We start from the raw sequence: 56,449 nt of genomic DNA, 5'->3' as shown, positions 1-56,449 counted from the left end.
CGGTGTCGCAGAAGGCGGCGTACCCCTTGTTCACACCTGCTCCCTCGGTCGGCGGCAGACCGAAGGTGTCACGCCCGGCGGAGGCGGCGACAGTCACCGCTGTCACCGATGGGGTGTGCAGTACTCACGAGTCACGAGGCACGGGGCGCACGTCCTGGGAACGGGTCACGAGGCTTCGGGTGCCTTGGGGCGCCCGGGCCGACGGGGACGGGTCCAGCGGTGCCACCAGTGCCTGCGGCGCGGATGGACGGCCCGCCCCAGCCGCCGCCCGATCAGCAGGTACCCGAGGAGCGCTCCGGCCGTGTTGAGGATGACGTCGTCGATGTCGAAGACGCGTCCCGTGACGAGGGCGCCCTGAGTGAGCTCCACCAGCGTCATCAGGCAGACCGTCACGGCGGCGACCCGCAACAGCCCCCGGGCCGGGGGCAGCAGGACGGGCCGGACACGACGAGCAGGGCGTCCTCGGCGCTCTCGCGGCGGTCCCACCCCCAGTCCCGCAGGGTCCGGCGGGTGAAGTCGCGGCCCTTGCCGACCGCGCCCCGGACGCTGCGCAGGGCGAGACGGCGGCACTGGCCCGTGGCCGGCACTCCCGCACGCCGAGGATCGCCGATGGCTGCTCCCGTCGTGTTCACTGTCGCCTCACCCTGACCGTCGACGCTGCTCAGTTGCCGTGTGGGACGGAGGCCGGCGCCTCCGTCCCCGGGCCGCCCCGGCCGGCCGCTTCCCGCGCCCGGCGCCCGGCGCGGGGCCGGCCGGCTACCAGTAGTGGCGCCGGCCGCCGACGGCGTGCCCGACCGAACCCAGGATCCACAGCACCGCCCCCACCACGAGCAAGATGACCCCGATGGTCCACAGGATGGAAATTCCGGTCAGGAATCCCACGATCAGGAGGATGAGTCCGACGACAATCATGATGCCCCTCGTTCTCACGTTGGGAATTCGGCGGAACGATCGGACCGCCGTGGCGTCTCGGATCGCGTCTACCCTCGAACCTCGTGCACGAACGGACGCCGGGCATGAAAGCGGGCCCGAACTCGGCGAGTTCGGGCCCAATCGGCGCCGGGTCAGACGGGGCGGCGGCCGAGGGGGCCGCCGGCGGAGTAGTAGTACGCGCCGAGCGCCTCACGGTAGTCGACGTCACCGAGGTGCTTGTCCCGGTGGAATTCCGGGGCGTTCTTGATCTGCTCCTTGGTGCCGTTGACGTAGACCTTCTTCTCGGCCGCATCGATCCGGATCACGGTGCTCGCCGGGAGCAGGACCTCCTTGCCGAAGATCCACACACCGGTGTCGACGACGCGGTAGGCGTCGCCGACCTCGTACGAGTGCTTGTCGACCCTGCCGATGTCCCCGTCGATCGCCTCGACCTTGTACCCGGCCAGATCGGCACCGGTCACGTGGCCCGCGGTCGACCTGTAACTCCACACATGCTCGGTCACGCGAAAACAACTCCTCCTGCGGGCAGGGACGGCGAGGATTTCCCTGCCGCTCCCCCTCTTCGATGTCGTACGCGGCGGCAGCGTTGCCCCGCGCCGACTCGATTGCCCCGCTTTCGGCGCCTCATTCATCGGGATTCAGCGGGCCGGGAGGCGAGGTCAGGACCTGCCCGTGCCCTTCTTCATCTCCTCCGAGGCCTTCGCCGTCATTTCCTCGGCCTTGCCGCTGATCCTCTCGGCACTGCCCTCCGCCTGCATGCCCTTGTCATCCATGGCACTGCCGGCGCTTTCCTTGATCTTGCCCTTCATCTGCTTGGCCTTGCCCTTTGCCTTGCTCATGACGGGGTTTCCTTCCTGGAGGGGGGTGCTGCCCACCTTGCTTCGGTGGCAGCCACTCCGCAATTCGGGCCTGAATTCCTGATGAATACGGGTGTCGCCGCTTCAGTCCGGCGGTTCCGGCACCCCGGGCGGGCCTCCGGGCGGGGGCCCGTCGGGAGCCGGACGGGGATCACGGGGCTTGGGGCCGGGACTCGGGGGTACCGGATCGCGGGGGTACGGGATCCGGACGCTCCGGAGTGGGACCGGGGGCTTCGGGGTCCGGTTCGGTGGTCCAGTCCATGTGGTTCACCTCGTGTTCCTTGGCGTACGCGGCCTCGTCGGCCTTTGCTGCCGAGCGGGCACCCTGGGTGCCTGCCCCGTCGGGCGCGCCTCAAGCAGGAGGGCGGCGACCGCGTCGGGACGCCCGCGCCGGGGCCGCCCCACCTGGGCGCACGCCGGGTACGGCCGTGGCATGCTCAAGGAATGAAGGGCGATGCCGCGCCTGAGGGCGAGGGCGAGGGCGTCGGGCCCGAGGTGCTGGCGCTCGCCAAGGTGGTGGCCAGGCTGCGATCGGAGGTCGTGGACCTGGAAGGCGTCGCCGCGACCACGGCCGTCGTCGAGCGCGCCAGGGGCGTGGTGATGGCCCAGGCGGGTGTAACGGCCGACACGGCTCAGGAAATCCTGATCGGCCGCGCCACCGAGGGCGGCCGTACCCTCCTGGAGGAGTGCTGGATCACCCTGGGGCGGATCCGCCCGCACCCGCCGCCCGGAACCGCACCCTCCGACCCGCCCGCCGCCCCCACGGCCGGCGCGGGGACGAAACCGGCCGCCTCGGCGCCCGGCTCCGGGCGCCGTCTCGTCGGCCGCGCCGGTGAGGCCGCGCTGCGCCCGCCCCTGGCCCGGCTCGCCGACGGCCTGGCGGCAGCGCACGGCGGTGACGACATCGCGGAGCTGCTTCGGACCGTGCTCGGCCCCGAAGCGGGCGTGGATGCGGTGATGATCTACACGCTGACATCCGCCGGAAGCCTGGAGCTGACCGGCCGCGCCGGCATCGACGACGTGCTGGCCGAGCGGTGGCGCCACATCCCCCCGCTCGCCGGCGTGGCCGCCCACGAGGCGGTCGCCGGACACCGGGCCCTGTGGCTGGAGAACCCGGCGCAGGACGCCCGCCACTACCTCCTGATCACGGACGCGACGGACCGGTGGCGCTCCCGCGCCTGGATCCCCGTACCCGCCGACGGCTCCCCGGACACGGCCATCGGCTTCCTGCGGACCCGGCCGGGCCCCTTCGCGGCCGACATCCGGGCGCTGCTGCGGCGGGCGGCCCGGCTGTGCACCGGTCCGCTGGGCGTGCCGGAGCGGCCCCGCGACGCCCACGCCGAGCCGGCGGACGTAGACGTGGCCTCCGCCCAGCGGATGCTGGACGCGCTGGCCGGACCCGCGATCCTGCTCACCCCCCTGCGCTCGGAGGCGGGCGAGGTGGAGGACTACCGCATCGACGCGGCGGCGCCCGAGTCGGTGGACGTCGCCGGGCGGCGCGGCAAAGAGCTCGTCGGACTCCGGGTCCTGGAGACGTACCCGACGGTGGTGGGCACCGCGCTGTGGAACGGGTACCTGGAGGCGCTCACGACGGGAACGGCGTACGAGGGCGAGCCCTTCACCTACGAGGAGGTCGTCGCCGGCGTCCCGCAGCAGTCCGTCTACTCGGTCCGGGCCTCCAGGCTGGGAGACCGGCTGGTCGTGTCGTGGATCCGCCACGACACGAGCGAGCGCGAGGCACGGCGGCTGGCCGACATGCAGCGGCTGGGCAACCTCGGCTGGGCCGGATGGAACCTCACGACGGACACCGTCACCTGGTCCGACCAGGTCTACGCCATCTTCGAGCGCGACCCGCGCCACGGGCCGATGACCCTGGAGGAACTGCCGCGGCGCGTCCTCCCCGACGACCTGCCCAAGCTGGGCACCGCCGTCCGGCGGCTGCTGAGCAGGGGGGAGGCCGTCGACCAGCCGTTCCGGATCACGACCTCCGACGGCGTGCGTCACCTGCGGATCGTCGCCGAGGCCCGGACGGACGCGGACGGCACACCGGTGGAGGTGCACGGCTTCTTCCAGGACCTCAGCGCGCAGCGCGGCGTCGAGCTCGCACTGCGCGAGAGCGAGCGAGCCGTCCTCGTCCAGCGCGGCATGCTCCAGGCCGAACGGGCGCTCGCCGCGAGCCTCCAGGACACCCTGCTGCCGATCCCCGACCAGTCCCTGGAACTGGCCGGCCTGTGCATCGACGTCGCCTACGTTCCCGCCGACAGGGGGGTCAACGTCGGCGGTGACTGGTACAGCGCCATCGAACTACCGGACGGCAGTGCCCTGTTCGTCGTCGGGGACGTGGCCGGCCACGGTCTGGCCGCGGTCGGCACCATGGCCCAGCTGCGGTTCACCACGAAGGGCATGACCGTCACCGGCTCACCCCTGCCCGACGTGCTGCGCCGGCTCAACACCCTCCTGCTCCACACCGCTTCGGACCCGTCCACCACCACCACCGCCACCATGGTCATGGGCCGCTACCAGCCCTGGGACCGGCGCCTGACCTGGGTACGGGCAGGCCACCTGCCCCCCTTGCTGGTCCGCGGCGACAAGGCGGGCTTCCTCGACCAGCCGCCGGGCAGCCTCCTCGGCGCCAGCTTCGACTCCTCGTACGGGCAGGCCGTCATCGAGCTGATGCCCGGTGACCGCCTGCTGTTCTGCACCGACGGACTCGTGGAGGAACCGGGCGAGGACATCGGCGTCGGACTCGACCGGCTCGCCGCGTCCACCCTGCGGCTGCTCCGGGAGGGCCGCGGCGAGACCCTCGCCCGGACGCTCGCCGCGATGTGCCCGGGCAACCGCGACGACATCTGCGTGCTGGACATCCACGTCCCGGACGACCCGTGATCCGGTACACCGGGCGCGGCCGCGCCGCGGCGCCGACCGCCCCTGCCCGCCCCCCGGTCGCAGGCTTGGACGGCAACCGACGGGGTAGGCGCGACATACCCCGAAAATTCCGGATGGGAGGTGCCATGGCGGCCTCAGCGGTTCATCCGACCGGGCACGGAGAAGGAGGGTGTGCCTGATGTCCACGGCGAACGGAGAACGCTTCACCGTCGAGGCGCGGTCCCTCCCGGGGGCCGTGGTCCTGGCCATGGCGGGGGAACTCGACCACGACACCGCCGAGCCCCTGCGGCAGGCCCTGGACACGACGTGGCCGGACGGCGGGCGGCTGCTCGTCGACCTGACCCGCCTGGACTTCTGCGACTCGACGGGCCTGAACGTGCTCTTGCGCGGCCGGCTCGCGATCCAGGAATCCGGTGGCACCCTCGAACTGGTCGGCCTGCACCCACCGGTCGCCCGCATGTTCCACATCACGGGCGCGGACCGGCTCTTCCGGGTCCACACGGATCTGGAAGCCGCGCTCGCGACGCCCCAGCGCCCGTAGGGGAGGAGCACCCATGGACGAGGGCCGGTCACCGGAGCTGACCCGGCTCCTCGTGCTGCACCGGGCCGCGAACGCGGTCACCCGGTGCCGCGACTTCGCACGTCAGACCCTCGCGGAGTGGCGCTGGCCGCCGGGCCCCGTGGAAGCGGGCACCCCCGGCGCGGAAGCCACCGACGACGCCCTGCTCCTGGTCTCCGAAGTCGTGGCCAACGCGTGCCTGCACGCGGGCGGGCCCACGTCCCTGGTCCTGCGCTGTAGGAACGACCGGCTGCGGATCGAGGTGACGGACGGGAGCCCCGCCGCACCACGGGCCACTCGCCGGTCCGACCCTTCCCGGCCCGGAGGCCACGGACTCCTCATCGTGGAACGGCTGGGGCGGAACTGGGGCTGGTACCCGCTGGACGGCGACGGCAAGTGCGTGTGGGTGGAGATCGGCTCCCCGCCGGGCGCGCTCACAGACCGAGGTCGAGGAGGGCCTTCTCGACGAGCTCGGTGGGAGCCGGGTGCATCCAGTACGGGGACCTGACCAGGGTGGACGCGTCGATGCAGGCGTTCCTCCTTCTCGACGATGACGACGGAGCCGCCCGCCGCGGCGAAGACCTCCGCCGGCTCCGCCGCGATGCAGCCCCCGCCGAGGACGGCCTGGCGGCGGGGCGGCGAGCCGATCCGCATGACCGTGTCGGAGGTCTGGTACGGAAGCGAGGAGCCGGCGACGGGCGGGGGCACGAACGGGCGGCCTGCCGCGCCGTCGGCCGGTCGCTGAGCCGAGAGGAATGGGCCGAGCACGTACCGGACGCGGGCTACGCCGCCGGCTGCACCTGACGCGACGGCCGTGGCTACTCGTCGTCTCCGCAGGCCCGTCCAGCGCCGTCGCAGGTGTGGTCACGCAACACCTCACCTGCGATGGCCTTCACGGCCTCGGGGGCCAACCGGGCCAACAGGTGCAAGCTGTTGGTCCAGTGCATGGAGCGCAGCGCCATCGCGAGGAACCGACGCGCAACAGGTGCCGGGGTCACCTCCGCCAGTGCCGTCAGCGCGGCGGACTCCTCTTGCCGATCACCGATGGAGGCGACCACCGCTTCCGCTCGGCCGACATCGCCGGCGCGTGCCGACGCGACTGCCACAGCGGTCATCGCCGCTGCGCGCCGCTGCTGGTCCGCGATCGACCGGGCCACGCTTTCCGCGCGGTCCGGCTCGTTCGCCTGGGCGAACGCAGTCGCCAGGTACCGGGCCAGTTCGTCCTCCTCCACCGGTTCGGTGTGGTCGTCCTCGGCGATCATCCTGCTCACGCGCTCCACACCCGGGGGGTCTCCCGCGAATCCAACCGCCTCGGCGATCCAGGTCCACCCGGCGTCCCTGCGATCTGCGCTGTAGATCCTCGGCATGACGCTCATGGCCTCGTCGGCCATGGACAGAGCGCGATCCCGATCCCCGATCCGGACAGCTGTCCTTGCCAGCAACTTGAAGTGCTCGATCATGCCGAGGTTGTGGCCCATCACCCGGATCGCCGCTTCGGCTTCATCGATCAAGGTGCGTGCCCTCTCTTCCTCTCCGACATGTGCCAGTGCGGACGCCGTCCTCACCAATGCACTGGCGTGATGGAAGCTCTCTTCCACTGACCTGGCCATGCGCTCCGCACGGTCGAACTCGCCCACATAGACAAACGCGGGCGCAGTCGCACACAGCGCGCTGGACAGCTCTCGGGGATCGTCGATCCTGCGCACGACCAACTCGCCGCGGTCCGCCTCGCCTCCCCAGATCAACCCGTCCGCCAACATGGCAGCGGTGTTGCTTCCGGAGTTCGAGCGAGCGAGCGACTCGGCACGCCGGGTTTCACCCGCTCGGGCCAAACACCGAACAGCCCCGTCGAGTGCAGCCTGTCTGCAGCTGGAGTCCGTGACCAGCACGGCCTGCGCCTCGGCTCTCTCGGCAAGGGCACTGGCAGCATGCAGATCGCCGACGTCGGCGGTCCACCACGACAGCTGGATCAAACTCAGTGCCCACGACCAGGGATCCGTCATCGCACGTGCGTCGCGTTCGATCTCGTTCGCCAGCTCGCCCGCCCGCGTGAGTTCACCTGCCGCGGCCAGCGCCCGGGCCCGAGCGGTCATCAGCACCAGGCGTTCGCGCAGCTGTACCCCGGATCGGCACAGCGACTCGACCGCCTCTTCCTCGCCGATGAGGACCGCACCTGCCACGACCAATGACATCGCCTCAAGCCGGTCGTCATCGGTCCTGATCGCATGCGCGGCCGTCGTGGCTTCCTCGATCAATGCGCGTGCCCGACCGTGTGCGTCCATGTCGGCGTAGAGCCGCACGACACCGATCAACCCCACCACCTGGTCCGGGTGCATGCAGGCACGTACGGCGGCCAGCGCCTCGTCGGCGGCGGCCAGCGCCTGAACGGAGCGGCCGGCTCGCTGCCATGCCCTGGCTACGCCGATCAGCGAAATCGACCGCCTCGCAGCTGTTGCGATCGCTCGACACGCTCTCATCGCGCGACCGGGCTCGCCCTTCATGATCAGGGCGTCCACGACCGCGCCTTGCGCATCGGACTGCCGGGCTTCGTTTCGCATGGCGTCGATGAGGCTTTCCGCTCTCGGGATGTCACCCTGCCGAGCTGCGGCTGTCGCCAGGGCGACCAGGACGATGTCCCGCCCGTCCGCCTGCCCCAGTGACCGCGCCACCGCTTCGGCGGCGTCCCAGTTGCCCGCGTAGGCCAAGGCGCGTCCGTGTGCGGCCTGCCGCGGGCTTCCCTGGTACAGGCTGACCCAACGTTCGGCCAATCGCGCCGCGTTGACGCAATCGCCCGCGTCCGCCGTCCTTTCCGTCAGCGTCATCAGAAAGGTCAGCTGTTGTTCCTCATTGCCGAACGAGGCGATGAGTGATTCGGCCCGATCCGTCAGGGACCGGACTGCGGCCGGCTGGCCCAGCTTGCCGAACGAGGCGATCGCGCAGAAGAGCAACAGCAGTTGCACCTTCGCATCGTCCACCGAGTCGACCAGGGCTTCGACGCCTTCCATGTCGCCTGCGACGGCAAGGGGTTCGACCATCTCCGTCAACGCCTGCATGCGCCGCTTCGGGTCCGGAATCGACTGGGCCGACGCCAGTGCTCGGATCGATTGTCCGAGCACGGCCCGCACCGCGGGCAGGCCGACCGGAACGTTGGCGTTGCGCTGCTCGATCTCGCTCCGGTGCAGAGCCAGCCTTGCCAGGCTGGTCAGGTCGTGGGAGTCGTGCGCCAACAGTGCCTCGTGGGCGGAGTTCACCTCGTTGAGTGCCGCGGTGTCTCCACCGGTGACCTCCGCCAGGCGGTCCTGCCGGATGCGGTCGGTTGCGCAGGCCACCAGCCGGCGCAGGTCCTCGGCTTCGCGCAGCATGCGGAAGTACCCGCGCAACAGGTACTCGGGCGTGCCGGCCGACCAGCCCTCGGCACGGTGTTGGTCCGCCCAGGCGTGCAGGCGGTGCCGGTATGCCGCGATCCCCGGCTCCTCCAGATGCTGTCGGGCTGATCTCTGGATCTCCTCGTGGCCGAGGACGTACGCGAAGGGTTCGGCGTCCGGTCGCCAGCTGCCGGCCTGGGCTACGAAGCTTCGCCCGGCCACCGCGTGCAGATGGTCCTTGATCCTCCAGGCGGGCTGACCGGTCAACGCGGACAGGTCCGCGCCGGTGAGACCGCCGCCGGCGGAAGTGATGAACCCGAGCAGGTCCTGCTCCAGCTGGGAGCCGTTGAGCAACCGCTTGAGGTCGCGTTCCATGTCGTTCCGGGCGACTTGGGCGTGTTCGGAGGGCACGAGCGTTCTCACCACGTCCGCGGCATGCAGGGGGTGATCGGTGGGAACGTCGCGCGGCAACGGCGGGTTGAGCCGACCCGCGACCACGATGCGCATGCCGTGTGGCGGCTGGGCCGGCAGCAGTCCGGCAACGCTGTAGGAGTCGGGGTCGGCGGTCACCCCCCGGTCCTCGTCCAGGCCGTCGACCACCAGCACCAGCCGCTCACCCTGCTTGTGGCAGTGCTGCGCGCCCTCGGTGAGCATGCGCCGCAAGTGTGCCGCCCGGGTGGCATAGGGCAGGTACGCGGGCATCGGCTGGTGCAGGAGGTCCGCGATCTGCTCCATCGCGACGTCGGTGAACGCGAGCCAGTCGCTTTGGCCTGCGAAGCGAGCGGTGACGAAGAAGGAGATGACACGGATCCCGGGGGGTGGGTGGAGCACGAACCAGGACAGCAGTGCCGACTTGCCCGCCCAGGCCTCCGACCTCCACCACAGATAGGACCGGTCGTCGGGGCCGGTACAGAATGCGGTGAGCGCAGCCAATTCCGTGCTCCGCCCGCGAAGCTCGGGTGGCGCGATGCCGCGCACCTGTTCGTGGTACGCCGATCGGGCGACCTTCGCTTTCATACCCTGCACGCCGGCCTGCGGGGTGGCAGCACTTTCGTAACGGTCCATCCAATATGTCGGCGTGTCCCTTCCGTTGGGCAGGATGAGGGACGGTCTCCTGGAACGGGCGTAGTGCAGGCATCCGCGGACGAAGGCTTCGACCGAGGAGCGACGGGGATTCGTCCTCGCATTGAGCAGATTGCCCACTGTGGCGCTCGACAGCGTTCCCTGGACGCCGGCCTGACTCGCGTGATCACGAACGGTCCTGACTCCTGGACGTCCGATCAGCCCGTACAGCTCGACGAGGACCGTGTTCCAGCGTTCCGGTGACGGATCCAACTCCCCCTCCTGCGCCTCGTTCGCCCCTGCCTGCAGGCGTCCAGTTTCCATCCTGGACCACATTGGACAGGTGGCTCGCCATGGTCGGTCCAGTCCCTCGGACCGAATCAGGAGCGATCATGCTGACGACGATCACGACCATCATCCTCACCCACGCCCACACCGCCCAGGATTGGCTCCCCGAACTCGCCATCGCCCTGAAGCTCGCCGCGGCGGGCATCAGTTTCAGCGTCGCCGTCCATCGGGCAGCCCGTTACTGGCGCAAGCACCGGTAACGTCGATCGTCCGGCGCGAAAGGCTGCGCCCTGCGGGAGATCTCCCGCAGGGCGCAGCTGTGCTGTTGGACGAGTATCCAGAACCTGTGGTCAGGTGCCCTTGCGCAGCGTTCGGGTCAGCGTGCGGCCCGTCCCCTGGTCCGGCGGGCCAGGACAGTCGATGCCCAACTCGTGGGCGAGGGCCCGGATGTGCAGGTCGACGGTTGCCTCGACGAGCTCCGCCAGGGCCGACGTGGCGCCTCGCGCCCGGTACATACCCAGTGCCAGTGCCCCGGCGCCCAGGAAGGCCGCGGGCCACCACAACACCGCGAGCGCCGCGTACAGAACGCCCCAAGCCTGCAAACGGTGTGCGGCGGCGAGTGTCCAACGGGCGGTGTGGAGTTCCAGCCGGGCGCCGTCCGGGACCAGCAGCCACAGTCGGGGCCAGGCCGAGGCGAGGTCGAGCCGGTACGCCTCCCACACGCGCTGCTCCGCCGAGGCCAGCCGGTCTCCGGCCCAAAAGGGACGGGTCGGTGCGGCGAGCGCGATGCGATTGCGGGCGGCGTTCCGCCGCGACGCCCGCTCGGCGAGGTCAGCGGCCGCGGCGTCGCCGGTCAGTCGGGCGCTGCCCGCCGCCACCAGCGCCTCTCGGAACGCGTCGTCGGCCGCTCTCCAGTCGCGCATGCGACGGGCGGTCAGGCGGCGGGTGAGCGTCATGCGGTCGTCGACCAGCCACAGCCGTTCCAGCGCCGCCCCCATGCCCCTTGCAGCCAGATCCACGCCGTAGGCCCCCACCAGCACGCCGACCGCCGCCAGGGCGATCGCCCCCGGGGAGTCGGCGGCGGGCGCGGCGGCCACCTTGTCGAGGACGTCGCGCAGGCCGGACACGTCGTACCACCGCCGGTGGCCCAGAACAGCGGCGCCGGCCAGCACCGCCAGGTAGAGCAGGCCGGGAAGCACCAGCAGCGCGCTCCACCGGTCGGCGAGCTTGCCGCCCAACGTGGTGAGCAGCGGGCTCACGCCGTCACGTCGAACGGCAGGAGGGCCTCGTCGAACAAGGCGCAACGCGGCGCGCCCGTCGTGACGGGGGCTTCCACCCGCGTGCAGCGGGCTCGCGGGCAGGCCAGTACGTCCAACAGCGGGCGGCCGCTCCCCAGTCCCGGCAGCGGCTCATAGGGTGAGGGTGTCGTCGGGACCGTGCGGTACGAGCCGAGTGCCGCCGTGTGGCCGGCAACGAGCAGGCGGTCCTCGAGGTCGTCCAGCCGTTCGTCCACCTCGTCCTGCGGCCGGTCCGCCCGCACCCGGGCCACCACGTCGGCCGTCAGCGCACGAAGCTCCGCATCCTCGGACAGCGGCCCGCCCGGTTCGTCCAGGCGGGAGCACAGCATGGCCAGGCGGGCGTCACGTCGACCCTGTTCGTTCGGTGCGGTCAAGGGGCTCCCCTGTCAACTACGCTGCGCTTCCGTATGGTTACGCTGATGATAGGGAATCTCGCCGGGCGGCCGGACGCGTTCGTCGACACCGGGACGGGGCGGACATGGGCGAGGCGGAGCTTCAGGGTGTGGCGTTCCTCCAGCAGTACGTACGGAGTGGGGAACCGCGTGCGCTGGACGAGGCCGTCACACTGCTCCGGCGGAGCGTGAGGGAGACGCCCCCAGGTACGGCGCGCGGAAGTTGCCTGAGCAACCTCCTGGTCGCCGTCACCCTGCGCTGCTCCGTCTCCGACGACCCGCAGGATCTCGCCGAGCTCGTCACCGTCGGCCGCGCCGCTGCGGCAGGCTCACCCACGGCCCAGGACCTCGTACTCTTCGGCCGGGCGCTGAGGCGGACTCACGGCCGCACCGGTGAGCCGGGCGAACTCGACGAGGCCATCGACGTGTTCGGGCGAGGCCTGCGACTGTCGGAACCGAACGACCAACGCCTGTCGCTGTTGAACGACCGGGCGCTCGCACTGCTGGAGCGGTACCGGCGCGACGGTCGCGCGCCCGACCTGGCCGCCGCGGAAACCGACCTGCACCGTGCGCTGGACCTGCCGGACCTCGAGCCCGTGATCCGCGCGCGAACGCTGGCCAACCTCGCCACCGCCCGGTTCCTCCACCACCAGGCGGGTGGCGATCTCGCGGAGCTGAGGGCAGCGGTCGAGCTGCAGCGCGCGGCTGCCACCGCTTGCCCCGCGGGCGTCCCCGAGCGGCCGGCGATGCTGAGCGGCCTCGCACAGTTCCTGACGCGGGCGGCCGTCCAGGGCGAGGCCGGTGCTGTGACCGAGGGAATCGACGCCTGCCGCGCGGGGCTCGCCCTCACCCCGTCAGGGCATCCCGAACGGCCCGCCCTGTTGTACCGCCTCGGTGCGCTGCTGCGTCTGGCGGTCGAGGCCGGCGAGCGTGACGTGTCGGTCCTGGACGAGGCTGCGCACGTGGCGCGGGAGGCGGTCCACACAACGCCCGCGAGTCACCCGGACCTGTCCGAGCGGTTGCACGGCCTGGGCAACATCCTGCACCGGCTCTCCCTGCTGGCTCGGGCGCCGGGACTGCTCGACGAGGCGATCGACTGCCTGAGGCGGGCCGCGGCGGGCCTCGTCGAGCACGAGTGGACGGACGGCGACCGCGAACGGGCCTGCGCCAACCTGTCCGTGGCGCTGCGCCGGCGCCACCTCGCCACGCAGGACCTCGCCTCGCTCGGCGAGGCAGCGTCCCTGACGCGGACCCTCATGGACTCGGCCGCCGCCCTGGACCGGGACGGCGGAGCACTGCACAACGCCAGCGCCGTCCTCGCCGACTGGGCTGCGGCCACCGGCGACGCCCAGGCCGCCCGCGACGCCGTCGATGCCGCCCGCGCCGCGCTGCGCGCCGCACCGGACCGACCCGCGCTGCGGGCGGAGCGGCTCAACGCGCTGGCCAACGCCCTGAGAACCCGGCACGACGTCTCCGGCGGCCACGCCGCCCCCCACGGCGACGGTGACTGCGCGGGCGACGGCGACCCGATCGCGCGCCTGGACGGCGACCTCGGCGAGGCGATCGTCCTGCTCCAGCAGGCAGTCCGCCTGCTGCCCCCCGACGCTCCCGGCTTCGCCCTCACGCTGAGCAACCTCGGTGCCGCGTGGCGCCGGAAGGCGGAGCTCACGGGAGACCCCGAGGCTGCGGAGAAGGCGGTCACCGCACTCGGCCGCGCGGTGATCGCCGGCGACCCCTGGCCGGATCGGCGCGCCCTGTACCGGTCGCATCACGCCGCCGCGCTGCGCCTGCTGTACGAGATGCGGGGCGACCTGGGCGTGTTGCGCGCCGCCGCCCGCGACTTCCGGCTGGCCGCACGAACCGTCGAGGCGTCGCCCCTGGCACGCGCCGCGAACGCGCAAGCGTGGGGTGATGCCGCTGCGGAGTGCGAAGGGCCGGCGATCGCGCTGGAGGCGTACCGGCTGGCCGTCGGACTGCTGCCGCGGGTGGCCCCGCGCCACCTCGCCCGCGCCGACCAGCAGAAGACCCTGGCCCGGCTGTGCGGCCTGGCCTCCCGTGCAGCGGCCAGCGCGGTCGACGCGGGCGACGTCCGCCTTGCGGTGCAGCTGCTGGAGCAGGGGCGGGGCACGCTCCTCGGGCACTTCTTCGAGTCCCGCGGCGAGATGGCGGCGCTGCGTACGGTTCACCCGGCGGCCGCCGACGGCCTCACCGGCCTGCGCGACCGTATGGACTGTCTGTCCCTGGATTCCGGCCGCGCCCCCGGTCCGACCGACGAACGCCATGCTCTCGGCGCCCGGTGGGACGAGCAGGTGGCGCGCATCCGCCGGCTGCCCGGCTTCGCCGACTTCCTCGCTCTCCCGCCCCTCGACGATCTGCTGGCCTGCACTGACCGAGGGCCGGTCGTGCTGTTGTACGGCGGGCCGCGCCGCGGTGACGCGCTGATCCTCCAGCGCAGCCGGAGCCGGAGCCGGTACCGGCACGATCCGCACGGTGCGGTGCGCCATGTCGCGCTGCCGGGACTGAACGAGGTGGTCGTGCAAAGGCAGTCGGGCCGGTTCCACGACGCGCTCGCCGCCTCCCGCTCCCCCGACGAGGAACGGGAGGCGGGGCGTGTTCTGGACGAGGTGCGGGCCTGGCTGTGGGACAGCGCCGTCGGGCCCGTGCTGGACGCTCTCGGGCAACAGCCGCCCGGCCCCGACCCCGAGCTGCGGGTCTGGTGGTCCCCGAGCGGGGCGCTGGCCGGACTTCCCCTCCACGCTGCCGGCCACGCCGGCGACCCCGCGCGCACGGCGCTGGACCGCGTCGTCTCCTCCTACACCCCCACGCTCCGGGCCCTGCGCCATGCCCGGTCACGCGAAGGGGCGGCACACGAGCAGCGCACGACCGGCGCCCCCGCCGTGCTCGCCGTCGCCTCCGGCGATGCCCCCGGCGCGCCCGTCCTGCCCGGCGCGGAACGGGAGGTGGAGGCCGTGCGCAGGATGCTGCCCACGCGGGTGCTGGCCGGGCGGCAGGCCACGTTCGGTGCGGTGTACGAGGCCTTGCCCCATCACCCCTTCGTGCATTTCGCCTGCCACGGCCTCAGTGACCCGTCCGACCCGTCCGCGAGCCGGCTGCTCGTGCACGACCATGCCGAACGGCCGCTGACGGTACGGGACATCTCGCGCCTGAACCTGTCGGGGGCGCAGCTGGCGGTGCTGTCGGCGTGCGCGACATCCCGTACCGCCGGGCGGCTGGCCGACGAAGGCATCCACATCACCTCGGCGTTCCAGATCGCGGGCTATCCGCATGTCGTCGGCACCCTGTGGCCGGTGCACGACGCGGTGGCGCGACGCGTGGCGACGACGTTCTACCGAGAGCTGAGGCACTCCGGGGAGCCGGGCGGCGCTCCCCTGCCGGACGCCGGGCGGGCCGCCCTGGCGCTGCATCGCGCGGTGCGCGAGTGCCGCGCGCGGTACCCGAACAGTCCGAGCCTGTGGGCCGCGCACGTGCACGCGGGTGCCTGACGAACCCGACTGCACACAACGCACTCATTGTGTAACGTCGAGTAACAACGGCTGGCGGATGGGGGAGGGGTGCTCCATGGGCTTGAGGGATCTGTTCCGCAAGCGCGGGAAGACGGAACGGCAGGAGACGATCAAGATCACGCTGCCTGCCGAGAGCCTGCTGCCGGCCCTGCTCAACGAGCAGATCCGTCGCCTCGGCCCATCCCACCCGGAGACGGTGGAGACAGGACACCGGCTGGCCCGCGTCCTCGCACGCAAGCCGGAGCACCGGACCATGGCGCTGGACCTCTTCCGCCAAGTGACCAGCACCAAAGCCGAGATGCTCGGGAAAACGCACCCCGAGACACTGGTCGCCATGGCGGAGAACGCGGCGCTCCTGCACGTCGACGGGCAGCCCGTCCCCGCCGAGGAACTGTGGCGCTATGTCGTTGCCGTCCGGACCGCGAGCCTGGGGCCGTCACATCCCGACACCCTGGCCGCATCCTGCGGCCTCGCCCAGGCCCTCGAAGACCTTCGGCGCGCCCCGGAGGCTGCCGCGCTGTGGCAGCACGTCGTCGAACACCGCACGCTGCAGCTCGGCGACGAGCACCCGGACACGCTGACCGCCTTGAACAACCTCTCCGTGGCGCTGCTCGACACCGAAGACCTGGCGGAGGCCGAGAACGTCTGCCGGCGGTTGCTGCGCACGGCCCGGCAGCGCAAGGGGGACCAGGACTCCTGGCTCACCGACGTGAGGAACAACCTCGCCGCCGTTCTGCACCGCCGCGGGGCACTGGCAGAGGCCGAGTCGGAGCTCCGCACCGTCGTGGCCGACCGAGCGCGCCTGTCGGGCCCGGAGCACCGGCAAACACTCACGGCGCGCAACAACCTGGCGCGAGTGCTGTTCGACCTCGGCCACTTGGACGAGGCGGAGTCGCTGATGCGCTCAGCACTGTCGGGCCGAGCACGGACGCTGGGCGAGGAACACCTGGAAACGTACAAGGCGCGGGAGGGACTGGCCGCCCTGCTCGTCGCACGGGGCGGCGGACGAGAGCAGGAAGCCGCACAGTTGCTCCGGCACTGCGTGAACGGGTACCGCCGTCTCCTCGGTGAAAGCCACCCCGACACCCGTACCACCCGCGAGAGCCTGACGGCGCTGTCCGCTGCCGAGGACTGACCCCGGCCGAAACACTGCTCCGAGAGTCACCGGCCAACCTCCCCAGGAGATGCGCATGAGGATGCTGATCAACAGTCCGCAGACCGTGGTCGCCGACGCCCTGCGGGGGATGGCCGCCGCCCATCCCGAGCTGGACGTCGACGTGGAGCGGCGGGTCGTCGTACGGCGTGACGCGCGGGCCGGTGGGCGGGTGGGGGTGGTGTCCGGGGGCGGGTCCGGGCACGAGCCGCTGCACGCCGGGTTCGTGGGGTACGGGATGCTGTCGGCCGCGTGTCCCGGCGAGGTGTTCACCTCGCCGGTGCCCGACCAGATGATGCGGGCCGCCGCGGCCGTGGACTCCGGTCAGGGGGTGCTGTTCGTCGTCAAGAACTACACCGGGGACGTGCTCAACTTCCAGATGGCCGCCGAGCTGGCCGAGGAGGACGGCCTGCGGATCGAGCGCGTCCTGGTCGACGACGACGTCGCCGTGACCGACAGCCTGTACACGGCCGGGCGGCGCGGCACCGGGGCCACCCTCTTCGTCGAGAAGATCGCCGGGGCGGCCGCCGAGGAGGGGGCGCCGCTGGAGCAGGTCGCGGCGATCGCCCGCCGGGTCAACGCGTCCTCGCGGAGCTTCGGGGTGGCGCTGAGCGCCTGCACCACGCCCGCGAAGGGCAGCCCGACCTTCGATCTTCCGGACGGACAGCTGGAGTTGGGCATCGGGATCCACGGCGAGCCGGGCCGGGAGCGGCGGGCGATGATGCCGGCCGGTGAGATCGCGGACATCGCGGTGGGCGCCGTACTGGAGGAGCTGGCGCAGGTGGGTCCGGCGGACGGGCCGGTGCTGGCGCTGGTCAACGGGATGGGGGCGACGCCGCTGCTGGAGCTGTACGGGTTCCACGCGGAAGTGGCCCGGGTGCTGGCCGCGCGGGATGTGCGGGTGGCTCGGGTGCTCGTGGGGAACTACGTCACGTCGCTGGACATGGCGGGGTGTTCGGTGACGCTGTGCCGGGCCGACGAGGAACTACTGCGGCTGTGGGACGCGCCCGTCCAGACCCCCGCGCTGCAGTGGGGTCGCTGACCGTATGGTGTCGGTGGGGCTGGCCAGACCGATGCGAGGCGAGGAGATCCGGTGCGCGACGCAGACTTCTTCCGGCGCTGGATGGCGGCCGCCGCGGCCGCGGTCGAGCGGGAGGCGGACCGGCTGACGGAGCTCGACTCCCCCATCGGGGACGCCGACCACGGGAGCAATCTGCTCCGCGGTTTCACGGCGGTGCTCCCGGCTCTGGAGGCGGCGGCCCCCGAGGCACCGGGCGCGGTGCTGCAACTGGCCGGAAGGACGCTCATCTCGACGGTCGGCGGGGCGTCGGGGCCCCTGTACGGAACGCTGCTGCGGCGCACCGGCAAGGCGCTCGGGGAGGCGGCCGAGGTCTCCGACACGGAGCTGCACGAGTCCCTGTACGCCGGGGTGGCCGCGGTGGCGCAGCTGGGCGGGGCGGCGCCGGGTGACAAGACGATGCTGGACGCGCTGGTTCCGGCGGTGACCGAGCTGAACACGTCGTACCGGGCGGCCGCGGACGCGGCGGAGAACGGGGCGCTGGCGACGGTCCCGCTGCAGGCGCGCAAGGGCCGGGCCAGCTACCTGGGCGAGCGGAGCATCGGTCACCAGGATCCGGGCGCGACCTCGTCGGCGTTGCTGTTCAGGGCGCTGGCGGACGTGGCGGAGCCGGCGGAGGGCGCGCGGTGACGGGCCCGGAGGAGAGCCCCGCGCTGGTGGGCATCGTGCTGGTGTCGCACAGCGCAGCGGTCGCGGAGTCGGTGGCCGAGCTGGCCCGCGGCCTGGCCGCGGGCGGCGCCCCGGCCCGGGTGGCCGCGGCGGGCGGCACCGCCGCCGGCGGGCTCGGCACGAGTGCGGAGCGGATCGTCGCGGCCGCGCGGGAGGTGGACCGGGGCGCCGGGGTCGCGCTGCTGGCGGACCTCGGCAGCTCGGTGCTGACGGTGAAGGCCCTCCTCGTGGAGGACGAACTCCCGCCGGACTCCCGCCTGGTGGACGCGCCCTTCGTGGAGGGCACGGTGGCCGCCGTGGTGGCCGCCTCCAGCGGCCTCCCCCTGTCGGCAGTGGCCTCGGCCGCGACCGAGGCCTACGCCTACCGCAAGACCTGATCCGGGCCCCGGGGCGCGCCGGGGCCGGGCCGCCGGCGGCTACGGGCGCCCGCGGAGGGTTTCGATCTCGCGGCGTTCGCGCTTCGTCGGGCGGCCGGCGCCGCGGTCGCGGATGCCGACCACGGCGGCCTCCACGGGAGTCGGCGGCGGCGGGCTCTTGTCGATCAGGCACTCCGCGGCGACGGGGGCGCCCACCCGCTTGGACACGGGCCGCTTCACCACCACGATCCGCTCGCGCCCCGCGTGGAAGAGCCGTACCTCGTCACCCGCGCGCACCGCCTGCGCCGGCTTGGCGCGCTCCCCGTTGACCTTCACATGGCCCGCCCGGCAGGCGGTCGCCGCGATCGAGCGGGTCTTGGTCAGACGCACGGACCAGATCCACGCATCGACCCGCACCGTGCCCGATTCCGTTCCCGTTCCCGTTACCTCATCTGCCATGCCCCGACTCTAGCGAGGCGGGCAGGGCAGAGCGGAACGACTTTTGGCCGATACACCAAGAGGCATGGCATCTGCTATGGAGATCAGCCCAAGAGAATTGCAAACGCGCCATACGTGCGCCTACCTTGTCGCACATGCAGCAGTCCTACACCATCGGACAGGCGGCGCGTCTGCTGGGCGTCAGCCCGGACACCGCGCGCCGCTGGGCCGACGCAGGCCGGGTCGTGACCCGTCGCGACGAAGGCGGCCGACGCCTGATCAACGGCCGTGACCTGGCGGCCTTCTCCGTCGAGGTGGGCCAGGGCGCACACGCCGAGGACGGAGAGCCGTACACCTCGGCACGCAACGCCTTCCCCGGCATCGTCACCGCCGTCAAGCTCGGCGACGTGGCCGCCCAGGTCGAGATCCAGGCAGGTCCCCACCGCCTGGTCTCGCTGCTCACCCGTGAGGCCGTCGAGGAGCTCGGACTGGAGGTCGGCATGCAGGCCACCGCCCGCGTGAAGTCCACCAGCGTGCACATCGACCGCACCTGACCCGGACGACACGACGGAACCCGGACGGTTCCGCCCACCGGCCCCGCGATCCCCGCCGTCCGCCGCGGTCCCCCGCACCCCGCTCAGCACCGCCGAACGTCCCCGCCCGCTCCGCCCGTCACCGGCGCGGGTCACCACCGCGCGGAACCGGCACCTGCCGGCCGCCGACCCGACCGAGGAGCCTCTGCTCATGTTCCCGACCCCCACCCGCCGCCGTGCCGCGGCCGCCGTGCTGACCGCCGCCCTGCTCGTACCGCTGGCCGCCTGCGGCAAGGGGGACGACAAGCCCGCCGCCGGCTCCACGCCCGGCTCCGCCTCGGCCTCCGCCCAGCCCAAGGCCGCGAACCTCACCGTCCTCGCCGCCTCCTCCCTCACCGACGTCTTCAAGACCGCGGGTGCCGAGTACGAGAAGACCCACCCCGGTACGGAGATCACCTTCTCCTTCGCCGGTTCACAGGAGCTCGCCGCGCAGGTCAAGCAGGGCGCCCCGGCCGACGCGCTGGTGACCGCCGACACCAAGACCATGGACGGGCTGAGGGCCGAGACCGGCGACGCCACGGTCATCGCCAAGAACCGCCTGGTCATCGCGGCCGGCAAGGGCAACCCGTTCAAGATCGACGAGCTCAAGGACCTCGCCGACACCAAGCTCAAGGTCGTGCTCGCCGCGCCCGAGGTCCCGGTCGGCCGCTACAGCAAGCAGATCCTCGACGCCCAGAAGATCGAGGTGAAGCCGGTCTCCCAGGAGCCCAACGTCCGCGCCGTGCTGAGCAAGGTCGAGCTGGGCGAGGCCGACGCCGGCCTCGTCTACAAGACCGACTCCGCCAAGTCCGGCGACAAGGTCGTCACGGTGGACATCCCGGACGAGCAGAACGCCGTGGCCTCCTACCCGGCCGCCACGCTGAAGCAGTCCAAGAACGCCGAGGCCGCGGCCGCGTTCGTGGCCTGGCTGAGCACCCCCGAGGCCCGGAAGATCCTGCAGGACGCGGGCTTCCAGAAGGTCTGAGCGCCGCCGGCGTCGGCATGACGAGGGGCTGCCCGGCCCGGGGGGACAGGCAGCCCCTCCCGGCGTACCCGCGCAAGTACGCCCGTACGACGGGCGGTTCACAAACCGGTTCACGAACCGGTTCGGAAGCCGGTTCACAAACCGGTTCGGGAGCCCGTACGGCGGCAGGTGCAAGCGCCCGTACGGCGATCCCGGCCACGGCCGCCTCATCCGCCCGGACCGGCCGGCCGCGGCATACCCTTCCCCCGCCGTCACTCTCCCCCAGCCAGGAACGCCCATGAGCAGACCCCGTACCCGTACCCGCCCCCCGCTGGCCCTGGCACTCCCCGCACTGCTCGCCGTCGCGTTCCTGCTGATGCCGCTCATCGGCATCCTCGTCCGCACCCAGTGGGGCGAGCTCGGCAGCCATCTCGGCAGCCCCGGCGTCGTCGAGGCGCTGAAGCTCTCGCTCCTGGTGTCCCTGTGGGCCCTCGGCCTCTCGCTGCTCCTCGGCGTGCCCCTCGCCTGGCTGCTGGCCCGCGTCCCGTTCAAGGGCAAGGCGCTGGTCCGCTCGCTCGTGCTGCTCCCGATGGTGCTGCCGCCGACCGTCGGCGGTGTGGCCCTGCTGCTCGGCTTCGGCCGGCGCGGGCTGCTCGGGCCCTGGCTGGAGGACACCTTCGGGATCACCCTGCCGTTCCACACGTCGGGTGCGGTCGTGGCGGCCACCTTCGTCGCCATGCCGTTCCTGGTCATCAGCCTGGAGGGCGCCCTCGGCGGCCTCAAGCAGAGCTACGAGGAGACCGCCGCCTCGCTCGGCGCCTCACCGGTCCGCGTGTTCTTCACGGTGACCCTGCCCATGGTGACCCCCGGCCTGATCGCCGGAGCCGCGCTCACCTGGGCCCGCGCGCTGGGCGAGTTCGGCGCGACCATCACCTTCGCGGGGAACCTGCCCGGCACCACCCAGACCCTGCCGCTGCAGGTGTACCTGCTGCTCCAGGACCGGCCCGAGGCCGCCACCTCCGTCTCGCTGCTGCTCCTGGCGATCGCCATGGCCGTGCTGATCGCGCTGCGCGGCCGCTGGACGGGCACGCCGGTCACCGCCCGCGAGGCCGTCGCCGCGCCGCCGGTCCCGGACGAGTCGCCCGCCGCCGCGCCCGAGGCCGGCTCCGACACCGACACCGACACCGGCACCGGCACCGGCACCGGCACCGGCACACTGCCCGAGGCCGCGCCGCACGAGGCCGGCCACTGGCCTCTGCACGCCACCGTCACCGGCTTCAACCAGCTCACCCTCGCCGCCGAACCGGGCACCACCATCGCCGTCGTCGGCGAGAACGGCGCCGGCAAGACCACCCTGCTGCGGGCCCTGCTCGGCCTGACCCCCCGGGCCCACGCCGAGCTCCGGCTCGGCGACGCCGACGTCACCGCGCTGCCCCCGCACAAGCGGCAGGTGGCCTGGGTGCCGCAGGACGGCGCACTGTTCCCGCATCTGAGCGCCCTGGCGAACACCGCGTACGGGCTGCGCGCCCGCGGGGTGCCGCGCGCCGACGCGCGCCGCGAGGCGCAGGCCTGGCTGGACCGGCTCGGCGTCGGGCACCTCGCCCAGCGCAAGCCGGCCCAGCTGTCCGGCGGCCAGGCCCAGCGGGTGGCCCTGGCCCGCGCGCTGGCCGCCCGTCCGCGGCTGCTGCTGCTCGACGAGCCGCTGGCCGCCCTCGACCAGACCACGCGGGCCCGCGTCCGGCACACCCTGCGCACGCACCTCGCCGGCTTCGGCGGGGTCTGCCTGATCGTCACGCACGATCCCGTCGAGGCGGTGTCGCTGGCCGACCGGGTCCTCGTACTGGCCGACGGCCGCACCCTCCAGGACGCGCCGCCCGCCGAGGTGAGCCGGCACCCGCGCTCCCCGTGGGTGGCCCGCATGCTGGGGCGCAACGCCTGGCCGGGCATCGCGTCGGCGGACGGGCTGGCCCTCGCCGAGGGCGGACGGCTCGTCGTCGCGGAAACGCTGCCCGAGGGGGCGCAGGCGCTGGCGATCATCGCCCCGGAGGCGGTGTCGGTGCACCGGGAGCGCCCGGGCGGCAGCCCCCGCAACGTCTGGCCGGGCACCGTACGGGAGATCACCGCGGTCGGCAGCCGGCTGCGCGTGCTGATCACCCCGGGCGGTGCGCCCGACCTGGTCGCGGAGATCACCCCGGAGGCGGCGTCCGAGCTGGGCATCGTCGACGGCGCGGCAGTGTGGACCAGCGTGAAGGCCACCGAGGTCACGCTCGTCCGCCTCTGACGGCTGGGCAGTCGGACGGCCGGAACCCTCAGACCCCTCGGTGAATCGTTCGGACGTGTCAACGGGCTGACATACGTTCAGCTGATCCTGCGCCCGTCGGCAAGCACCCGCCGCGCGTCGACGTGCTGCGCTCGCAGCAGGGCCTCGCGACCGCTCTGACCGTACTGCTGTGCGTCGCCGCCGGGCGGGTGCCTCGGTGCCTCGGTGCCTCGGTGCCTCGGTGCCTCGGTGCCTCGGTGCCTCGGTCAGATCATGCGGTTGGGCTCCCGGGTGTGCGGAGGGTCCGACGGATGGCGTTGCGGAGCCAGTGGTGGCCTCTGTCGGCTGCATGGCGGGGGTGCCAGGCGCGCGAAACCCCTTTCTGGGACCGCTACTTCGAGGTCATCGACCTCCTCGTCGGCACCGAGAACGGCTACGCCCGCACCTACGGCCTCGAATCCGTAGCCACCATCACCACCTGACACACCGCCCGCTCAGTCCCCCGGCTCCGGTCCGGCGAGGGCGAACTCGCACCACACGCACTTCCCGCCGCCCCGGGGTTCCACGCCCCACTCGTCCGCGAGCCGCTCCACCAGCATCAGCCCGCGGCCCGACACGGCCCAGTCCCCCGCCTCCCGCCGTCTCGGCAGGGCGCTGCTGGTGTCCTCGACCTCGATGCGGATCCGGCCCTGCACCGTGAGCCGCATGCTGACGTCGCCGCCGCCATCGGTGTGGACCAGGGCGTTGGTCATCAGCTCGTCCGCCGCCAGTTCGATCTCGTCGGCCCGGTCCCGCGCTCCCCACGCGGCCACCGCCGCCCGGATCAGGTGCCTGGCCAGCCCCGGGGCTTCGGTGTCCCCCGGTTCCAGCCGCTGGCGCAGCGGACCGCCGCCGCGCGCGCCGGGCGTGCCGCGACGGCGCAGGACGAGCAGGGCCATGTCGTCGCCCCCGCCGGAGTCCCCGACCAGGTCGCACAGCACGTCGGCGAGCTCCTCCACGTCCACCGGGCCGCTGTGGACCGCGGCCATGAGCTCCCGCATGCCGGTGTCGTGGTCCGCGCCGGTGCGTTCGATCAGACCGTCCGTGCACAGCACCAGGGTGTCCCCCGGGTGCAGCTCGAGGCTGGTGACGGGGTAGCCGGTGCCGGTTCCGGGCTGTTCGCGGGCCGGCAGTCCGAGCGGTAGTCCGCCCGCCACCTGGATGCGGTGGCAGCTGCCGTCCCCGCGCCGCACGACCGGGTCGAGGTGGCCGGCGCGGACCATCCGGAGCATCCCGGTGGTGAGGTCCACCTCGGCGTACGTGCACGTGGCGAACCGTTCCGTCTCCAGTTCGCGCAGGAAGGCGGAGGCCCGCGCCATCGCCGTCGCCGGGGTGTGCCCCTCGACGACGTACGCGCGCATCACGATGCGCAGTTGCCCCATGACGGCGGCCGCGTCCGTGTCGTGCCCCTCGACGTCGCCGATCATCACCCCGACGCGGCCGTCGCCGAGCGGGATCACGTCGTACCAGTCGCCGCCGATGTCCCGTCCCATCCGGGCGGACCGGTAGCGTACGGCGATCCGCGCGCCCGGCACCTCCGGGATCCGGCGGGGCAGCATGGCCCTCTGGAGCCCTTCGGCGAGGTCGTGCTCCTGCTCGAAGAGCATGGCTCGCTGGAGGCCCTGCGCAACGCCGCTGCCGAGTGCCATCAGCAGGTTCCGCTCCTCGGCGGTGAATTCCCCGTCCCGTGTGTAGAGCAGCCCGAGCGCCCCGATGGGCCGCCCCTGGGCGATCAGCGGCAAGTAGACCCCGCTGCGGACGGACAGCGGCTCGATGTACGGCCACAGCTGCGGGTAGCGGCTCTGGAACTCCTCGCGCGAGACGAGGAAGACCGGCTGCATGGTCCGTACGGCCTCGCTCATCGGGAACCGCGCGTCGATCCGCGTGTATTCGATCTCCGGTACGTACGAGCCGAGCTGCCCCTCCGCGACCAGGTGGATGCGGCCTCCGTCGACGATGCCCAGCATCACGCTGACCGCGCCGAGGTGCCCGAGGGCCTGGGGGTCCTTGAGGACGTCGGTCACGTCGTTGACGGTGCGGGCGTGGGCGAGGATGGCGGTGGTCCGCTCGACGACGCCCGTCATCCGGCGCCGCCCCTCGGCCTGCTCCCCGGCCGCCCCGGGGTCGCCCGGGTCGTGGGCGGCGTCGCGCAGGATCCCGATGACGCGGTACGGGCGGCCGTCCGGGTTCCGCAGGATGTGGCCCTGAATGTGGGTCCAGGCCGGCGTTCCGTCGCGGAGGCGGGTGCGTACGTAGGCCCCGTAGTGGCTCCGGCCGTCCTTGATCGCCTGCGCGACCCGGGCGTCGAGGCGGGCCGCCTCGGCGGGGGCCAGGCGCTGCCGCAGCCCCTCGGAGGTCCCGTCCCACTCGTCCGGGCGCAGGTCGAGGACCTCGAGGGCGGTGGGGTCCAGGTGCATCCGCCCACTGTCGAGGTCCCAGTCGAACGTGCCCATGCGGTTGAGCGCGAGGCTCGTATCGGGCCGCGCGGGCCAGTCGACCTCGGGGTTCTTTCCCCTGCGGGCCATGCAGCCAGGGTCTCACTCTCCCCCGCCCGTGTCCCCGTGGGGCGGCCGGCCACCGGCTCCCCCCTGCCCAAGGCGCCGACGCGGGCACGGCCCCGGCCGAACCGCAGCCGCCCGCCCGAGCTGGGGCGCCGGCCTGCCGAAGATGAGGGAAAACCCCCTGGCCCACGGTCTGTTGGCCGCCGGCTCCGCGCGTGACTCCGTGTCCGCCTCGGCCAGTTCGGCCCGTTCGCGCAGGGAGGCGATCAGTTGCTGCCGGGACCGCCGGAACAGCCCCCGGTCGTCGGCGGCGCGAGCGGTCTCCTGCACGAGTGGCTCGGCTGGATCCACTTCATGGGATTCGTCCGTTTCCTCGCCCCTGACGGCTACGAGACCTACAGCTACGTCGTCAGGGTCGTCCTCGGCCTCGCGGTGGGCGCCGCGGGCGACGCGCTGACCCGGCGCGGCCGCGCCTGATCCGGCACGCCGCTACACCATCCGTGTCTTCACCGGCCGACACCGGTGTGCGTAGTGCGCCCGGGTCGAGGCTGCCAGCAGGGGTCCCCACAGGACGAACAGCCCACTGGTCACCCCGGCCGCCAGCGCCCAGCCGGGGCCCTCGAATCCCGCGTCCGTCCTCCCGGCCGGGCCGAAGGTGCTCAGCACCCGGTCCACCGTCGGCGCGAGCGCTCCGGCCGTGAGGGCCGCCGGTACGAGCACCACCGCGGGGCGCCGCCGGCGCCGCTGCTCCGCTTCGGGCTGCTGCGCGGCCGGGGCGAGGTGCTCCCGGACTGGAGAGCGTGCTGAGGCTCTGGATGCAGGGGCCTCGCCGCGGGGCGGGGGAAGGGCGTCGGACCTGGGAGTGCACCGCATCCCCCGCGTGGGGGATGCGGTGCACTCAGGGCTGCCGCTGGGGCTGGTACCCCGGCCGGCTAGGACTCGTTGACCTCCGGCTCCTCCTCTTCGGGCGGAACTGGGGCTTCGGGCTCCACCGGGGCCACCGACTCAGGCTGCTCCGGGACCGTGTCCGGCCTCGTCTCCGTCTCGGCCGTCGCCGTCGTGCGCGTCTCGGCCGTCGCCGTCGGTTCCTTCTCGGTCGGCGTCGTGGGCGTTTCCGTCTCCGTGAGCGTCTTCGGTTCCGTTTGCGTCTCCGTGGGCTTCGCCGGCTCCGTCTCCGTCTCCGTGGGCTTCACCGGCTCCGTCTCCGTCTCCGTGGGCTTCACCGGCTCCGTCTCCGTCTCCGTGGGCTTCACCGGCTCCGTCTCGGTCTCCGTGGGCTTCACCGGCTCCGTCTCCGTCTCCGTGGGCTTCACCGGCTCCGTCTCCGTCTCCGTGGGCTTCACCGGCTCCGTCTCCGTCTCCGTGGGCTTCACCGGCTTCGTCTCGGTCTCGGTCGGCTTCGGGTGCGTGCCCGTGGGCTTCGGCTTCGTCTCGGTACCGGTCGGCGTCGGCTTCGTCGGGATGAACGTCGGCGTCTGGATCACCGGCGGCGGCACCGGCCGGTCGGGCCTGCCTTGGTGGCTGCCCTTCTCGCGCTCGTACCAGCGCCGGTTGTCCTGGTCATAGATCACGATCTTGTGCACCACGGTCGGCGCCGGTGCGATGACGACCACCTTCTGCGGCTGGTACGAGGGCCACGTCTGCCCGAAGCGCTTCGGATTGGCCTTGAGCGCCACCGGCGGGCCGAGCGGGTTGCCGCACGCGCAGCGCACCCGCGGCACTCCCCGGTCGTCCACCAGCACGGCCGTCCCGGCCTGCAGTACGGCCTGGTAGCTCGTGAGCTTGCCGTTCTGGTAGCCGTGGTTCGTGACCCGGGTGTCCATCCGCAGCTGCACCGAGGTGAGCGAGCGGAGGTACGCGGGGACGGACTGCGGCTGGATGCCGAGCGCCGAGGCGAAGGCGGCGTTCTTGGAGGGGTCCGCGGACAGCGCCTTGATCTGCTTCTCGACGTCGCAGCTGGCGGTGTCCCTCGTGCCCCCGTACACGCCCGGCGCGGAGCCGCTGATGCTCCTGGTACCCGTCGTGGTGCCCTGGGTGGCGCTCGTGGGGGCGCTGGGGGTCTTGGGGCCCGTGGGGGACGCCGCCGGGCTCTCCGGCGGCTTCGCCTCGTTGGTCACGGTCGACTCGGTGAACGGGTCGGGGCCGGAGGCGGCGGCCGGCTGGAGGAAGACCTCCCCGCCGGCGTTGTCGGTACCGCTGGGCCGGGTGAGGACGACGGCCAGGGCCACGACCGCCACCACCGCGACGAGCATCGTGGCGAGCCGGGGCACGGACCGCCACCAGGGCCCCTTGGCAGGACCACCGGGCCCGCCGGGGGATCCCGGCGTGGGCGGTGCGGGCGGAGGCGGGGGCGGCGGCCCTTGCTGCCCGCCCGAGAGCGGGCCGGAAGGCGGCCCGCTGGGGCGCTCTGACGAGGGCGGCCGGCCGGAGGGTTGCGTGGTCACGGGCTCTTCTTCCCAGTAGGAGGGAGTTCCCTGCGGACCATTGTGTGCGCCATCCGGGTGGTGCCCGCAAGCCGAGGATGCCACGGTGGCAGGGTGAGCCGGATACCGAGATCACCATCGTCCGGGGGCTCCGCGAGGGCATGGCGCGACGCCCTCGTCGCCGTCGTCGCGGGATTCGCCGTGATGACCGCGGTCGCCGCCGCAGGGCTCGCGTGCGCGGGCGCGGGCGACCTGCCGGGCGGCGCGTTCCCCCGTGTGGTCGCCGCGGTCGTCGTGATGGCGGCCGGCGGTTCGCTGGAGGTGTCGGGAGGGGCCGGTGTCCTGGCGGGGGCCGACGCGAGCCTGTCGGCGCTCCCGCTGTCGGTGAGCCTGGCCGGCGCCCTCACCGCGGGCTCCTGCTTCCTGCACCCCCTGCACAACCGTGCGGTGGCCCGGCCCCGCGAACTCATCGGCCGGGCCCTCCCGTTGGTCGTCCTGTGGCTCCTCGCGCTGACCGGGGCCGCGTTCCTCGCCCGGCAGTCCTTCGGCATCTCCACCGGCGACTCCCCGGTCGGGGTGATCGGTGAACTCCTCGACTCGGCCCCGACCGTGGGGTTCCGGGCCGACCTGCCCGCCACGCTCCTCTTCGGACTGCTGTGGATCCTGGGCCTGCTGCTGATCGCCCTGCTGGTCTCGCGCCGCGCGCCGCTCCCGGCCGGGCTGGTCCGCTACCACGCGGCGCTGCGCCCGGCCGCCTTCGCCACGATGCTGCTGCTCCTGGCCTACGTCGTCCTCGGTGTCGGGGTCGGCCTGGTGGTGGCCGCCACCCAGGGCCATGCCGCCCGGACCTTCGCGGTCATCCTGCTCGCGCTGCCGAACCTCGCCTGGATCGCGTTCACCCTGGGCTTCGGCGGCGCCTGGGAGGGCCGGGTCGAGGGCCCGTTCGGGCTGCCGATGCCGCAGCTCCTGGACGAGGTCCTGCGCGGCTCCGAGCTGTCCGCGGTGGACGTGGCCTCGCTCGCGGAGCGCGACTCCCGTGCGTGGTGGCTGGTGGCCGTGGCCGCGGTCCTGCTCCTCGGCACCGGAGTACTGGCGGCCGTGCGCTCCCCCGCCCACGTCCGCTCCTGGCAGCACGCGCTCCACCTGGGCGTGGCCCTGGCCCTGGCGACCCTGATGGTCTGTCTGCTCGCGCGCGTGCAGGCACAGTTCGGCCTCTCCCTGCTGGGCATCGGCGAGGTGGACGGGCTCGGCGGCGAGGTCGTGCTGAATCCCGTCCTGTGGCGCACGGTCGGGCTCGCCCTCCTCTGGGGTGCGGTGGCGGGCTTCCTGGGCGCCCTCCTGGCCCGCCCCCTGCACCGCCGCGGCCGCGTCGAGGAACCCGCCGCAGCCACGACCCCGGCGCCCTGACGTCCGCCGCCCGCCTCCGCTCCCCAGCCGCCCACACCCCTCGGCCGGTCGGCCGCTTCCGGGACCCCCTGAGTCGAGCCCCGATCCGGTCAGCCGCTTCCGGGAACGCGCTCAGTCGGCTTCCGGATCGTGCGTGTCCACGATCAGGGTGGTGTCGTGCTCCGTGCCGTGCTCCTTGTCGTGCTCCTTGCCGTGCTCCTCGTCGTGCTCCTCGTCGGGGTCGGGCCGACCCGCCACCGCCCCGTCGGCCGGTGGCGGATCCGGGGGTACTTCGGCTCCGGTGCCCACCTGCGTCGGTGTGGGCGCGGATGGGGGCGGCGGTTGCGGCGGACCGGGCGAGGCCCCCGGCGCCGCCACGACCGCGAAGGTCGTCAGGCGGCTCTCGTCGCCGTACAGCCACTTCCCCGCCGTCACGTCGTAGACCCACACCGACTCCCCGTCCACGACCACCCCGGCCCGCAGCCCCCGTACGGTCCGCCGGAAGGCATCGGCGTCCGTCCTCCCCGAGGCGAGCTCGTCCGCGGCACGCCGGTAGCGCTCCAGGGCCTCGGCGGCGCGTGTGAGCATCGGCCGCGCGTCCTCCGTACGGGCGAGCGGCCGGTCGGTCGTCGGCGGGGGTTGCGGCACCGACACCAGGAGCCTGCCGTCCACCCAGGCGGACCAGCCGTTGGCGCACAGGACCTCGCCCCAGTCGCCGCGCCGGGACAGCAGCTGTACCGGGAGGAAGCCGTCGAGCGGCACTGTGGGGCGGGACACGTCGGGGCTCTCCCAGGCGGGTAGACCCTCTTGCGGGACGACGTGGGTGGGCCGGAAGTCCTCGACCGGGCCGGGGCTGGTCATGGGCGGCTACTTCCGCATGACCGCGGGCTCGTGGCGGCGCAGCATCCGGGCCACCAGCACGGTGAACAGCGCGGACAGGGCGAGCAGCATCCCCATGTCGATGAGCCACAGGCTCGCCTCGTGATCGAACATCGGGTCCTGGGTGATCTTGAGGGGCACGATCGCGCCGAGGTCGGTGGTGGTGGCCATCGCGCCCATGGCCCACCGGGCCGGCACGAACCAGGCCAGCTGTTCGAGGACGGGGACCCCCGACAGTTTCAGCAGGGCCCCGCAGAAGGCGGACTGGACGATGGTGAGGAGGACCAGCAGCGGCATGGTGACTTCCTCCTTGGTCACCAGGGCGGAGATCATCAGGCCGAGCAGCATCGAGGTGAAGGACAGCAGGGCGACGGCGAGGGTGATCTCGATCAGCGGCGGCAGGAAGATCCCCGTGCCGCCGGGGGCGTTGGTGTCGACCCCGCCGAGCCCGACCACGGTGAGGACCACGGCCTGGGCGATGGTGAGCGCGCCGAGGACCAGCACCTTGGACATCAGGTAGGCCGACCGGGACAGGCCCACGGCGCGCTCGCGCTGGTAGATGACGCGTTCCTTGACGAGTTCGCGCACCGCGTTGGCGGCGCCGGTCAGGACTCCGCCCAGGACCAGGATGAACAGCGCGTTCAGCCCCGTCTCGGCCGTGAGGGCGCTGCCGGCCAGCGCACGGGCCAGCCCGCCCATGACGAACGGCAGCCCGACGATGATGGCCAGGAAGGTGCGGTCGGCGCCGAGCACGGCGGTGTACCGGCGGATCAGGGTCGAGAGCTGGGAGCCCCAGCTCTGGGCCTTGGGCGGCGGCTGCGGCACGGCGCCGCCGGCCGAGGCCGCCTCTCCGGCGAGCGGCGGCGGGGGCCTTCCGGCGGAGACGTCGACGTAGCGGCTGTGCAGCGGCGAGGCCCGGTACTGCCCGGCCCAGTCGCGGTCCTGCCGGTTCTCGAACGCCTCGTAGGCCTCGGGCCACTGTTCGTAGCCGAAGAAACCGAGGGCCTCCTCCGGAGGGCCGTAGTACGCGGTGCGCCCGCCGGGCGCGAGGACCAGGAGGCGGTCGCAGACTTCGAGGTTGAGCACGCTGTGGGTGACGACGATGACCGTGCGGCTGTCGTCCGCGAGGCCGCGCAGCATGTGCATCACCGAGCGGTCCATGCCGGGGTCGAGGCCGGAGGTGGGCTCGTCCAGGAAGAGCAGGGACGGCTTGGTGAGCAGCTCCAGGGCCACGGACACGCGTTTGCGCTGGCCGCCGGAGAGGCTGTGGATGGGCTGGTCGGCGCGCTGCTGGAGGCCGAGTTCGCCGATCACCTCCTCCACCCGGGCCTGGCGTTCGGCTGGTGCGGTGTCCTGCGGGAAGCGGAGTTCGGCGGCGTAGCCGAGGGCGCGCCGGACGGTGAGCTGGGAGTGCAGGATGTCGTCCTGGGGGACGAGCCCGATACGGCGGCGCAGTTCGGCGTAGTCGCGGTAGAGGTCGCGTCCGTCGTAGAGGACGGTGCCCTGGTCGGCGGGGCGCAGCCCGGTGAGCGCGCCGAGCAGGGTGGACTTGCCGGCGCCGCTGGGGCCGACGACGGCGAGCAGGCATTTGGCCCCCACGGGGAAGGAGACCCGGTCGAGGAGGATCTTGCGGCCCTTGTCGACGGCGACGGTGAGGCCCTGGACGTCGAGCGAGATCTCGCCCGTGTCCACGAACTCCTGGAGCTGGTCCCCGACGAGGCAGAAGGCAGAGTGTCCGATGCCGACGATGTCGCCCTGGGCGAGGGGGGCGGCCCTGAGGTCGAGGCGGGCGCCGTTGAGGTAGGTGCCGTTGTGGCTGCCGAGGTCCGCGATCTCGTACGTGCCGTCGGCGAGGGCACGGAGTTCGGCGTGCCGGCGGGAGACCGTGAGGTCGTCGATGACGAGGTCGCTCTCGGGGGCGCGGCCGATGCTCACCGCGGTACGGGCGAGGAGCGGACGTACGGTCGTCGGTCGTTGGAAGCTACGGGACAGGGACGCGACCCGGGAGGGCCGGACACCGGCGGCGGCGTCCGGTGCGGCGGAGGAAGGCGGGGGCGGAGGGGGAGGGGGAGCCGGAGGGGGCGGCGGACCGACGAGGACGGCGCCCGGACCGTCCTGCTCGTCGCCGAAGCGCAGCCGGCTGCCGACGCCGACGCTCCATTCGTGGACGCGCCGGCCGTCGGCCCAGGTCCCGTTGGTGCTGTGCTCGTCCTCCACCGTCCAGTGGTCGCCGTCCGGGCGCAGGACCGCATGGCGCCAGGAGACGCGGGCGTCCTCCAGGCAGATCTCGCAGAGCGGGTCCCTGCCCACGTGGTACGTCCGGCCCGGGCTCATCGCGATCGAGTCCGTGTCGGTCACCAGAACGAGCTCGGGTGCGGTCGGCACACCGGGGCGCTGGACCATGAGCAGATTTTCCCATGAACCCGCCGGCCCGGCAGCCGTCCGACATCACCGCAGGTCAGAGGCCTCTTATGGGTAATGACAACGGTCCCCGTTGCAGCCTTTGCCCATCTCGCCGGGGTGCGCTTCACTTCACGCGACGGATCCGAACACACGGGTGCCGCGATGAGACGGGGGACGCCATGAGTGGGCACGACCACGCGCACGACGGCCACGACCACGGGCACGGAGGCGGACACGCGGGACACAGCCACGGCGTGTCCGCCGACGCCGACCGCCGCTGGCTGGGGATCGCGCTGGGTCTGATCGGTACGTTCATGGCCATCGAGGTGGGCATCGGCATCGTGGCCAACTCCCTGGCCCTGATCTCGGACGCGGCGCACATGCTGACCGACGCCGTCTCCATCGTCCTCGCGCTGATCGCGATGCGGCTGGCGGCCCGCCCGGCCCGCGGCGGTTTCACGTACGGCCTCAAGCGCGCGGAGATACTCTCCGCCCAGGCCAACGGCCTGACGCTGCTCCTGCTGGCGGCCTGGCTGGCGTACGAGGCGGTGCGGCGACTGATGGATCCGCCGCCGGTGGAGGGCGGGCTGGTCGTGGTGACGGCGCTCGCGGGCATCGTCGTCAACGTGGCCGCGGCCTGGTGCATCTCCCGGGCGAACCGTTCCTCGCTGGCCGTCGAGGGCGCCTACCAGCACATCCTGAACGACCTCTTCGCCTTCATCGGGACCGCGGTCGCCGGTCTGATCGTGCTCACCACCGGCTTCCGGCAGGCTGACGCGATCGCCACCCTCGTGGTGGTGGTGCTGATGGTCAAGGCGGGCTACGGGCTGGTCCGCGAGTCCGGCCGGATCTTCCTGGAGGCCGCCCCGGCGCATGTGGACCCGGACGCGGTCGGCGACCGGCTCGTCGGACACCCGCCCGTCACCGAGGTGCACGACCTGCACATCTGGACCATCACCTCGGGGCAGGCGGCGCTCTCCGCACACGTGCTGGTGGAGCCGGCGGGCGACTGCCACGCCGTACGCCGGGACCTGGAGGGGCTGCTGGCCAAGGAGTACGGGATCACGCACACCACCCTCCAGGTGGACCACGCGCAGGATTCCCTCCTCACGGTGGGCCGCGCGGGTGAGGGCCCGTCCGGCGCCCACTGCGCGGACGCGCACGGGCCGGTCCACCGGCAGGGCCCGCACGACCACTGACCGCGGAGCACTGACCCGCGCCCGTACGGGGCATGGATGGACCCATGACGCACAAGCGCAGTGCCGGACTGCTCCTGTTCCGGCGGACCGGCGGTCCGCCGGAACAGGACCCGTCCGGGGTCGAGGTCCTGCTCGGACACATGGGCGGTCCGCTCTGGGCCGGGCGGGAGGCCGGGGGCTGGGCCGTCCCGAAGGGCGAGTACGGGCCGCAGGAGACACCGCGGGACGCGGCCCGCCGGGAGTTCACCGAGGAGATCGGGCTGCCCCCGCCGGAGGGCGAGTACCTGCCGCTGGGCGAGGTGCGGCTGACCAGCGGGAAGCTGGTGACCATCTGGGCGGTGGAGGCGGACCTCGACCCGGAGCTGATGGTGCCCGGAACCTTCACCATGGAATGGCCCCCGCACTCCGGGAACGTACAGGAGTTCCCGGAGCTGGACCGGGTGGCGTGGTTCGCTCCTCCGCTGGCTGAAAAAATGCTGATTAAGTCTCAAGTTCCTTTCCTGGAGCGGCTGTTGGTGCTCCTGGGGGGCCTTGGGAGCTGACTCGTACCTGCACTTGCCAACATCCCCACCTGCGTGGACATTGCACATATGACGAACGTCGTGCTGGTGGGAACCCTGGACACCAAGGGTGTGGAGTACGGCTGGCTGCGCGAGAGGCTGCTGCGCGCCGGCGTCGAAGTGGTACTGGTCGATACGGGAATCATGGGCGAACCCCGGGTGCCCGCCGACGTGCCGCGTGACGCGGTCGCCCGGGCGGCGGGAACGGAACTGACGGAACTGCGCACGGCCGCCGACCGGGGCGCGGCCGTGACCACGATGGCCCGCGGCGCGGAGGCGACGCTCTCACGCCTGCACGCCGAGGGCCGGCTGCACGGGGTGCTCGCGATCGGCGGCAGCGGCGGCACCTCCATCGCGACCCGGGCGATGCGCGCCCTGCCGCTGGGCGTGCCGAAACTGATGGTGTCGTCCATGGCGTCCGGGGACGTCAGCCCCTACGTGGGCTCCTCGGACATCACGATGATGTACAGCGTGGTGGACATCGCCGGGATCAACAGCGTCTCCGGACCGGTCCTGGCGAACGCCGTCGAGGCGATCGCCGGAATGGCCGGGGCCTACGCCCGCGCCTCCCTGGAGCGCCGCCCGCCCCGGCTGGGAGCGGGCGCCCGCCCGCTGGTCGCGGCGAGCATGGCGGGCGTGACCACGGCCGGTGTGGACGCGGCCCGCGAGCGGCTGACGGACCTGGGCTACGAGGTCCTGGTCTTCCACGTCAGCGGCACCGGCGGCCGCACCCTGGAGACCCTGGCCGGCCAGGGGATCTTCGCGGGCGTCCTCGACCTCACGCTCAGCGAGCTGGCCGACGACCTGTGCGGGGGCATCCTCACCGCGGGCCCGGACCGGCTCAGCGCGGCCGGGCGGGCAGGGATCCCGCAGGTGGTGAGCCTGGGGGCGCTGGACATGGTGAAGTTCGGCCCGCTGGAGAGCCTGCCCCAGCGGGTCCTGGACCGGGGGGTCCACGTCCACAACCCGTCCATCACGGTGATCCGTACGAACGAGGCGGAATGCACGGAACTCGGCCGCCGGGTCGCCGCCAAACTGCGCGCCGCGACCGGCCCCACGGCCGTCTGCGTCCCGCTCCGCGGACTCTCCACGCTCGGATCGCCGGGCGGCCCCTACCATGACCCCGGCGCGGACCGGGCTCTGTTCTCGGCGCTGCGCGACGGCTTGCGGGGCAGCGCCGCCCGGCTCTACGACTACGACACGCACATCAACGACCCCGCCTTCGGGCGGGCGGCCGCCGACCGGTTGCACGACATGATCGGCGCCGTGGCGGCCGCGGCCTGAGGGCCGCAGCCTGAGACACCCCGCACCGTCGGGAACCGGCCGTGCCGGAAACGTGTCCCAGGGGGTGGCCGGTCACCGACCGGGACACGGTGCGGCACGGCACGGCGGACAGCCGGACAGGGGGCGGGAACGATGAAGGACACACGGGCGGCATGGTCGGTCCCCGGTTACACGGAGGTCCGGGAACTCGGCGCGGGCGGCAGCGGCCGCGTGGTGCTCGCCGTCCACGACGCCACGGGCACGGCGGTCGCGGTGAAGTACCTCAGCGACCGGCTACGCCAGGACCCCGCGTTCGTCGGGGAGTTCCGGGCCGAGGCCCGCCTCCTGGGCGGGCTCGGGACCCCGTACGTGGTGAGGCTGTACGAGTACGTGGAGTCGCCCGGCGGCGCGGCCATCGTGATGGAGCTCGTCGACGGCATCTCCCTGCGCGCGCTGCTCAAGCAGTCCGGGCAGGCGGATGCCGAGGCCGCGCTGGTGGTCCTCAAGGGATCGCTGCTCGGGCTCGCGGCGGCGCACCGGGCCGGTGTCGTCCACCGGGACTACAAGCCGGAGAACGTGCTGGTCGCGGCGGACGGCTCGTCGAAGCTGGTGGACTTCGGGATCGCGGCGAACCGCGGCACCACGCCCGGCGTGGCCGGAACCCCCGCCTACATGGCGCCCGAGCAGTGGCAGGGCCGGCCGGCCTCGCCCGCGGCCGACGTGTACGCGGCGACGGCGACCTTCTTCGAGTGCCTGACCGGGCGCAAGCCGTACGACGGGGAGAACTTCGCGGAGCTCGCCGTCCAGCACATAGAGGCGCCCGTACCGGAGACCGAGGCCCCGGAGCCCGTACGACCGCTGATCAGGCGCGGCCTCGCCAAGCAGCCCGAACAGCGCCCGGAGAACGCGGAGGCGTTCGTCGCGGAGCTGGAGGGCGTGGCCCTGGCCGCGTACGGGCCCGAGTGGGAGGAGCGCGGGCAGCGCAAGCTGGCGGCGCTGGCCGCGCTGCTGCCGCTGCTGTTCCCCTCGGCGGGCGCCCCGGCGGCGGGCACCACCGCGGTGGCCACGACCGCCCTGAGCAGCGGCTCGGGCTGGGCGCCCGGCCGCAGCGGCTGGCTCGCGGCGGGGATCACGCTGGTCCTGGGCGCGGTGGTGGTGCTGACCACGGACGCGATCGGCGCGGCCCCGAGCGGGGCCTCGGCGTTGAGCGCCTTCGCCACGACGAGCGCGGCGCCGCCCGGATCGGCCTCCCCGACCCCGAGCCCGACGGTCTCCGCTTCCGCTTCGCCGACTCCGAGCCCCTCGGCGTCCCCGAGTCCTTCGCCGTCCGCCTCCGCGTCGCCGTCGGCGTCGCCCTCGCATGCGCCGAGCCCCACCCCGAAGCCCACGGTGAGCTGGTCGCCCACGCCGACTCCGACGCCGGCCCCGGTGGTCACGAAGGTCGACGTGTCGCTCAAGACCGGCGTGTACCGGGGCGACGCGACGGTCTCGGTCGCCGCCCAGGGCACCGGGCCGGTCACGGTCGTACTGGAGTGGTTCCTCGGCGGTGTGCAGGGCTCCTACTCCGTCCCCGACGGCACGGAGTCGTTCACGGTCCAGGCCGGCTCGCCGGTCACCGTGGTCAAGTCCCACGCCTTCACCCGCGACCGCGGCTGCTACGGAGGCGTCCGGGTGACCACCAAGCCGACCGCCGGGAACAAGTCCGCGTCGGCCTCGCAATACCTGCTGCGCTGCCAGGACGTGCCCCGATGACCGATCCCCGCGCCCCCGAGGGCGACGACTACAGCGCCACCGTCCTCGGGAGCCACTGGTTCTCCGGTCCTCCCGTGGCCCCGGAGGTGGCCCCCGACCGGGTCGAGGGATCCGTGCTCCGGTTCGGGCCCGGGGTGACCGCGGCCATGCCCGCGCCGTTCCCCCTGGTGGTGGCCGCCGTTGCCGCCCCCCGGCGCCGCCGGTTCGCAGGTCTGCGGCGGTACGCCCTCGCCGCGGTCGTGCTGGCCGCCGTCCTCGCGTACCTCGGGTGGCAGCGGTTCGGGCCCGCCATCGAGGTCCGGGACGTGGCCGTGACCACCGATCCCCAGGGCCCGCCCTGTGGCGCGACGGCCGATGTCGTGGCCGTCGTCGGGACCAACGGGCGCCCGGGGACCCTCACCTACCGCTGGGTCCGCAGCGACGGCACGCGGTCGCAGGAGCTCACCGAACGGGTGCCGCGCGGGCAGCGGGAGGCCCGGCTGCACCTGCTGTGGACCTTCCAGGGCACGGGGAACCACCCCGCGCGGGCCGAGCTGCAGCTGCTGTCCCCGGGTCAGCGCACGGCCGCGGTGGACTTCACGTACCGCTGTTCCCCGTAGCGGGAAGCCGGATGACGGCGAGCCCGCCGCCGAGGTCCACGCGGGAACGCGGCGGCGCGCCGTCCTCCTCGTCGTCGCGCAGGACGAGGGCGCTCTGCCGTTCCTTGAGCTCGTTCTGCTTGCCCGGCGAGAGACTGGCGTGCAGCTGCTCGAAGCCGGTGGCGGAGATCTGCCCCTGGCGGCCGTTCCAGCGCCAGGGCAGCAGGCCCGCGCGGCCCGCGCGTTCCAGTGCCAGGTCGAGGAAGGCCATGGCCGTGAGCAGCAGAGCCAGCCCCGGAAGGGTCATGAAGACGACGAAGCCCATGGCCCGACGGTAGCCGACCCGGCGGTTCGGCCGTCCGGCCGGACCGTGGCCGTCCGGCCGAGGCGCGGGCGCCCCGCCCCCTGGTCCGCTGGAAGACGTTGACGAGGGTTCAGGGATGCCCTCAGGCACCGCTGCGCGTCACGTTCCGGCCGGCGGACACCCCCACCCGGAACGTGGCCGTCCCGCGCGGATGCCGAGTCCGCGCGGGAGGCCCGCGGCCGCTTTGGGGAGTGGCCGCGGGCCGTTCCGCGTTCCCTCCCCCGCCGCAACCGGGGGACGGAAGTCCGTGGGGGCGTGGCGGAGGTCAGAAGCGGGCGTGCGCCGTGATGTCCGCCTCGAACTCGCCCGTCATCGCCGGCGTCACCGTCGGCCGGCACTGCCGGACCGCCGCCAGGTAGTCCTCCGTGGTCGCGCCCAGCTGTGCGGCGGCCGCGCCCCGCGCGCCCACCGCCTCCAGGTCACGCTCGAAGGACACCTGCGCCGCGATCCGGGCCGCGTGCTCGATGTCGGCCGGCGTGAACAGCTCGGTCGCCGCGACCAGGGCCGCCACATCGACGTCCGCGCGCCCCGCCGTGTAGCGGGACCAGATCGCGGCGCGCGCCCCGGCGTCCGGGGTCCCGATCGGGATCAGGTAGTCGAAGCGCCCGGGCCGCAGGAAGGCCGGGTCGAGGGAGCGGATGGAGTTGGTGGCGCACACCAGCAGCCGTTCGTCGCCCTCCCGGAAGCCCGGTATCAGCTTGAGCAGTTCGTTCGTCACTCCGTGGATCCCGCCGGGCTGCGCGGGCTCGGTGCGCACCGGTGCGATCTCCTCCACCTCGTCGATGAAGACGAGTACGCGCTCCAGCTCGGCGATCCGGGCGAAGGCGTCGCGCAGCGCGGCGGCCAGGTTGCCCTCGTCGGCGAGGCGGGAGGGCAGCAGTTCCACGAAGGGCCAGCCGAGCCGGGAGGCGATGCCCCGGGCGAAGGTGGTCTTGCCGGTGCCGGGCGGGCCGAAGAGGGTGATCGCGCGCGGCGGCCGCACCCCGTGCGAGGCGGCCCGCTCGGGCTCGGCGAGCGGCAGCACCACGCGCCGCTCGATGAGGTCCTTCTCCCTCTCCATGCCGGCGACCTTCGCCCACAGGTCGTTGGGGAGGAAGCGGCCGCCGAGGTCGTCGAGGAGGCCGGCGGCCGGCCCGTGCAGCGGCTCGGTCTTCTCGAAGTAGGCGACGGCGGGTTGCCGGGTGTAGCCGGCGTTGAGCAGGCCCTCGCCGAGCAGGTCCTCCTCGGGCAGGACGTAGGCGATGCGGCCGACGCGGGCGGCGATGAGCCGTCGCTCCAGCTCGACGAGCAGGGCGCTGGCGAGGCCCCGGCCGCGCCAGCCGGCGGCGATCGCGATCCGCATGACCCAGGCCCGCTCCCCGGTGACGCAGGCGAGTGCCGCGCCGATCGGGACGCCCTGGTGCACGGCGACCACGCAGGGCTGCCGGTCAGTCAGCGCGCTGATGCACTCGGCGAGCGAGAAGACGGACTCCTGGCCGAGTTCGGCCGTGGTGTCGATCAGGTGGACCACCGCTGCGAGATCGCTCTCGCGGTAGTCGTGGATGAGCCAGTTCACCGGGTACCGCCCCTCGTTCGTGCTCCTGCGGCGAGGCTAGGGGCGGCAGTACCGGGCGCTCACGCTCCTTCGTGCACAACAGGCGGTCCGGAAACCGTCCGTGGCGTCCATAGACTGGCACCTTCCGCCCGAACACCAGACCGAGGATCCCGGCACCTTCATGCTTTGCCACATATCCGCGGCCCGACGCGGGCGCCTCGTATGGCTCGTCCCGTTCCTGTGGACCCTGGCGCTCGGCCTGTGGGGGCTCTCCCGGCAGGACAGCGTGTGGCGGGACGAGGCGGCGACCTGGCAGGTGGCCGGGCGTCCGGCGGGCGAGATCTGGCGGATGCTGGGGAACGTCGACGCCGTGCACGGGCTCTACTACCTGCTGATGCACGGCCTCTTCGAGGTCTTCGGCGCGAGTACGACGACCTTGCGGCTGCCGTCGGTGCTGGCGGTCGCCGCCGCCGCGGCGTGCGTGGCGCTGATCGGGAGCCGGCTGGCGGGCTTCTGGGCGGGGCTCGGCGGCGGACTGGCCCTCGGCCTGCTGCCGGCCGTCCAGTTCTACCTGCAGGAGGGCCGGCCGTACGCGCTGGTCGCGGCAGGGGCCGGGCTGTCGACGCTGCTGCTGGTGTCGCTCCTGGAGAGCGGGCCCGGGCGGCGGGCCTGGCCGCGCTGGACGGCGTACGGGGTCACGGTGCTGGTGTGCGCCCTGCTCAACTGGCTGTCGCTGCTGGTCCTGCCGGCGCACGCGGCGACCCTGTGGTGGGTGCGGGCCGGACGCGGTGTCCTGCTGCGCTGGGCGGCGTACGCCTCGGGCGCGGCGGCGGGGGCGCTGCCACTGATCCTGTTCAGCCGGGGCCAGTCCGACCAGGTGTCCTGGATTCCGCCGCTGACCTGGCACATGCTGATCGGCCCGGGGATCCTCCTCGCGATCGGCGGGCTCGGCGCGTGGGCGGACCGGCCCGACCGCAAGAACCTCTCGGCAGCGGCGGTGGGTCTGCCGCTGCTGGCGGTGCCGCAGCTCGGGCTGATCGGCCTGTCGCTGGTCCAGCCGCTGTTCCTGGACCGGTACGTGCTGTTCTCCATGGCGGGTCTGGCCCTGCTGATCGGCGCCGCCCTGGGCGCGGCCGTACGGGCGTGCTCGCCCCGGTTCCCGGCGGCGGGCCTGCTCGTGCCGGGTGTGGTCGGGGCGGCGGTGGTGGCCCTGCTGCCGGTGGAGCTGGGCAAGCGGGCCCCGGCCAGCCGGGTCGACGACGTCCTGGCGGTGGCCGGTGAGGTGGACCGGCTGAAGGGCGACGGTGACGCGGTGCTGTTCGTCCCGGCCGCGCGGCGGGACACCGCGCTGGTCTCCCCCGGCGCCTTCACGGGCCTGACCGACCTGGCGCTGGCCCGGACCCCGGTCGCCTCGGCCACCCTCAAGGGCGAGGAGGCGGAACCGGCGCGGATCCGGGCGGCGCTGCTCGGGCAGCGGCGGGTGCTGCTGGTGACGGACGCGGCGGAGGTCGCGAAGGCCCCGTCGGCGGAGCGCGACAAGGCGAAGGCCGCGGTCCTGCGCGAGCACTTCACGGTGGTGGAGGACCGGCAGGTGCGGGGCCGCCGGGTGACGGTCTACGAGCGCCGCGGCTGACTTCGCGGGCCGATCGGTCCGGGTTTCACATCGGGTCCACCGGATTCACAGGGGATTCATACGGAACACCGGGCTCCGGACATAGGTTCGGCGGGCAGGGTGGAATCATGATCCACCGCATGCTCCCCCGGCCGGCCCGGCGCATCCGTGCGCGGCGGGCATCACGGATCCTGCTCGCGCTGACCGCGATGGCAGCGCTGCTCGGCGTGGACGTGCCCGACGCCACGGCCGGAGCGCCGCCCGGGATCACCGCGCAGGCGGTGCCCGACGCCACGACGGACCGGGTGGGCGCACTCTTCGCGGACGGGCTCGACGGCGGGCACTTCTGCACCGCCTCCGTGGTGCACAGCGACGACCGCGATGTGATCGCCACCGCCGCGCACTGCCTGGAGAGCCCGTACACCACCGTCTTCGCGCCGGGCTACCGGGACGGCGAGGCCCCGTACGGCCTCTGGAAGCTCACCGGGGTGTACCTCGCCCCGGGCTGGACGGAGGGCCAGAACCCGGACGACGACATCGCCTTCGCGACGGTGGCCCCGGTGGACGGGGCGCGGAACGGATCCGTCGAGGACCTCGTGGGCGGCTTCCCGGTCGCCGCCGAGCAGTCGGACGACGCCGCGGTGACGGTCATCGGATACCCGCGGACCCTGGAGACCCCGCTGCGCTGCGCCAACACCACCGAGCTGTTCTCCGAGACCCAGCGACGGATCGGCTGCCCGGACCTCAGCGGCGGAACCAGCGGCAGCCCCTGGCTGGTGGACGGAGCGCTGGCGGGGGTCCTCGGCGGCTACGAGGGCGGCGGGACCGTACCGGAGGTCTCGTACAGCGCGGTGATGGGCGACCAGGCGGTGGAGCTGTACCGGGAGGCGGCCGACGCCGGCTAGGCCTCTCGTCCACGACTTCCACCTCAATGAGGGCACGGGACCAGCCGTCGGGGGTCACGCGGCGGGCCGCCTGGGAGCTCTGACCGCTACGACACGGAAAGGGGAGTGGCGGGCTGAAATGCCCGCCGGTCAGGCGACCTTCTGCCGCTGGGGCGTCTTCCGCGTCTTCACCCCGCCGACGACGAGCGCCAGCCCCACGGCGACGATGCCGAGGTCAGCGGTGGACGGAAGGTCGACGACCTTGTGCATCCAGCCCCACTCCGTGCCGAAGAAGGTCTGCGAAGCGAAGCTGACAAGCCCCTGGGCTCCTACGACGTAGCCGATGCTTTCGACGGTGTATCCGATGGTTGTTCGCACGGATCAACCCTCTCGCGGCGGTGCCGCAAGATCGTCCTGCGCAGGGCCGAAACCGTAGTGGTCCAAAGGATGCAGTCGCGTGCGGAGAGCACCGGCACAGCACCCCGCCGCGGCCGAGGAGTGGTCGACACCGGACGGCTCGAAGATCACGCCCTCGTACGCCCTCGCATGGGCTGAACGCCCTCTGAGCCGCGACGGCAGATCCACTGCCGGGGTGATCCTGGCTGCGTACTCACGGTGATGCCTTCCCGTCTGCCGCTCAGCCCGGCATAGGTCCGTTGGGGGGACGCGTCGGCACGCCGAGCCGCAGACGGGAGCGGGACGGGCGGTCCTTCCGCCAGACACCCGCCCGTGATCATCGGCTACTGCAGGACAACGACCGTCCGTTGGCGATCCGCAGGCGGGACCGGACTTCCGAGGCGGTCAGAAGGGGGGAGCCCATGTCGTTGAAACGGCTTCCCGAAGTGAACCGGAGAGCACTCCGCGCGGCGCGCGGCCGGCCTCGCGCCCTGGTGCTCGCACTCGCCGTCGCGCTCATGGTGGTCGCGCCGGCCGGTGGGGCGGCCGCCGAGCCGCGTCCCGGCGTCCCGCCCACGGCCGCCGCCCCGTCGCGGGCGGACGGCGAGGGGACAGTGGAGCGGGTCCCGGTGAAGCGGCGTGTGGACGTAAAGGCGCTGCCGCGGCCAAAGCGTCCGACGGAGAGGCAGGTTGAGCCCTACCTCGCGCCTCCGAAGCGGACGGCGCCCGAGGGACCGAGACAACAGGCGAGTCTGCCGGTCACCAGCGCGTCCCTGACCCCGAAGGCCACGAAGGCCGGGGCGCGGCCGACGGCGGTGCCGTCCACGGCCGTCATCCAGCGGCTGAAGACGTTCCCCACCCTGGGGAACGTGGACAACATCGTCCCCTCCGACGCACAGCTCGCAGTCGGGCCCACCCACATCGTCGAGTTCGTGAACCGCTCGGGCCAGGTCTACGACAAGGCCGGCAACGCCGTCGGCGCCCCCTTCGACCTGGGCGCCTTCTTCGGGTTCGCGGCGGACACGGGCGGTGATCCGCGCGTGCACTACGACGCGGGGTCCGGCCGCTTCTTCGCCGCGTACGAGGGCCTCCTCGCCGGCGGCGACGAGGTCGACGTCGCGGTCAGCGACACCTCCGACCCCCGCGGGAACTGGACCGTCTACATCGCCGGCAGCAACACCACCAACGTCCTGCAGGACCAGCCGAAACTCGGCTACTCCAACGACAAGGTCACGCTCAGCTGGAACAACTACGACCGGACAACCACCCCCCGGACGTTTCTGGGCGTGGTGACCGTGGTCGTCAGCAAGGCCGACCTGCTGGCCGCAGGCACGATCAACCTCACGACGTTCGGCCAGGACAACACCGTGTTCCAGGTCGTCCCGGCCATCTCTCTGTCGGGCATCAACGACCAGCTGGCGATGGAGCACGACCCGCGCGACCCCACCAACGTGGTGGTGCACACGTTCACCGGCGTGCCCGGGGTCAGCGCCGTCAACCACACCGAGAACACCATCGCCATCGGTGCTGCCGCCGCGCCGCCGGACGCCGCCCAGCCGGCCGGCGGCGACGCCACCATCGAGACCAACGACGACCGGATGCTCTCGGTCGCCTGGCAGAACAACCGCCTGTGGGGCGTCTTCAACGTCAGCTGCACCCCTGTCGGCGACACCGCCGTCCACGCCTGCCAGCGGTACATCCAGATCTCGACCGGCGGCACCCAGACTCTGGCCACCAACCTCAACCTCGGCATGGTGGGGGGAGACATCTACTACGGCTCGTTGACGCTCAACGACGAGGACGACCTATTCTCCGGATTCACCGCCTCCTCCTCCACCATGTTCCCCACCGGGGTGGCGATCGGAGTGCCGTCCGGGAACTTCCCCGCCAATACGTTCGGCGACTTCTACGCCGCGGGCACGCAGGCCTACTCGCGCGGCACCCCGGCGCGCTGGGGCGACTACTCGGGCACCGCCCGCGACCCGGCCAACCCCAAGGACGTCTGGACCGTCCAGCAGATCGGCGGCCTCGCGGGCGGCGACTGGGGCACCGCGATGGACCGCGTCACGCTGTCCCCGCCCACCGTCACCGGCGTCACCCCCAACCACGCACCCGAACTCGCACAGTGCGTGAACACCGTGACCATCCGCGGCACGGAATTCCCCACGAGCGGCGCCACGGTCACCTTCGGCTCCGTAGCGGCCACGAACGTGAACGTCATCGGGCCTGAGGAACTGACCGCGCAGGCGCCCCCGCAGGCGCGGGACACCGTGGACGTCACCGTCACCAACGCCAACGGCACCAGCCCGGTCACCGCCGCCGACACGTTCACCTACGACGCGGACACCTCCGCACCGACCGCCTCCGCAAGCATCTCGCCTGCGCCGAACGGCGCCGGCTGGAACACCACCAGCCCCGCGATCGTGAGCATCGGCGCACTTGACGGGTCCTGCGGGTCCGGCGTCCAGAAGATCACCTACAGTGCGAGCGGCGCCCAGCCGGCCGCATCCACCGACGTCCCCGGCGCGGCCGCCACAGTCGCCATCACCACGGACGGCGTGACCACGGTGACGTACACCGCCACCGACAACGCCGGCAACACCTCCGCACCGCAGACGATCACGGTGCGGCTCGACACCGCCGGGCCGGTGATCACCATCGTGCGCCCGGTGGCCGGCACCTACCTGTACCGCCAGCCGGTCACCGCGTCCTACTCGTGCACGGACGCCACCTCCGGGCTGGCGAGCTGCGTCGGTACGGTCCCCAACGGCAGCCCGATCAACACCTCGACGCTCGGCTCGCACACGTTCACGGTCAACGCCAGGGACGTCGCCACCAACCCGTCCACCAAGAGCGTCACCTACAACGTGGCGTACCGGATCTGCCTGCTCTACGACCCGAACCGCCCGGTCCGCCTCCTCGGCCAGGTCGTGATCAGCCTGCGGATCTGCGACGCCAACGGCAACAACCTCTCCAGCTCGAACATCACGCTGACGGCCACCCGCATCACCGGCCCCGTCACCAGGCCGGTCACAGGCCGGTTCACCTACACCCCGGTCCTCTCCTCCTACAGCCTCCCCGTCAGCACCCGGAACCTGCCGAACGGCAACTACAACCTCGAATTCACCATCAGCGGAGCCGACACCACGACCCACGTGGCACCCTTCACCCTGCGCTGAGGCACGGCTCCCCTAGTACTGCAACCGCATGTATGGGTCGTGGCCTCGGCGTTGGTAATGGCAGCGGCGGGCTCGGGCCTGGCTGCGGCGCCGGAAGCGTGACCAGTGCAGACGGTGCTCGTTGCTGTGGCAGCGGGGCGTGACGACGACGTGCCCGATCATCCGGCGGATCTCCGGGACGCTGAGGGGTATGAGGTCTTGCTCGTCATCTCCGCTGCCCCTTTTGCGGCTTCTGCGGCACGGATGGCCGTGAGGTAGGCCAGGACGGCCATGGCCAGGGTGATGTGCCGGTACCAGGCCCGGTAGAGCCGCACCTGGTAGTGATCGAGCCCGCATTCACCCTTCGCGGTCTGGAAGCATTCCTCCACCGCCCACCTGGCTCCGGCGGTCCTGACCAGGTCTTTCAGCCGGGAAGTGACGGGGCCATAGCAGACGTAGTAGGCGATGTCGGTGGGGTCGGACAGGTTGCGGCGGGCGAGCACCCAGTGCCCGGATCCGCCCTCCCAGGCGGGCCGGATCGCGACGCGGGCCCAGTGGTAGATCCGCTGGCCGTGGGCGCCTGCTCCGGCGGAGATCCGCTTCCATGCCTGCTTCGGCAGGGCCGCGATCAGCTCGTCGACGCGGGCGTCCCGGCCGTCGGCGGTGATCACGGTGTCGTTGACCTTGGTGGCCAGCACATACGCGGCCTGGCGTTCTTCCAGCCAGGCGCGGAAGTGCTTGACCTGCCCGTATGCCTCGTCCGCGGTCACCCAGGCGAAGGGAACAGCCGCGTCGATGGCGCGTTGCAGCATCCACTTGAGGTGCTCGATCTTCGTGGCGAACGGCACGGTGTCGTCGATCCCGGCTGCCCGGCAGCGGTCGCGGTCGTCCGTCCAGGACTTCGGGACGTAGAGTTCCCGGTCGATCAGCGCCCGCCCTTTGGCGGATGCGTAGGCGAGGAAGGTGCCGATCTGGCAGTTCTCGGTGCGGCCAGCGGTGCCGGAATACTGCCGCTGGACCCCTGCTGACCTGGTGCCCTTCTTCAGGAACCCGGTGTCGTCCCCGATGAGCACGCCATCCTTGGCGCCGATGGTCTCCACGACGAAGTCCCGGACATCGTCGCGGACCGCGTTCTCGTCCCATTCGGAGTGGTTGAGCAGGCGTTGCACACCGTCCGGGCGGAGCTGGCCGACCTGCTCGGCCAGCGTCCACCCGTTCTTCTTCTCTAGCGGCGCAAGCAGGCCCGTCATGTAGTCCAGAGCCCGATCACGTGGCTCCGACCTGCCAAAACGATGCCCGAACCGGGCATGCAACCCCGCTACACCCTCGGACCACGACTCGATCTGCTCAACCGTCAGCGATTCATCACACAGTCACAACAACGAGCAACCTCACCGACCGTCACGCCACATGCGGTTGCAGTACTAGGAGCGCACCGGCCCGGCCCCGGTTCCTCGGGGCCGGGCCGGTGCGCGTCAGGGCGAAGAGAGCCGTCTGCCGGTTCAGAGAAGTGACCAGGCCGAACGAGAGGGCGCCGGACCAGACCAGACGGGCCGCATCCCCGCACATGACGGAGTGCGGCCGGGCTTGGTTGCCTCCGGAGCCGCCCCTGCCCCCGACCGTCGAGTAGTCCGGGAAGCTGTTGGCACGCATCTGGGCTTCTTGCATGGCGGTGCCAGGGTTGCCGGATCGTCCGATGTGTCACTCCGTTACGCCCCGAGCCGAGGCCGGGGTCACGGCGCGGAATCTCGGGGCTTGACAGCTCGGCGCCCCCCGCCGGGCGCGACAGCACCCCTGTGGGGCCGGCAGCCCGGGCGGGTGCCCTGACCTGGTCAGGAGCGCCCTTTGGTCAACAACGACCTCCGCGACCGCCTCGCCGGCGCGTACGAGGCCGACGACGGGGAATTCACCGCGTACGGCCGCACCGAGAACGAGCCGCCGTCTGCTTCTGGCCAGCCAGGTGATCCGAGAGATGGCCGGTCCGCTGAGGTAGGGGCTGCCTGCGCAGTCGAGGACAGCGTGTCCGCGGCCGGGCGGGGCCACGTCGGTCCCCGGCGCTGAACCCGCAGGTGGCGAGGCCCTGTGCCGGATCCACTCTGCCGCGCCGGCCGCCGCCCGCTGCGGCATCAGCGGGTCAGGAGCGGTGCCATGAGGTCGCGGGCGTAGTCGGCGACGGGGCCCGATCGTCGGCAGTGAACCGAGGGGGTTCGACATCAGGAAGCTGGACCGGAGGATCACGAAAGGGATCCCCGCCGAGCGCAGGCGGTGCTCGATGCGGCCGTGCTGATCGGCGAACGTCGTCTCGGCTCCGGCCTCGGCTCCGACCGTGGACAGCAGGACGATCTGCCGGACACCGGCCGTGGCTGCGGCCTCGATCGCGTTTGCCGCGTTCTCGACCTGCCGCGGGTCGTCGGCGCAGCTCAGGAAGGCCTGCTCGGCGCCCGTGAAGGCGGAACGGAGCGATTCGGGATCGGTGAAGTCCCCTTGCGCAAGGTCGGCGCCGGGGCCGAGTACGGCAGTGGCTCGCTCCGGGTTGCGGGCGAGCGCGCGGTGGGGGATGCCTCGCCGGCGCAACTCGCTCACCACGTGTCGTCCGACGTTCCCGGTCGCGCCGGTCACCACTACGGTCGTCATCGCGTCGCGTCCTCACGCCGATTCGGGCTTTCCACCCACGTGGTGCGGCACGACCGTCCTGAGCCCCTCAGGACACGCGCGGGTTCACTCGTCAGGACGCCCGAACGGTCCGGATCCGCTCCGGATGAACACCACCCCTCCACGAACTTCCGCGGGGCAGCACCAGTGCGGACAGGAACTAGCGGACGGCCGGGATGCGTTCCGCCTCCGGCGCGGAGGGCTGCGCGGGCAGCCGTTCGAGCGGGGGTCCCTGACCGTCCCCCGCTGAATGTACGACTGTCCGATGATCGCTATCGGATCAGCGGAACCCTACAGCGCAACCCGGCCACCCCCGGGTGAGCCGGACCACACCCGACCGGTTTGCCGGACGCGCCCTATTCCGGGATCTCCACGGGCGCGGCGAACCAGGTGGGCTCGTCCCGCAGGGCCCGGTGGATCCGGTCCAGGGCGAAGGGCTCCAGGGGCGGCAGCGCGTCCACCTCGAACCAGGCCACTTCGAGGGACTCGTGATCGTTGGCCCGCGCCTCGCCGCCGGTCGCGCGGCAGCGGAAGGTGATGTCCTGGAACTGGCAGATGTCGCCGTTGGGGTAGGTCATCCGCTCCAGCATCTGGACGAGCACCACCCGCTCGGGGACGCAGCGCACCGCCGTCTCCTCGTACACCTCGCGCACGGCGGTCTCGGCGGGCTGCTCCCCCGGTTCGGCGATTCCGCCGACCACGGACCACCGCCCGGTGTCGGAGCGCCGGCCGAGCAGCACCCGGCCCCGGTCGTCGAGGACGATGGCCGTGACCCCGGGCAGCAGGAGCAGCTGGTGCCCGGCGGTGGCTCGGATCGCACGGATGTAATCGGGTGTGGTCATCCCCCGACCCTACGAGGCCGGGGCGCCGACCCCCGTTTCAGACCGCCCGGCGCGTGCGGATCCGTCGGGTCAGGAGCCCGCCGAGGCCGCCCGCGGCGAGGAGGAGCAGCGCGTACTCGGGCAGCGGTCCGACGACGGTGGCCGGGGTGCGGGTGGAGCGCAGCGGGATCTCGGCGACCAGCGCGTCCGCGGTGAACATCTCGGTCTGCGCCGTGATCCTGCCGTCGGGGCGGATGACGGCGGAGACTCCACTGGTGACGGGGACGAGGACGGTCCGGCTGTGCTCGACGGCGCGGACCCGGTCCATGGCCAGCTGCTGGTAGGTCATCTGGGTCCGGCCGAAAGTGGCGTTGTTGCTGGGTACGGCGATCACCTGGGCGCCGTCCTGGACGGTGGAGCGGACGGCGTCGTCGAAGGCGGCCTCGAAGCAGGTGACCATGCCCACGCTGCTGCCGGCCATGTCGAAGACGCCCGGGTCCTTGCCGGGGCCGAAGTCCCGGCGCACCCGGTCCACGTCGGAACTGAAGAGCCGGACGAAGGAGCGCATCGGGATGCGCTCGCCGAAGGGCTGGATCTTGCGCTTGTCGTAGGTCGCGGTGGGGCCGGCGGCGGGGTCCCAGAGGATCATCGTGTTGCGCAGCGGACCCGTCTCCGGGGACACGACGGCGCCGATCGCGACGGGCACGCCGATGGCTTTGACCGCCTGGTCGATGACGGCGCGGGCGTCGGGTTCGGCGTACGGGTCGAGGTCGGAGGAGTTCTCCGGCCAGACGACGAAGTCGGGCTTCGGCACGCGGCCGGCCTTGACGTCCTCGGCGAGCTGGACGGTGCGCTTGGCATGGTTGTCGAGGACGGCGCGGCGCTGGGAGTTGAAGTCGAGGCCGAGGCGCGGCACGTTGCCCTGGACGACGGCGGCCACGACGGTGCCGTCCTCGGCCGCGTCGGAGACCAGCGGACGGGCGGCGAGTCCGGCGCCGATCGGGGCGGCGACGGTGAGCGCGGCCAGCGCGGCGGTGGTGCGGCCGGGGTGGCGGCGGGCGATGCGCAGGGCTTCGCAGAGGCCGAATCCGCAGAGGGCCACGCCGAAGGAGAGCAGCGGTGTGCCGCCGAGGGCGGCGAGCGGGGTGAAGACTCCGTCGGCCTGTCCGAAGGCGAGCTTGCCCCAGGGGAACCCGCCGAAGGGCGCCCGGGCGCGCAGGGCCTCGCCCGCGACCCAGACGGCGGCGGCGAACAGCGGCCAGGCCGGGAGCCGGCTGACGAGGGCGATGCCGAGGCCGGTGAGGCCGATCAGGAGGGCTTCGAGGCTGACCAGCGCCAGCCAGGGCACCGGGCCGACCTCCTCGCCGGTCCAGACGAGGAGCGGCAGCAGGAAGCCGAGGCCGGCGAGGAAACCGAGGCCGAGGCCGGCCCGGGCGCGGCGGCCGTGGAGGCAGCCGGCGAGCAGGGCGATGCCGAAGGGGGCCAGCCACCACAGGGGGCGGGGCGGGAAGCTGAGGTAGAGCAGCACGCCGGAGAGGACGGCGAGCACGGCGCGCACCAGCCAGGCTCCCTTCCGCGGCGCGGGGGCGGGGGCCGAGGCGGGGGCGTTGCCGCGGGCCGTGGCGTGGGGCGGCGCAGCCTCGGGCGGGGCTCCGCCGGCGGGCTGCGAGGGCTCGTTCCCGGCCGCGCGGGTGACACTGCTGCTCATCTGGCGGAGTGTACGTCCCCGCGCCTCGGACACGGGTAAGTGCCAGGGCCGGTCCGGGCCCGCCGGGACCACTACCCAAGTGATCTCAAATGGGACAAGTCGCTCATATCTAGCATTCAAGTCAGCTCATTACATACGCCTCTTGAGGGTGTGTCAGTCGCAAACGCGCGGGGCATAATCGGGCCCGGTCGTCTCCGGAAGCGGTGGAGCCATCGGGACGCCGACTCACCCCCTCGGCGGAATTCCGCACCGGACCGATCCTCAAGGCGTTGCAGATGTCCCTGGCCAGCCGCAGCCGCCTCGCGGCCCTGCTCACCGCGCTCACCATCGGCGCCGCCGGGGTCACGACCTGGGCCTACGGATACGGGAACGCGCAGCAGCCGGCGGCCCCCGAGACGGTCTTCCGCCCGAGTGTGACCGAGGGCACGGTCCTCCACGTCGTCGCACACCCCGACGACGACCTCTTCTTCATGAACCCCGACCTGAGCCGCTCCATATCGACGGGCGTGAAGGTCGCCACCGTGTACCTGACCTCCGGCGAGTCCGACGGCAGGAACGAGGCCCACAGCCCGCACCTGGAGGATCCGGAACGCCCCGCCGACCACGCCGCCTACGCGGAGGCCCGGCAGAACGGCATCCGGGCCGCCTACGCGCAGATGGCCACCGGCAACCGCGCCAGCGCCTGGCAGCGCCGGTCCATACCCACCGCCGGCGGCGGCAGTGCCGAGGTGGACGTCCTCGTCGCCCGCCCCGAGGTCAACCTCATATGGATGCAGTTGCGCGAGGCCCGCAGCATCTCCGGTGACAATCCGGACAGCCTGCGCGGCCTGTGGGACGGCAAGGTTCCCGCCCTGGGCGCCCAGCTCACCTCCGGGACGCCGGTCAAGCCCTGGTTCTCGTACACCAAGGAGCAGGCCGTGGAGGCCATCGCGGACGTCTTCGCGAGGTACCGGCCGACCACGATACGGACGCAGGACCCGACGCCCGGCCGGGCGCAGGGCGGCGCCTTCCTCGACCACCAGGACCACATGTACGGGGCCCGCTTCGTGCAGGCGGCGGCCGAACGCTACGCGAAGTCCACGGACCGGCCGCACTTCTCGGTCCAGAACTACGTGAGCTACCCCAACAGCTCTCTGCCCCCGACGCTCGACCCGCAGGCCGCCGAGGAGAAGCTCGGCTACCTCAAGACCTATGCCTGGACGGACCACCAGGACTGGTGCGGCAGCACCGCCGGATGCGGCGACCGCAAGACCGCGACCCGGCCCACCGGCGCCGGCTGGAACCAGACCATCCGCTACAGCCGGGGCGACGGCACCTCCTGGATGACCGAGGGCGCCTCCGGCCGGCTGTGTGCCTTCGCCGTCCTGGACGGCCGGATGGCGTACTGGACGCGCAGCGGCCCCAAGGCCCCCTGGCAGGGGCCCGAGTTCCTCCCCGGCTCCGGGATCGACGCGGGCGCGACGTCCGTCCGGCTGCCCGACGGCAGGATCGCGGTCTTCGGCACCCGCACCACCCTGGGCACCGCCCCCCAGGAGTACGGACGCGACCTCGTGTACGCCGTCCAGACCGCGCCCGGCGGCGCCTTCGGCCCGTGGCAGTCGCTGGGCACCCCGGACACCGCAGACATATCCCGCACCTCGGCGATCAGCGCACCGGCCGTCGCCGTGGACGGCGCGGGCCGGATGACCGTGTACGTACGCGATTCCCGGCGCACCCTGCGCGCCCGCGCGCAGGACGCCCCGGACGGTGCCTTCGGCGCGTGGCAGGCCCTGGGCGGCGCCGGCCTGCAGGGCGACCCGGTCACCGCGACCGACGCGTCCGGGCGGCGCCACGTGTACGCGGCCACGGCCCGGTCCGTACTGGCCTGGGTCCGGCCGACGCCGGACGCCCCCTTCGGCGGCCCCTTCCCGACCGGACTGCCGGCGACCACCGGACCCCTGTCGGCGAACCCGCAGGGCGACGGCGTCCGCCTCCACTTCCGCCGCCCCGGAACGGGCACCGTCGGTACGAGCCTGGCCACCGCGGGCGGCCCCGCGCCGACGTTCTCCCCGGTCACCGAGGCCGGCGGCGAGGGCGGCTACGGCGCCGTCGGCGTGAGCGGCGGGCTGCTCACGGGCCGCGCGGGCGCGGGCACGATCGGCGTGTCGGGCCCGGGCGACGCACCCTCCTGGTACGAGTCCCAGATGCTTTACACGGGTGCTCCGGCGGCCGTGGCCGAGCCGGACGGCACGGCCATCGCCGCAGCCCTCGGCCTGGACGCCGGCCTGCACGTCACGACGGCGCCCCCGGCCGGATCCGAGCCGCCCGGCAGCCGCCCGCCCTCCTCCCCTTGGCACCGGGCGGTCCAGCCCTCGACGGTCGTACAGGCCGGGCGCTGAGCCCCTGCCGTCGGCTCCTGTCGTCATTGAAGCTCCGGTTGGCAGGGCCGGCCGGTGCGGGCGACGATGGCGGGCACCACGTCGGGACGCGGACGGGGCCGGCCCCCGACCGGCCGACCCGACCGGCCGACCGGCTGACCGGCTGACCGGCTGACCGCTGGTGATCGGAGCGCCCATGGCCGCCTGCTCCACCGCGCGCGCGAGCGCGGGACCGGGAAGGGTCCGCACCGTGGCCTGCGCCGCCTTGCTGCTGGCCCTCGCCACCGGTTGCCGGAACGACGCGGCGCCGGCCTGGGGGTATCCGGACCTGGGGGCGACCGTGCGGTCGCTGTCCCGGGCCCTCGGAGAAGGATGCGCCGGGAAGGCCCCCGCAAACTGCTCCGACGACCTCGACCGGCTCGACGCCCTGGCGGAGCGCGCCTTCTCCGAGGTCCTCGACCACCGGCTCCTCGACGACGCCTACGTGGCGGCCTGGAACGAGGTGCGCCGGACGAGGCAGCTCCGCCTCGCGGCCGCGGCACAGGCCCGGTCCCGCCGTGATCCGCACCACCCGCCCCTCGCGCGGGCGGTGGCGGCCGAAGAACTCGCCTACCGGCACTTGCTGGCCGCGCTGGAGCGGGTCCGCACCGCCCCGCCGGCGGGCGACGGGACGGACCCCGTCTGAGACACCACCCCCTACGGCCGCAGGGGCGGCGTGGGCAGAGCCGTGCCGTCGAGCGCCACGAGGGCCAGGACGGCGATCGAGCCCGTCCACGCGAGGGGGGCCACCGAGGCGGCCCTGCCCTCCTTGTCCACCTTCTCCGGCAGCTCGCCGAGCGAGTTCCGCTTGGCGAGGACCCAGTCGAGGACCGGTCCGGCCTTCGCCGTGTCGCCCGTGGCGGCCCAGGCGAGCGCGAAGAGCGCCGTACTGGGCGTCCAGGCGTTCGCGCCCCAGGGTGCCGTGGAGTCGTTTCCGGGGGTCAGGCCCCCGTTGGGCAGGAGCAGGGCCCGGTACGTGGCGTCCAGCGCCCCGGGCAGGCCGGCGGGGGCCGCGTTGAAGGGGGGCGCCATGAACGTCACCGCGCTGTCGCGTCCGTGCCGACCGTCCACGGTGCGCTGGTACCCCAGGGGGGCGAACCGCGCGGAGATCCCCGAGGAGAGCCGCCGTGCGGCCCGGGCCCAGCGCGCCGCGTCGCCCGGCCGGTTCGACTCCCGGGCGAGGTCCGCGGAGGCGTTGAGCCCGGCGAGCAGCGGCGCGGCCGTGCCGATGTTCGTGGTGGTGGTCATCAGCTCCCAGTAGTCGGGGGAGGCCGGGGGCAGGCCGTCCGCCCGCAGGGAGGCGACGGCGCGGTCGGCGGCCTTGCGGATCATCGGGTAGAGGGTGGTCAGCCGGGCGCGGCGGGTGGCCGGAGGGGCCGTCCGGTACCACTGCCAGGTGGCCCAGGGGACCCATCCGTTGGCGTCGAGCTGCCACCACCTGCCGTCGGGCGGGCCGGTGGCGTCGAGCTTCGTCCGCGCCTCCCAGGTGCCGTCCTTGCGCTGGGTCGCGGCGCTGTAGCGCAGGATCCGGTAGGCCTCCGCGTCATGGCCGGTGTGCGCGAACGCGGCGGAGGCGAAGCTGGAGTCGCGCGGCCAGGAGTAGTTCCAGCCGGGGCTCCACGCCGCGGCCACGGCGCCGTTGGGCCGGAGCAGGGCGCGCATGGCCAGGAGGGCCCGCCCGGCCGCGGCGCGCTGTGCGGGCGACCGGCCCGGGACCCGGCCGGAGGCCAGCCAGGCGCGGCTCTGCGCGATCTGCCGCACCGCCGGCGGATGGTCGGCGGCGACCACGGCCGACTCCTTCCCGCCGGCGGGAAGGTACTTCCACCGGCCCGACGGCAACCGCAGGACGTTGCTCCCGTCGACGTACCGCGCGCCCTCGGCGACGGACCGCGGAACGCCTTCGGCGGCCGTCGTGTTGGAGAGGAGGCCGACGGTGGGGGCGACGAGCGTCGAGAGGGGCGCGTAGCTGCCCGTGGGGCACAGGGGAACGGCGAAGCTCGCGAAGGCCGCCGTGGCGACCGCCCAGCAGCCGAGGACACCGGGCATCGCCACTCCCTCCGCCGTCCCCGGATCCGCGCGGACCCGGGTTCCCCATCCTGGAAGAAGCGGGCGGAGGCTGCCACGGATCGCCCGCCGCCCGGGTGAACGAGGAGTTCCGAGGGGTTTCAAGGGGGCCGAGGGGTCGGGCACTGTTGGTCCTTTGATTCGCTCTTGTGAGTGATAGTGCATTTGGGTGAGTGTGGTTACGGTCGGGTGTATGAACCTCAAGGAGTGGGCGAAGGCGCAGGGTGTGCATCCGCAGACCGCGTATCGCTGGTTCCGTGAGGGCGCGTTGCCGGTCCCTGCGGAACGAGTGGGGCCCCGCACGATCCTGGTCAACGTCGAGGCGAACTCGTCAGCGTCCGTGACGGGTGGCGTGGGCCTGTATGCCCGCGTTTCTTCCCACGGTCAGAGGCAGGATCTGGAACGTCAGGTCGCCCGGCTGACCGAGTGGGCCGCGGAGGCCGGGCACCGAGTGGTGCGGGTCGAATCCGAGATCGCTTCGGGCATGAACGGCAGCCGGGCAAAGGCGCGTCGTCTGCTGGCCGACCCGGCGGTGACCACTGTGGTGGTCGAGCACAAAGACCGCCTCGGCCGGATGAACGTCGAACTCATCGAAGCCGCCCTGTCCGCGACCGGCCGCCGCCTGGTGGTCCTGGACAAGGGCGAAGTCGAGGACGACCCGGTACGGGACATGGTTGAGGTTCTGACCTCTTTCTGTGCCCGCCTGTACGGCCGCCGCTCTGCGAAGAACCGGGCGGAGAAGGCTCTGGAAGCGGCGGCAGCCCATGACTGAGCAGCCGAAGAAGAGGCAGCTCCGCACCATCGACGCGCCGTTCGTGGCCCTCGGCCCGTCCGGTGTGGCGATACGCGACCGCCTCAAGCACCTCACGCCCCAGGACGAGAAGGTGTTGCGGCTTGTGGGTGAGCACCTTGGACACCTGGCGTCCCTCGACCTGGCGGCCCGCTGCGCGGATGGCAACGACCATGACGCGCAAAGGTGGGCGGCCCGCAAGCATGGCCTCACCGCCGCATCGTCGTCCCGCTGGGCCGGGTCGATCACGAAGGCCACACACGATCAGTGGGCGCTCTCCCGGCGCTGCCAGCTCGCACACATTCAATCCCTTGAGGCCGGTATCCGGACCCTGAAGCACCGACTGTCCCTACCGATCGGCGAACGCGGTACGAAGAGGGCGGCCGGCGGATACCGGTCGAAGGGCGAGTGGTTTGACAAGTCCCGCCGCCTG

At 72.8% G+C, this 56,449-nt stretch carries 51 protein-coding genes and 1 pseudogene (2 of these 52 running past the window's edge); 28 read left to right on the top strand and 24 right to left on the bottom strand.

The features are described from left to right. From lanKC to OG332_RS39690, 6 genes are all read right to left on the bottom strand, one after another. Positions 1–34, bottom strand: the 5' portion of a protein-coding gene (lanKC, locus tag OG332_RS39715) for a class III lanthionine synthetase LanKC (RefSeq protein WP_327419515.1). The gene continues 2,603 nt to the left of window position 1, outside the view; the window shows 34 of its 2,637 coding nt (coding positions 1–34); the start codon lies at positions 32–34; its stop codon lies beyond the left edge, outside the window. Between the two features lie 131 nt (positions 35–165). Beyond that, on the bottom strand, positions 166–378 hold the full coding sequence (locus OG332_RS39710) for a VanZ family protein (RefSeq protein ID WP_327417995.1): 213 nt from the start codon (positions 376–378) through the stop codon (positions 166–168). An 11-nt stretch (positions 379–389) separates the two neighbouring features. After that, positions 390–632 carry a hypothetical protein gene (locus tag OG332_RS47990; RefSeq protein WP_442816282.1) on the bottom strand — a complete coding sequence of 81 codons (243 nt, stop codon included), beginning with the start codon at positions 630–632 and terminating at the stop codon, positions 390–392. 124 nt (positions 633–756) lie between these two features. Continuing rightward, positions 757–912, bottom strand: a complete 156-nt coding sequence (locus OG332_RS39700; protein WP_327417994.1) for a DUF6131 family protein — start codon at positions 910–912, stop codon at positions 757–759. 152 nt (positions 913–1,064) lie between these two features. Beyond that, a complete protein-coding gene (locus OG332_RS39695; protein WP_327417993.1) occupies positions 1,065–1,436 on the bottom strand; it encodes a PRC-barrel domain containing protein in 372 nt (123 codons plus the stop codon). A gap of 156 nt (positions 1,437–1,592) precedes the next feature. Then, positions 1,593–1,772: a CsbD family protein gene (locus tag OG332_RS39690; RefSeq protein ID WP_327417992.1), complete on the bottom strand. Its 180-nt coding sequence runs from the start codon at positions 1,770–1,772 to the stop codon at positions 1,593–1,595. 462 nt (positions 1,773–2,234) lie between these two features. Between OG332_RS39690 and OG332_RS39685 the strand changes: the two genes are divergently transcribed. The 4 genes from OG332_RS39685 (at position 2,235) to OG332_RS39670 (ending at position 5,980) form a co-directional block, all read left to right on the top strand. Continuing rightward, on the top strand, positions 2,235–4,676 hold the full coding sequence (locus OG332_RS39685; protein WP_327417991.1) for a SpoIIE family protein phosphatase: 2,442 nt from the start codon (positions 2,235–2,237) through the stop codon (positions 4,674–4,676). A gap of 178 nt (positions 4,677–4,854) precedes the next feature. Further along, positions 4,855–5,217, top strand: a complete 363-nt coding sequence (locus OG332_RS39680; protein ID WP_327417990.1) for an STAS domain-containing protein — start codon at positions 4,855–4,857, stop codon at positions 5,215–5,217. 13 nt (positions 5,218–5,230) lie between these two features. Beyond that, positions 5,231–5,743 carry an ATP-binding protein gene (locus tag OG332_RS39675; protein ID WP_327417989.1) on the top strand — a complete coding sequence of 171 codons (513 nt, stop codon included), beginning with the start codon at positions 5,231–5,233 and terminating at the stop codon, positions 5,741–5,743. A 42-nt stretch (positions 5,744–5,785) separates the two neighbouring features. Then, positions 5,786–5,980 (top strand): hypothetical protein, encoded by a 195-nt coding sequence (locus OG332_RS39670; protein WP_327417988.1) that lies wholly within the window; start codon positions 5,786–5,788, stop codon positions 5,978–5,980. A gap of 73 nt (positions 5,981–6,053) precedes the next feature. Here OG332_RS39670 and OG332_RS39665 read toward each other — a convergent pair whose 3' ends face one another. Beyond that, entirely contained in the window at positions 6,054–9,986 is a 3,933-nt protein-coding gene (locus tag OG332_RS39665; RefSeq protein ID WP_327417987.1) for a hypothetical protein, read from the bottom strand. 68 nt (positions 9,987–10,054) lie between these two features. Here OG332_RS39665 and OG332_RS39660 point away from each other — a divergent pair, with 68 nt between their 5' ends. Further along, complete coding sequence (locus OG332_RS39660; RefSeq protein ID WP_327417986.1) at positions 10,055–10,210, top strand: hypothetical protein; 156 nt, start codon at positions 10,055–10,057, stop codon at positions 10,208–10,210. 90 nt (positions 10,211–10,300) lie between these two features. Here the strand turns inward: OG332_RS39660 and OG332_RS39655 are convergent, their stop codons facing one another. Both OG332_RS39655 and OG332_RS39650 read right to left on the bottom strand, forming a co-directional pair. Next, a complete protein-coding gene (locus tag OG332_RS39655; RefSeq protein WP_327417985.1) occupies positions 10,301–11,209 on the bottom strand; it encodes a hypothetical protein in 909 nt (302 codons plus the stop codon). Then, the gene (locus OG332_RS39650) at positions 11,206–11,622 is read right to left on the bottom strand and encodes a hypothetical protein (protein ID WP_327417984.1); all 417 of its coding nucleotides are present in this window, start codon (positions 11,620–11,622) and stop codon (positions 11,206–11,208) included. The genes OG332_RS39655 and OG332_RS39650 overlap by 4 nt, the downstream gene beginning before the upstream one ends. 104 nt (positions 11,623–11,726) lie before the next feature. On the opposite strand from OG332_RS39650, the gene OG332_RS39645 reads away from it, so the two are divergent. The 5 genes from OG332_RS39645 to OG332_RS39625 all read left to right on the top strand — a co-directional run bounded on the left by OG332_RS39645 (position 11,727) and on the right by OG332_RS39625 (position 18,441). Further along, positions 11,727–15,143 carry a CHAT domain-containing tetratricopeptide repeat protein gene (locus OG332_RS39645; protein ID WP_327417983.1) on the top strand — a complete coding sequence of 1,139 codons (3,417 nt, stop codon included), beginning with the start codon at positions 11,727–11,729 and terminating at the stop codon, positions 15,141–15,143. Between the two features lie 76 nt (positions 15,144–15,219). Further along, entirely contained in the window at positions 15,220–16,299 is a 1,080-nt protein-coding gene (locus tag OG332_RS39640) for a tetratricopeptide repeat protein (protein ID WP_327417982.1), read from the top strand. 55 nt (positions 16,300–16,354) lie between these two features. Then, positions 16,355–17,359, top strand: a complete 1,005-nt coding sequence (gene dhaK, locus OG332_RS39635; RefSeq protein ID WP_327417981.1) for a dihydroxyacetone kinase subunit DhaK — start codon at positions 16,355–16,357, stop codon at positions 17,357–17,359. A 51-nt stretch (positions 17,360–17,410) separates the two neighbouring features. Then, on the top strand, positions 17,411–18,025 hold the full coding sequence (gene dhaL, locus OG332_RS39630) for a dihydroxyacetone kinase subunit DhaL (protein ID WP_327417980.1): 615 nt from the start codon (positions 17,411–17,413) through the stop codon (positions 18,023–18,025). Continuing rightward, positions 18,022–18,441, top strand: coding sequence for a PTS-dependent dihydroxyacetone kinase phosphotransferase subunit DhaM (locus OG332_RS39625; RefSeq protein ID WP_327417979.1), 420 nt, complete (start codon positions 18,022–18,024; stop codon positions 18,439–18,441). Before dhaL ends, OG332_RS39625 begins: the two co-directional genes overlap by 4 nt. Before the next feature lie 39 nt (positions 18,442–18,480). Here OG332_RS39625 and OG332_RS39620 read toward each other — a convergent pair whose 3' ends face one another. Then, positions 18,481–18,879, bottom strand: a complete 399-nt coding sequence (locus OG332_RS39620; protein ID WP_327417978.1) for an RNA-binding S4 domain-containing protein — start codon at positions 18,877–18,879, stop codon at positions 18,481–18,483. Positions 18,880–19,013: 134 nt separating this feature from the next. Between OG332_RS39620 and OG332_RS39615 the strand changes: the two genes are divergently transcribed. The 4 genes and pseudogenes from OG332_RS39615 to OG332_RS39600 form a co-directional block, all read left to right on the top strand. Continuing rightward, a complete protein-coding gene (locus OG332_RS39615) occupies positions 19,014–19,412 on the top strand; it encodes a TOBE domain-containing protein (protein WP_327417977.1) in 399 nt (132 codons plus the stop codon). A gap of 190 nt (positions 19,413–19,602) precedes the next feature. Continuing rightward, positions 19,603–20,415, top strand: a complete 813-nt coding sequence (gene modA / locus OG332_RS39610) for a molybdate ABC transporter substrate-binding protein (protein WP_327417976.1) — start codon at positions 19,603–19,605, stop codon at positions 20,413–20,415. A gap of 277 nt (positions 20,416–20,692) precedes the next feature. Then, positions 20,693–22,675 (top strand): ABC transporter permease, encoded by a 1,983-nt coding sequence (locus OG332_RS39605; RefSeq protein WP_327417975.1) that lies wholly within the window; start codon positions 20,693–20,695, stop codon positions 22,673–22,675. Between the two features lie 347 nt (positions 22,676–23,022). Next, positions 23,023–23,136 (top strand): annotated as a pseudogene (locus tag OG332_RS39600) (darcynin family protein); the annotation flags it as partial. 12 nt (positions 23,137–23,148) lie between these two features. Here the strand turns inward: OG332_RS39600 and OG332_RS39595 are convergent. Beyond that, the gene (locus OG332_RS39595; RefSeq protein WP_327417974.1) at positions 23,149–25,218 is read right to left on the bottom strand and encodes a SpoIIE family protein phosphatase; all 2,070 of its coding nucleotides are present in this window, start codon (positions 25,216–25,218) and stop codon (positions 23,149–23,151) included. Between the two features lie 246 nt (positions 25,219–25,464). Between OG332_RS39595 and OG332_RS39590 the strand changes: the two genes are divergently transcribed. After that, positions 25,465–25,671 carry a hypothetical protein gene (locus tag OG332_RS39590; RefSeq protein WP_327417973.1) on the top strand — a complete coding sequence of 69 codons (207 nt, stop codon included), beginning with the start codon at positions 25,465–25,467 and terminating at the stop codon, positions 25,669–25,671. Between the two features lie 12 nt (positions 25,672–25,683). Here the strand turns inward: OG332_RS39590 and OG332_RS39585 are convergent, their stop codons facing one another. Both OG332_RS39585 and OG332_RS39580 read right to left on the bottom strand, forming a co-directional pair. Beyond that, complete coding sequence (locus OG332_RS39585; protein WP_327417972.1) at positions 25,684–25,917, bottom strand: hypothetical protein; 234 nt, start codon at positions 25,915–25,917, stop codon at positions 25,684–25,686. A 209-nt stretch (positions 25,918–26,126) separates the two neighbouring features. Further along, positions 26,127–27,464: a DUF6777 domain-containing protein gene (locus tag OG332_RS39580; protein WP_327417971.1), complete on the bottom strand. Its 1,338-nt coding sequence runs from the start codon at positions 27,462–27,464 to the stop codon at positions 26,127–26,129. A 267-nt stretch (positions 27,465–27,731) separates the two neighbouring features. Between OG332_RS39580 and OG332_RS39575 the strand changes: the two genes are divergently transcribed. Beyond that, on the top strand, positions 27,732–29,024 hold the full coding sequence (locus tag OG332_RS39575) for a streptophobe family protein (RefSeq protein WP_327417970.1): 1,293 nt from the start codon (positions 27,732–27,734) through the stop codon (positions 29,022–29,024). A 111-nt stretch (positions 29,025–29,135) separates the two neighbouring features. On the opposite strand, the gene OG332_RS39570 is transcribed toward OG332_RS39575, so the two are convergent. Both OG332_RS39570 and OG332_RS39565 read right to left on the bottom strand, forming a co-directional pair. Further along, the gene (locus tag OG332_RS39570; protein ID WP_327417969.1) at positions 29,136–29,864 is read right to left on the bottom strand and encodes a hypothetical protein; all 729 of its coding nucleotides are present in this window, start codon (positions 29,862–29,864) and stop codon (positions 29,136–29,138) included. A 6-nt stretch (positions 29,865–29,870) separates the two neighbouring features. Next, on the bottom strand, positions 29,871–32,285 hold the full coding sequence (locus OG332_RS39565) for an ABC transporter ATP-binding protein/permease (RefSeq protein ID WP_327417968.1): 2,415 nt from the start codon (positions 32,283–32,285) through the stop codon (positions 29,871–29,873). A gap of 179 nt (positions 32,286–32,464) precedes the next feature. Between OG332_RS39565 and OG332_RS39560 the strand changes: the two genes are divergently transcribed. The 5 genes from OG332_RS39560 to OG332_RS39540 all read left to right on the top strand — a co-directional run bounded on the left by OG332_RS39560 (position 32,465) and on the right by OG332_RS39540 (position 37,658). Beyond that, positions 32,465–33,484, top strand: a complete 1,020-nt coding sequence (locus tag OG332_RS39560; protein ID WP_327417967.1) for a cation diffusion facilitator family transporter — start codon at positions 32,465–32,467, stop codon at positions 33,482–33,484. Between the two features lie 44 nt (positions 33,485–33,528). Further along, positions 33,529–34,026 carry an NUDIX domain-containing protein gene (locus tag OG332_RS39555; RefSeq protein WP_327417966.1) on the top strand — a complete coding sequence of 166 codons (498 nt, stop codon included), beginning with the start codon at positions 33,529–33,531 and terminating at the stop codon, positions 34,024–34,026. 48 nt (positions 34,027–34,074) lie between these two features. Beyond that, positions 34,075–35,328 carry a Tm-1-like ATP-binding domain-containing protein gene (locus tag OG332_RS39550; protein ID WP_327417965.1) on the top strand — a complete coding sequence of 418 codons (1,254 nt, stop codon included), beginning with the start codon at positions 34,075–34,077 and terminating at the stop codon, positions 35,326–35,328. 132 nt (positions 35,329–35,460) lie between these two features. After that, positions 35,461–37,059 carry a serine/threonine-protein kinase gene (locus OG332_RS39545; RefSeq protein WP_327417964.1) on the top strand — a complete coding sequence of 533 codons (1,599 nt, stop codon included), beginning with the start codon at positions 35,461–35,463 and terminating at the stop codon, positions 37,057–37,059. Beyond that, a complete protein-coding gene (locus OG332_RS39540; RefSeq protein ID WP_327417963.1) occupies positions 37,056–37,658 on the top strand; it encodes a hypothetical protein in 603 nt (200 codons plus the stop codon). The genes OG332_RS39545 and OG332_RS39540 overlap by 4 nt, the downstream gene beginning before the upstream one ends. On the opposite strand, the gene OG332_RS39535 is transcribed toward OG332_RS39540, so the two are convergent. Both OG332_RS39535 and OG332_RS39530 read right to left on the bottom strand, forming a co-directional pair. Further along, positions 37,636–37,962 carry a DUF6191 domain-containing protein gene (locus tag OG332_RS39535; RefSeq protein WP_327417962.1) on the bottom strand — a complete coding sequence of 109 codons (327 nt, stop codon included), beginning with the start codon at positions 37,960–37,962 and terminating at the stop codon, positions 37,636–37,638. The genes OG332_RS39540 and OG332_RS39535 overlap by 23 nt on opposite strands. Positions 37,963–38,266: 304 nt before the next feature. Next, the gene (locus OG332_RS39530; protein ID WP_327417961.1) at positions 38,267–39,556 is read right to left on the bottom strand and encodes an ATP-binding protein; all 1,290 of its coding nucleotides are present in this window, start codon (positions 39,554–39,556) and stop codon (positions 38,267–38,269) included. 160 nt (positions 39,557–39,716) lie between these two features. On the opposite strand from OG332_RS39530, the gene OG332_RS39525 reads away from it, so the two are divergent. Beyond that, a complete protein-coding gene (locus OG332_RS39525) occupies positions 39,717–41,168 on the top strand; it encodes a hypothetical protein (protein ID WP_327419514.1) in 1,452 nt (483 codons plus the stop codon). Between the two features lie 107 nt (positions 41,169–41,275). Continuing rightward, the gene (locus OG332_RS39520) at positions 41,276–42,052 is read left to right on the top strand and encodes a trypsin-like serine peptidase (protein WP_327417960.1); all 777 of its coding nucleotides are present in this window, start codon (positions 41,276–41,278) and stop codon (positions 42,050–42,052) included. A 129-nt stretch (positions 42,053–42,181) separates the two neighbouring features. Here OG332_RS39520 and OG332_RS39515 read toward each other — a convergent pair whose 3' ends face one another. Continuing rightward, positions 42,182–42,409 carry a hypothetical protein gene (locus tag OG332_RS39515; RefSeq protein ID WP_327417959.1) on the bottom strand — a complete coding sequence of 76 codons (228 nt, stop codon included), beginning with the start codon at positions 42,407–42,409 and terminating at the stop codon, positions 42,182–42,184. Between the two features lie 440 nt (positions 42,410–42,849). Between OG332_RS39515 and OG332_RS39510 the strand changes: the two genes are divergently transcribed. Continuing rightward, positions 42,850–45,606, top strand: a complete 2,757-nt coding sequence (locus OG332_RS39510) for an OmpL47-type beta-barrel domain-containing protein (RefSeq protein WP_327417958.1) — start codon at positions 42,850–42,852, stop codon at positions 45,604–45,606. Positions 45,607–45,764: 158 nt separating this feature from the next. On the opposite strand, the gene OG332_RS39505 is transcribed toward OG332_RS39510, so the two are convergent. From OG332_RS39505 to lnt, 5 genes are all read right to left on the bottom strand, one after another. Further along, positions 45,765–46,928 carry an IS701 family transposase gene (locus tag OG332_RS39505; RefSeq protein ID WP_327419097.1) on the bottom strand — a complete coding sequence of 388 codons (1,164 nt, stop codon included), beginning with the start codon at positions 46,926–46,928 and terminating at the stop codon, positions 45,765–45,767. Between the two features lie 58 nt (positions 46,929–46,986). Further along, positions 46,987–47,238, bottom strand: coding sequence for a hypothetical protein (locus OG332_RS39500; protein WP_327417957.1), 252 nt, complete (start codon positions 47,236–47,238; stop codon positions 46,987–46,989). A gap of 48 nt (positions 47,239–47,286) precedes the next feature. After that, the gene (locus tag OG332_RS39495; protein ID WP_327417956.1) at positions 47,287–48,219 is read right to left on the bottom strand and encodes an SDR family oxidoreductase; all 933 of its coding nucleotides are present in this window, start codon (positions 48,217–48,219) and stop codon (positions 47,287–47,289) included. Between the two features lie 374 nt (positions 48,220–48,593). After that, positions 48,594–49,079: an NUDIX hydrolase gene (locus tag OG332_RS39490; RefSeq protein WP_327417955.1), complete on the bottom strand. Its 486-nt coding sequence runs from the start codon at positions 49,077–49,079 to the stop codon at positions 48,594–48,596. A 37-nt stretch (positions 49,080–49,116) separates the two neighbouring features. Beyond that, complete coding sequence (gene lnt, locus OG332_RS39485) at positions 49,117–50,766, bottom strand: apolipoprotein N-acyltransferase (RefSeq protein ID WP_327417954.1); 1,650 nt, start codon at positions 50,764–50,766, stop codon at positions 49,117–49,119. 275 nt (positions 50,767–51,041) lie between these two features. On the opposite strand from lnt, the gene OG332_RS39480 reads away from it, so the two are divergent. Then, entirely contained in the window at positions 51,042–53,144 is a 2,103-nt protein-coding gene (locus OG332_RS39480; protein ID WP_327417953.1) for a PIG-L family deacetylase, read from the top strand. A gap of 175 nt (positions 53,145–53,319) precedes the next feature. After that, the gene (locus tag OG332_RS39475) at positions 53,320–53,808 is read left to right on the top strand and encodes a hypothetical protein (protein ID WP_327417952.1); all 489 of its coding nucleotides are present in this window, start codon (positions 53,320–53,322) and stop codon (positions 53,806–53,808) included. Between the two features lie 11 nt (positions 53,809–53,819). Here the strand turns inward: OG332_RS39475 and OG332_RS39470 are convergent, their stop codons facing one another. Further along, positions 53,820–55,208: a hypothetical protein gene (locus OG332_RS39470; protein ID WP_327417951.1), complete on the bottom strand. Its 1,389-nt coding sequence runs from the start codon at positions 55,206–55,208 to the stop codon at positions 53,820–53,822. 211 nt (positions 55,209–55,419) lie between these two features. On the opposite strand from OG332_RS39470, the gene OG332_RS39465 reads away from it, so the two are divergent. Beyond that, the gene (locus tag OG332_RS39465; protein WP_327414539.1) at positions 55,420–55,998 is read left to right on the top strand and encodes an IS607 family transposase; all 579 of its coding nucleotides are present in this window, start codon (positions 55,420–55,422) and stop codon (positions 55,996–55,998) included. Continuing rightward, on the top strand, positions 55,991–56,449 hold the 5' end (the start) of the coding sequence (locus OG332_RS39460; RefSeq protein WP_327414540.1) for a transposase. The gene runs 1,164 nt beyond the window's last position; the window shows 459 of its 1,623 coding nt (coding positions 1–459); its start codon is at positions 55,991–55,993; its stop codon lies beyond the right edge, outside the window. Before OG332_RS39465 ends, OG332_RS39460 begins: the two co-directional genes overlap by 8 nt.

The sequence above is a fragment of the Streptomyces sp. NBC_01233 genome, assembly GCF_035989305.1.
Classification (GTDB): Bacteria; Actinomycetota; Actinomycetes; order Streptomycetales; family Streptomycetaceae; genus Streptomyces.
This window is presented reverse-complemented; position numbering and strand designations above follow the sequence as displayed.

What these genes read in the sequence shown, in the direction of transcription:
- OG332_RS39710 (WP_327417995.1), bottom strand. Translation starts at nt 378, where the DNA reads ATGACGCTGGTGGAGCTCACTCAGGGCGCCCTCGTCACGGGACGCGTC.
- OG332_RS39700 (WP_327417994.1), bottom strand. Translation starts at nt 912, where the DNA reads ATGATTGTCGTCGGACTCATCCTCCTGATCGTGGGATTCCTGACCGGA.
- OG332_RS39690 (WP_327417992.1), bottom strand. Translation starts at nt 1,772, where the DNA reads ATGAGCAAGGCAAAGGGCAAGGCCAAGCAGATGAAGGGCAAGATCAAG.
- OG332_RS39685 (WP_327417991.1), top strand. Translation starts at nt 2,235, where the DNA reads ATGAAGGGCGATGCCGCGCCTGAGGGCGAGGGCGAGGGCGTCGGGCCC.
- OG332_RS39680 (WP_327417990.1), top strand. Translation starts at nt 4,855, where the DNA reads ATGTCCACGGCGAACGGAGAACGCTTCACCGTCGAGGCGCGGTCCCTC.
- OG332_RS39675 (WP_327417989.1), top strand. Translation starts at nt 5,231, where the DNA reads ATGGACGAGGGCCGGTCACCGGAGCTGACCCGGCTCCTCGTGCTGCAC.
- OG332_RS39670 (WP_327417988.1), top strand. Translation starts at nt 5,786, where the DNA reads ATGACGACGGAGCCGCCCGCCGCGGCGAAGACCTCCGCCGGCTCCGCC.
- OG332_RS39665 (WP_327417987.1), bottom strand. Translation starts at nt 9,986, where the DNA reads ATGGAAACTGGACGCCTGCAGGCAGGGGCGAACGAGGCGCAGGAGGGG.
- OG332_RS39660 (WP_327417986.1), top strand. Translation starts at nt 10,055, where the DNA reads ATGCTGACGACGATCACGACCATCATCCTCACCCACGCCCACACCGCC.
- OG332_RS39645 (WP_327417983.1), top strand. Translation starts at nt 11,727, where the DNA reads ATGGGCGAGGCGGAGCTTCAGGGTGTGGCGTTCCTCCAGCAGTACGTA.
- OG332_RS39640 (WP_327417982.1), top strand. Translation starts at nt 15,220, where the DNA reads ATGGGCTTGAGGGATCTGTTCCGCAAGCGCGGGAAGACGGAACGGCAG.
- dhaK (WP_327417981.1), top strand. Translation starts at nt 16,355, where the DNA reads ATGAGGATGCTGATCAACAGTCCGCAGACCGTGGTCGCCGACGCCCTG.
- OG332_RS39620 (WP_327417978.1), bottom strand. Translation starts at nt 18,879, where the DNA reads ATGGCAGATGAGGTAACGGGAACGGGAACGGAATCGGGCACGGTGCGG.
- OG332_RS39615 (WP_327417977.1), top strand. Translation starts at nt 19,014, where the DNA reads ATGCAGCAGTCCTACACCATCGGACAGGCGGCGCGTCTGCTGGGCGTC.
- modA (WP_327417976.1), top strand. Translation starts at nt 19,603, where the DNA reads ATGTTCCCGACCCCCACCCGCCGCCGTGCCGCGGCCGCCGTGCTGACC.
- OG332_RS39605 (WP_327417975.1), top strand. Translation starts at nt 20,693, where the DNA reads ATGAGCAGACCCCGTACCCGTACCCGCCCCCCGCTGGCCCTGGCACTC.
- OG332_RS39595 (WP_327417974.1), bottom strand. Translation starts at nt 25,218, where the DNA reads ATGGCCCGCAGGGGAAAGAACCCCGAGGTCGACTGGCCCGCGCGGCCC.
- OG332_RS39570 (WP_327417969.1), bottom strand. Translation starts at nt 29,864, where the DNA reads ATGACCAGCCCCGGCCCGGTCGAGGACTTCCGGCCCACCCACGTCGTC.
- OG332_RS39565 (WP_327417968.1), bottom strand. Translation starts at nt 32,285, where the DNA reads ATGGTCCAGCGCCCCGGTGTGCCGACCGCACCCGAGCTCGTTCTGGTG.
- OG332_RS39560 (WP_327417967.1), top strand. Translation starts at nt 32,465, where the DNA reads ATGAGTGGGCACGACCACGCGCACGACGGCCACGACCACGGGCACGGA.
- OG332_RS39555 (WP_327417966.1), top strand. Translation starts at nt 33,529, where the DNA reads ATGACGCACAAGCGCAGTGCCGGACTGCTCCTGTTCCGGCGGACCGGC.
- OG332_RS39550 (WP_327417965.1), top strand. Translation starts at nt 34,075, where the DNA reads ATGACGAACGTCGTGCTGGTGGGAACCCTGGACACCAAGGGTGTGGAG.
- OG332_RS39545 (WP_327417964.1), top strand. Translation starts at nt 35,461, where the DNA reads ATGAAGGACACACGGGCGGCATGGTCGGTCCCCGGTTACACGGAGGTC.
- OG332_RS39540 (WP_327417963.1), top strand. Translation starts at nt 37,056, where the DNA reads ATGACCGATCCCCGCGCCCCCGAGGGCGACGACTACAGCGCCACCGTC.
- OG332_RS39535 (WP_327417962.1), bottom strand. Translation starts at nt 37,962, where the DNA reads ATGGGCTTCGTCGTCTTCATGACCCTTCCGGGGCTGGCTCTGCTGCTC.
- OG332_RS39525 (WP_327419514.1), top strand. Translation starts at nt 39,717, where the DNA reads ATGCTTTGCCACATATCCGCGGCCCGACGCGGGCGCCTCGTATGGCTC.
- OG332_RS39520 (WP_327417960.1), top strand. Translation starts at nt 41,276, where the DNA reads ATGATCCACCGCATGCTCCCCCGGCCGGCCCGGCGCATCCGTGCGCGG.
- OG332_RS39510 (WP_327417958.1), top strand. Translation starts at nt 42,850, where the DNA reads ATGTCGTTGAAACGGCTTCCCGAAGTGAACCGGAGAGCACTCCGCGCG.
- OG332_RS39500 (WP_327417957.1), bottom strand. Translation starts at nt 47,238, where the DNA reads ATGCGTGCCAACAGCTTCCCGGACTACTCGACGGTCGGGGGCAGGGGC.
- OG332_RS39495 (WP_327417956.1), bottom strand. Translation starts at nt 48,219, where the DNA reads ATGACGACCGTAGTGGTGACCGGCGCGACCGGGAACGTCGGACGACAC.
- OG332_RS39490 (WP_327417955.1), bottom strand. Translation starts at nt 49,079, where the DNA reads ATGACCACACCCGATTACATCCGTGCGATCCGAGCCACCGCCGGGCAC.
- lnt (WP_327417954.1), bottom strand. Translation starts at nt 50,766, where the DNA reads ATGAGCAGCAGTGTCACCCGCGCGGCCGGGAACGAGCCCTCGCAGCCC.
- OG332_RS39480 (WP_327417953.1), top strand. Translation starts at nt 51,042, where the DNA reads ATGTCCCTGGCCAGCCGCAGCCGCCTCGCGGCCCTGCTCACCGCGCTC.
- OG332_RS39475 (WP_327417952.1), top strand. Translation starts at nt 53,320, where the DNA reads ATGGCCGCCTGCTCCACCGCGCGCGCGAGCGCGGGACCGGGAAGGGTC.
- OG332_RS39470 (WP_327417951.1), bottom strand. Translation starts at nt 55,208, where the DNA reads ATGCCCGGTGTCCTCGGCTGCTGGGCGGTCGCCACGGCGGCCTTCGCG.
- OG332_RS39465 (WP_327414539.1), top strand. Translation starts at nt 55,420, where the DNA reads ATGAACCTCAAGGAGTGGGCGAAGGCGCAGGGTGTGCATCCGCAGACC.